Raw genomic sequence first — 57,671 nt, forward strand, 5'->3', positions numbered from 1 at the left:
AAGTTCGATTTTGGCGCAAGCGAAGCAAGCGCCAAACGCAGCATTGAGCCTACTAGGCTAAGCGTCACCTCAGATGACAAACAAAAAAACCAGAGCTTCAGCTCTGGTTTTTTTATGGTCTCACACTTTTTAGCTACAAAAAATAAAGGAGGCAGACTGCCTCCTTTATGATATTTAAATTCTGACTTAGTTAGAGAACAAGATAGATGAACCTTGGTTTAAACTAGTCAGCAATAATGTTTTTTCGTTAACGATATCAATACGTCGACTTTGCTGGGCTTCCATTTTTAGGAACTGCTTAATCATCGCAAGTTGCTCATGAGTAAACTCGTCCGATTGTGCCGTCGCAGTGTCTTTGAACTCTCGAGGTGAAATCAGTAAGTAGTTGTCACTGATAGTCCAAGCGCCTTTCTCAGAAATCTTAATCAAGGTGTGTTTTTCTGGATCGTTACCGTACAAGCGCATTGAAGATTCGCGGATATATTCACCACCTGGCAAATATTTTACGTTGGCCGACATTTCTAATCGGCTTAACGGGCCGATATCGGTATCTGGATAGTCACGGGCAGCAATGATACCTACCATGTTGGATTGCCATTCATTGGACGTTAGAACTTGCTCGATTTTTAAATCACTTCCCCAGTAAAGCCAAGCGCTTAGAGCAGTAGATAGAGCAAGTAAAATAGCAGCGTATTTCATTTTCATCAGGACACTCCTTACTTGCACACTTTGCTTAAGTCTGATTGCTCAGTAAAAATACGCATTGTGCTATTTTCACCAGAGAACTCGACACTATGAATAAAGTTCAGTGCAATTTGATCACTCTGATCGCCTGTTACAATCACTTCTAGAGGCAACATGTCGTCGGTATGTGTTTCAATATACTTAGCAACACATTGCTCAATTTTTGGTTGCCAGCTAGAGACGTCAGGGTGGTTTTCAGGCGTCACAATCTTAACGCTTTCGACCATACCAAGCTCTTTAAAGCTTGATTGCGCTGGGTTGGTTACCATAAGCACAAGAATAGGTAGCAAAATTGCCACTACGACCATTGCCCAAACGGTTGGCGGTGTCTTTTCTTTTGGAGCTGGTGAGATCACTGGCTCTGAGTGAGGAACTGTTGACGCAGAGTTTGGCTCTTGCAGTTCTTTGGCAAGATCAACAACAGGAGCTTCGTTTATAGCTTCTGATGAAGCGACAGGCACAGAGCGCTCAACACTAGATATAAGCTGATAGCCACGCTTAGGCACCGTCTTTACAAATTGAGGTGACTTTGTTGGATCCTTCAGCATCTTGCGGAGCGTAGAAATAGCTTGAGTCAAGCTTGAGTCATCGACCTCAAAGCCTTGATCTCTCCAAACAAATTCATGAAGGTCGTTACGGGTCACGACTTCATTCGGTCTTTCAGCGAGTAGAAGTAAAATGCGACTTTCATTACTACCAAGACGGACTACTTCATCGTTATTGGTTTGATCGACTAAAGAGTTGCTATTAGGGTCAAAAATGTACTTTTGACCGAGTATAAACTTAGTGCCTATGTTACTCATTGCATTCTTCTTTTTAGTGCCGCAACGCGACAGATACTGATACTTTGGCACTGAATAATTGCAGAGCCAATTATAGGATTTTAGGATTTTTTTATAGTCAGGAGCAGTAGGATAATAAAAACCAATCAAAAAAACAGCATTTTTATGTTTTTTGACCTTGAATTTACAATCTTCATCCTCATTTCTTTAGCAGATTAATCATAGCAATAACGAGTTCCAGAAAATGTCGAAACTCGATATTAAATGTGTAATGGAGATAGCATGAGCACCGCTGAAACTAACAATAAAGAAACCCGTGGCTTTCAGTCAGAGGTAAAACAACTTCTTCACTTAATGATTCACTCTTTGTATTCAAATAAAGAGATCTTTCTAAGAGAGTTAATCTCGAACGCGTCCGATGCAGCCGATAAGCTGCGCTTTCAGGCGCTATCTAACACTGACTTATATCAAGGTGACGCAGACTTAGGCGTTAAGTTGTCGTTTGATGCAGAGAGCAACACATTAACCGTTTCCGATAATGGTATCGGTATGACGCGCGATGATGTGATCGAACACTTAGGCACTATTGCAAAATCAGGTACGAAAGAGTTCTTTGCTAAATTGTCAGATGAGCAAAGTAAAGACTCACAACTAATCGGTCAATTCGGTGTTGGCTTCTACTCAGCGTTTATTGTGGCAGACGCGGTGACCGTCCGCACGCGTGCAGCGGGCACGGCCGCTGACCAAGCGGTGCAATGGCACTCTGCTGGTGAAGGCGACTACACCATCGAAGACATCACTAAAGAAACACGTGGTACGGATATCATTCTTCACATGCGTGAAGAAGGTAAAGAGTTCCTATCTGAATGGCGTCTTCGTGATGTAATCAGCAAATATTCAGACCACATCGGCATTCCAGTATCTATTTGGACGCTTGAGCGTGATGAAGAAGGTAAAGAGACAGAACAAGGTAAGTGGGAGCAGATCAACAAAGCGCAAGCACTTTGGACTCGCAACAAATCTGATATTACCGATGAAGAGTATCAAGAGTTCTATAAGCATGTGTCTCATGACTTTGCCGACCCTCTGCTATGGAGTCACAACCGCGTAGAAGGCAAGAATGACTACACTAGCTTGCTGTATATTCCAGCTAAAGCGCCTTGGGATATGATGAATCGCGATCATAAGAGCGGACTTAAGCTGTATGTACAACGTGTGTTTATTATGGATGACGCAGAACAGTTCATGCCATCTTATTTGCGTTTTGTCCGTGGTCTAATTGATTCAAATGACCTACCACTAAACGTTTCGCGTGAAATTCTTCAAGACAACAAAGTTACTCAATCGTTGCGTGGCGCATGTACCAAACGCGTGCTAACTATGCTTGAACGCATGGCTAAGAATGATGAAGAGAAATATCAATCGTTCTGGAAGGAGTTTGGCCTAGTACTGAAAGAAGGCCCAGCGGAAGACATGGCAAATAAGGAGAAGGTCGCTGGCCTGCTTCGTTTTGCATCGACGGAGGTGGATTCTGCTGAGCAAACTGTGTCTCTTGCGTCTTATGTTGAGCGCATGAAAGAAGACCAAGACAAGATCTATTACCTAACCGCAGATAGTTACGCGGCGGCAAAAAACAGCCCACACTTGGAGCAATTTAAAGCGAAAGGCATTGAAGTTATTCTGATGTATGACCGCATCGACGAATGGCTGATGAACTACCTAACCGAGTTTGACGGTAAGCAGTTCCAGTCCATTACTAAATCGGGTCTTGATTTAAGTAAGTTTGAAGACGAAGCGGAAAAAGAGAAGCAAAAAGAGACAGAGGAAGAGTTCAAGTCTGTGGTCGAGCGCACTCAAGCTTACCTAGGTGATCGCGTTAAGGAAGTTCGCACCACGTTCAAGCTTGCGACTACTCCAGCTGTTGTGGTTACCGATGACTTCGAAATGGGCACACAGATGGCGAAGTTGCTTGAAGCAGCTGGTCAGGAAGTTCCTGAAGTTAAGTACATCTTTGAAATTAACCCTGAGCATGAGTTGGTTAAGCGCATGGCAGACGAAGCGGATGAAGATGCGTTTGGTCGCTGGGTTGAAGTATTACTAGGGCAAGCAATGCTGGCTGAGCGTGGCTCTATGACAGATCCATCTCAATTCCTAGGTGCAGTGAATAAGCTTTTGTCTAAAGTCTAATAACCTTAGATTTATTTTGTGACTTAAAGCATAAAAATGAGCCCAATAGTATTGGGCTCATTCATTTTAAAGTGTGGTTTAACACAGAGTTAGCGAACTTTAGATGCTTGTTGGCTATTCTTTAGTCGTATTTCGCGCCAAGCAAAAGATTTCTGTGTTAGAATGCGCCGCACGCATAAACATTCAGATCTTTGTTGAGCAATGTTTATACATTCAGAATTCATCTTTATACCGAAACTTATCGTAAAGCAGCCACTAAGGTGAAGCCTTTAGCTGTGAGCTTCGGTATAAAATCTTTTTAAGTATAAGAGGACAAGTCATGCGCATCATTCTTTTAGGTGCTCCAGGTGCTGGTAAAGGCACACAAGCTCAATTCATCATGGAGAAGTACGGTATCCCTCAAATCTCTACTGGTGACATGCTACGTGCAGCAATCAAAGCAGGCACTGAGCTTGGTAAGAAAGCCAAAGCGGTTATCGATGCAGGTCAGCTAGTATCAGACGATATCATTCTTGGTCTAATCAAAGAGCGTATTGCTCAAGACGACTGTGAAAAAGGTTTCTTACTGGATGGTTTCCCTCGCACTATCCCTCAAGCTGATGGCCTGAAAGAGATGGGTGTAGACGTAGACTACGTTATCGAGTTTGACGTTGCTGATGATGTGATTGTTGAGCGTATGGCGGGTCGTCGTGCTCACCTAGCATCTGGTCGTACATACCACGTTGTTTACAACCCACCTAAAGTAGAAGGTAAAGACGACGTAACAGGTGAAGACCTAGTAGTTCGTGATGACGACAAAGAAGAGACAGTACGTGCTCGTCTAGGCGTTTACCACGATCAAACTGCGCCGCTGATTGCTTACTATGGTAAAGAAGCAGAAGCGGGTAACACTAAGTACCTGAAATTTGACGGTACTAAGCAAGTTGCTGACGTAAGCGCAGATATCGAAAAAGCTCTGTCTTAATTCGCAATTGTGAATCAAGTAAAAAAACGACCTTATTAGGTCGTTTTTTTTGATCCATGGATGGTCAGCTAGAGTATATAATCCGTTTAGAAATCAAATAACAACTAAAAGGAAGTCTATGAGCGGTTCGCTAAAAACAGGAGTTTTGCTGGTTAACTTAGGTACGCCTGATGAACCTACAGCAAAAGGAGTGAAAGCGTTCTTACAAGAATTCTTGCATGATCACCGCGTTGTGGATATGAATCGTTGGCTTTGGTGCCCTATTTTGCACGGGGTCATCTTGCCTATTCGTTCGCCTAAAGTCGCTAAACTGTATCAATCAGTATGGATGGAGCAGGGCTCACCCTTAATGGTGTACTCCCGTCAACAAGCCGACAAACTGGCGCAAGCTCTAAATATGCCGGTTGAACTCGGTATGAGCTACGGTAATCCGTCTCTTAAAGATGGGCTCTCAAGATTACTAGACCAAGGGGTTGATAAGGTCGTGGTACTGCCACTTTATCCTCAGTACTCAGGGACGACGACTGCGGCTGCATTTGATGGCATTGCCAAGGCTTGTAAATCTATCTCAACGCTTCCTAGCATTTCATTGGTACGCGACTATCATGACAACGCCAGATATATCAAAGCGCTAGCCAATTCGGTGCGAGCGCATTGGGAGCAGCACGGGCGCGCGGATTACTTGTTGTGCTCATATCATGGCATTCCAAAACGCTACGCTGATAACGGTGACGTCTATCCTCTGCATTGTGAAGCGACGACGAAGCTTCTGGGTGAAGAGTTAGGCCTAGATTCGTCGCAAATAGGAATGAGCTATCAGTCCATTTTTGGTCGTGAGGAATGGTTACAACCGTATACGGAACAGACGTTAAAGCAAATGCCAGATAAAGGCATTAAATCGCTGGATATTATCACACCGGCATTCTCGGTGGATTGTTTAGAAACACTGGAAGAAATCGCGGTGGAGGCGAAAGAAACCTTCATCGAAGCGGGTGGCGAAAGTTATCGTTATATTAGCTGTCTTAACGATTCGCAGGAACACATCGACATGATGGTTGAATTGGTTCAGTCTGCTTAATGGCTTGTCTTAATTAAAAAAGGGTCAGACATTCAATGTCTGACCCTTTTTAGTTATTAAGCTTATTCGTTTATTAAGCGAGTTGTGCTTGTTGCTCTTCTACTTCTTGAGCCTTGCTAATGCCGTTAGACTCGGCACCGTGCATCCATTTTACTAAGGTACTTGAGAACACGAGTAAAATAACACCACAAATGACGGCCGTTGCGGCAATGCCACCAAAGATAGCCATTGCACCTAGTTCACCAACGTGTGAACCAATAAGGCCAGCCACATAGTTTGCAATCGCATTGAAACCGAACCATGCACCCATCATAAGTGATGCAAGGCGAAGCGGTGCCAATTTTGTCACAAGTGATAGGCCGATTGGAGATAGGCAAAGCTCACCTAATGTGTGGAAGAAGAACGCACCCACTAACCAAAGCATAGAGGTTTTAACCGCAGTGTCGCCGCCTTGCTCCATCACTGCACCAACCATACAAAGGAAGCCAAGTGCTAGGAAGAATAGTGCTAGAGCAAATTTAACTGGAGAGTTAGGTTCACGCTTACCAAGTTTCACCCAAACTGCCGCTAAAACAGGAGCAAGAGTAATAATGAAGAACGGATTTAGCGATTGGAACCAAGCTGCTGGTACTTCAAAGTCACCAATCATACGGTCTGTATATTGCTGCGTGTAGATGTTCATCAGGCCACCAGCTTGTTCAAAACCAGCCCAGAAAACGATAACAAATAGACCCATGATAAGGATAACTTTAAGACGATCGATCTCTTCTTTAGTTAATGGCGCTTTTGTTTTTGAGTTGTTCAGTGCTTTTGCACGAGCAGCTGCAGGCACGTTACCGATTTCACCTAACCAAGATTTCGCCATAGTAAGTTGCATGATTAAGCTGAGCACCATACCGATACCAGCAACTACAAAACCTGCTGACCAACCGAATGAATCGGTTGCTGAACCCACAACGATACCCGCTAGTAGTGCACCTAAGTTGATACCCATATAGAAGATAGTGAAGGCACCATCACGACGGTTGTCGCCTTCTTCGTAAAGGTCACCAACCATGGTTGAAATGTTTGGCTTAAACATACCGTTACCAGCGATAAGAAGTGCCAAACCACCATAAAATAAGTGCGCATTAGGCTCGCCTGATGCCGCAGCAGCCAGAGTGAATTGACCCGCTGCCATCAATACACCACCAATGATGATAGATTTTCGTTGGCCTAGGAAGTTATCGGCAATGTAACCACCGATAAGCGGAGTGATGTAAACAAGTCCAGTATAGATACCATAGAGATCTAGAGCATCTTTAGTGGACCAGCCCATACCGCCATTCATAGTAGCATCAGTTAAGAACAGAACTAGGATGGCACGCATTGCGTAATAGGAAAAACGTTCCCATAGTTCGGTACCGAACAATAGAAACAGGCCTCGTGGGTGGCCTAGGATGTTGTGCTGTGCTGTCATAAGTTTTACTAATTTTAGTTATCAAAGAATATAATGTGCCAACTTGTATACATGACCAAATTAATAACTGCAATAGCATTAATTAATAGATATTGTGAATAAAATGTTTAACACAATGAAATGTAAGTAAATTTTTCAGGGATGGTACGAGAAAAATGTGCTGCAAACTAACATTTCATTTTTTGTTAACTCGCAATTATTAGGAATATTCCTCTTTACTATTCGATTCATTAATTGAACTTTAGAGAAAGACCGCAAATTTAGTGATACGATGTAGGTAATTAGAAACATTATGCAGTGAAAATGAAACGTTGGTATTTGCTTTATTGTAAGCGCGGAGAACAAGCTCGCGCGAAAATGCATCTCGAAAATCAAGGCTTAGAGTGCTACTACCCAGAGATCTCGGTAGAAAAAATATTGCGTGGCAAACGACAGAATGTGAAAGAGCCGCTCTTTCCATCCTATGTATTCGTGAAGTTTGATTATGAGGTAGGACCTTCTTTCACTACCGTTCGCTCGACACGAGGTGTGGTTGATTTCATTCGTTTTGGTGCTCAACCAAAAGAGATCAATGGTGATCTGATTTTTGAATTAAGATCGATGGTTCATTGTGATGAGCCAGATTGCGCTGACCTTCCTGACAAAGGGGAATGCGTGAGAGTGATTGGTGGTCAGTTTGCGGGCATTGAAGCCATTTTCCAAGAGGCTGACGGTGAGGCGCGTTCTATTATGTTAGTCAATTTGATTAACAAACAAGTCCCAGTAAGTATCGACAATAAAGATTTGGATATATAAAAAGAGCCTCAGCATTATGCTGAGGCTCTTTTTTGAACATCGTGATATTGCTACCGACTAGTTATTGCTGTGTAGCTCGCTGTTTAACTCAACCGCAGTCTTATTAGTTAGACATTCGATTTGACCAGTCACAGAGTTGCGACGGAATAGTAAGTCTGGCTTACCTGCAAGGTCACGTGCTTTGACGATTTCTACTTCTTGACCAGAAGCATCAAGCATACGTACTTTAGAACCCGCAGTAACATACAGGCCAGACTCAACAGTACAGCGATCACCAAGCGGGAATCCGAGACCCGCATTTGCGCCCAGTAGTGAGTTCTCACCAATAGACACTACAACCGTGCCGCCGCCTGACAGTGTGCCCATGATAGATGCACCACCACCAATATCAGAGCCGTTACCAACAACAACGCCAGCAGAAATTCGGCCTTCAACCATGCTAACGCCTGTCGTGCCTGCGTTAAAGTTGATGAAACCTTCATGCATAACCGTTGTACCTTCACCAACATGTGCGCCAAGACGTACACGAGAAGTGTCGGCGATACGAACGCCAGTTGGAACCACGTAGTCCACCATTTTAGGGAACTTATCGACGCAATCAACCGTTAGCGTTTCGCCTGCAAGGCGAGCTTCGATTTGGCGGTCAGCCAGCTCTGGAAGGTCGATAGCACCTTGGTTAGTCCACGCGATGTTATGAAGTAGACCAAAGATGCCGTCTAGCACTGTACCGTGTGGTTGAACCAAGCGGTTAGAAATCAGTTGTAGCTTCAAGAAGCCTTCTGCGACAGATTGTGGCTTCTCGTCAGTGGCAAGAATAACGATAACTAATGGTTGAGAAGAGTTTGCTGCTTTTTCTGCGAAGGCTGCATTTTGTACATCGTCGTTTGATGCGAATGCTGTCGCTAATGCAGCGCTTTGCTCTGCAGTTACTTCAATCGCTTGGTTACCGTCTGTGTAACCTGCTACTTCAGCAATGGCTGAGACCAGTGCGTCACTTGGATTTAGACGTGGGTGTGGGAAAAACGCTTCGATGATTTTACCGTCGCGGTTTTTGGTTGCGCTGCCGAAAGCAATTGAAAATGCTGCCATGACTCTCGTTCTCCATGTATAGAATTGTCCAAAAGTCGCGCCAAACTGCAGCGACTTGGTGTAATTTGTTGGCAATCATCTTATAGAGTGACAGGATGTGATGAAAGGGCAAAAATGGCAAAAGTCTGTAAAACGATACCCTTTGTCTTTTTAGCGATAGTTTTGTCTAATAAGAAATAGTCGATACTAGAGACAAAAAAACCAGCAGGACCTGATTGGCCGTTGCTGGTTTATTGATGAGAAGGGGGATACTAGGGTAAGCGAATTATGCTGCAGCCTCGCTATCATCCTCTTCCACAGGCTCAACCACTTTTGGTTTCTTTGGTGTCGGTTTGCGTTTAGCACCCAGAGCATAAAGCACTTCTTCTTTACGTTGAGCAAGGAAAAGGGATAGCTCTTCCTGTTTTGCTTCATCTTCAATGAGCTCACTTTCGCCTAGCAGTGAGAATAACTCGTCTGCCATATCCAACATTTTGTCATAAGCGTCAGCTTCAGCTTTAGAGGTAAAAGTCATCTTTTCTTCTCCGTTGCGTTCCACCACGTACTTGACGATTACAGCCATGGTCAATCCTCTAATATGTTAATTTTGAAACGTGTAATACTGTCTGTTTATACAGATGCGAGATCCGCTTGTCCAGTCGGCGGGTCAAAAGTGAGAACTGATTGCCTATTTCCTATTCATGCGAGACTAGGCTTTATCCCACACCTGACAAAAATCGATAAAGTTCTTAAGCAGCGGGCTCTGATATTTCTCTTTATGAACTAATACCCAGAACCGTCGCTTCATATCCAGCGCAACGGGAAGTTGTTTGATACGACCGTCATTAATCGCTGTTTGTGCGGCAAGTTTAGATAAACATGCGAGACCTAATCCCGCCGATACGCAGTTAATGATCGCTTCTGTGGTATTCAGCTCGAATGCTTCGTGCCATACCTCTATTCTTGGTGCAACCGTTCTTAAGAAAAACTCTCTTGTGCCGGAACCTGGTTCTCTCAATATCCAATCGCTGTTTTCAAGCAAGGACAAATCATTCATATCACGAGTTGCTAGAGGGTGATTGACCGAGGAGACGATACACATTTCATCTTCACTAAACTGAGTGCTATTAAGTTCGGGATGCAGCGTTTTACCTTCAACCAAGCCAATATCTAACTCATAATCGATGAGCTTTTGGCAGATCAACGCGGTATTGGAAATAAACAACTGTTGCGCTTTATGTTGGTGTTGCTGGCGAAAATCACTCAATAAAAACGGCGCTAATTGATTACCAACGGTATCACTGGCGCCAATGCGTAGTTGCCCGCGATAACTTTGCTCATCGCTAAATAGAGATTCTATGTCGCGACTTCGACTAAGCAGTTCATCGGCGAGAGGGAGTAACTTCTGACCCTCTTGATTGATCACTAAACGGTTATTTACCCGATCAAAAAGAGCATGGCCGATTTGCTTTTCTAGTTCACTTAACGACATACTCACAGCCGCTTTTGAGAGAAACAGTGTTTCCGACGCAGCAGTGAGAGTTTGATGCTGAGTGACGGCTACGAAGACTTTAAGTTGCTTAAGCGAGATATGTGGGGTCATGTTTAGTTAATCTGAACGTTAGTTGAGTTTTAATAGATATACCTAAACATAAGGCAGAGTTAGAATAAGCGCAACACATTAATTGAGGCAGCTAATAATGATTGCGACCGTGAAAAAAGCACACTACAGAGTTAAAGGCGCACCTACACCAATGGCAGGATTGGCTTTAGGTATCGCGAGTCTTGGCTGGTGTTGGGAAAATGCACTGGAACTGCATCATGGAGCACAGTGGATGGGCGCGGCCATCGCGAGTGTATTACTTGTGATTTTGGCTTACAAATTTTTATTTCATAACCACCTATTAAGAGAAGACCTAGCACACCCTGTTGTGGGCAGTGTTGTTCCTACGTTTGCAATGGCCACTATGGTGGTCTCTCACTCAGTTGGTCAGTTTTTACCAAGACTCGGTGATGGTATCTGGCTAGTTGCTGTAGGCTTACATATTGTGTTCCTAGCAAGCTTTGTTTATCACCGTAGTCGTGATTTCGAATTGCACCATATGGTGCCAAGCTGGTTTGTACCACCTGTTGGTATTGTGGTTGCGGATGTGGCGTTCTCTGGTAATCCAAATCTGCAATGGGTCGCAAATGGTGCTTTGTACTTTGGTCTAGGTGTGTACGCAGTGATGCTTCCTACCATGATTTATCGTTTGATTTTCACTCACGAAATTCCAGACGCAGCTAAACCAACATTAGCGATTATGGCAGCGCCTGCGAGTCTCTCACTTGCCGGGTACCTAACCGTGGCAGCAGAGCCTTCACCAGTGATACTTGCACTGCTATTCGGTATTGCAGTACTGATGACGATGATTATCTATTTAGCGTTCATTAAATTGCTTCGTTTACCATTTAGCCCAGGCTATGCAGCATTTACTTTCCCAATGGTTATAGGTGCAACAGCCTTGTACAAATTGGTAGCTTGGATGGGCGCTCACGGAATATCAGAGAGTGCGATTCAGCAAGTTCGAGTGCTAGCCAATATTGAGTTAATTGTGGCAACGATTGTTGTAAGCTACGTAGCGGTACGTTACTTAATGGCTTATCTACCTAAACCTTCACATCAAACAGCGTAGGGCTTCAAGTAAATATTAGAACTGAAGTTAATGTGTTAATCTTGAGTGAGGACAATTAGTTAAAGGCGCGCGGCAACGTGTTCACCGTTTATCACTCAAATCAAATCGATGTATTGAAATCTCTGCTGGTGCAATTAATCAAGATTGACCCACTAGATAATCCATTCGAAAAAGAACAGATTCTTGTGCAAAGCCCAGGTATGTCACAATGGCTGAAAATGGCGCTGGCACAAGAATTTGGCATTGCTGCCAATATCGACTTTCCACTTCCCGCGACGTTTATTTGGGATCGATTTGTTCAAGTGTTGGATGAGGTGCCCAAGCGCAGTGCATTCAATAAAGAAGCGATGACATGGAAAATCATGCATCTGTTACCGCTTCATCTCAATGACCCAGACTTTGCTCCGCTCGCTCAGTACCTTTCCGATGATGCCGATGCCTCGAAACGCTATCAATTAGCTGAAAAAATCGCCGATATCTATGACGGCTACTTGGTTTATCGACCAGAGTGGATAGCGGCATGGGAAGCGGGGGAACCTGTCGTTGAACTGGAAGATCAGCAGCCTTGGCAACCTAAACTATGGCAGGCGTTGTATGATCATACGGTAGCGTTAGGTCAGTCACCTTACCACCGTGCTAACCTCTATGAACACTTTATTGATGCCTTAACACACAATGTGGATGTGAAATCGCATGGTCTAGATAGGCTGCCCAAGCGCTTATTTGTTTTCGGCATTTCTTCTTTGCCCCCGAGATACTTGGACGCCCTTAAGGCGCTCGGGCAGCATATTGATGTGCATCTGATGTTCACCAACCCTTGTCGTTATTACTGGGGTGAAGTGCGTGACAGAAAATATCTGTCCAAGCTTGCCGCCAATAAGCGCAAGCATTTACAACAAATTGCCGATGTGGCGCATTCTGGCGATATGTCGATGGTGGAGCAGCTTAAAGGCTCCATCGAGCAAAATATCGAAGATGAACTGCATATCTCTGAAGTTGGCAACAGCTTACTAGCGTCTATGGGTAAGTTAGGAAGGGATAATCTCTATCTTCTTTCACAGCTGGAGTCGAACGAAATAGAAGCATTTGTTGATGGACAGCGAACTACGCTGTTGGAAAATATCCAAGCGGATATTTTGAACTTAGAAGAACACCAAGATGATCAGCTATTGCTAAGTTCTCAACATAAGCCAACCATTTTGCCTCAAGATCATTCACTATCTTTACACGTTTGCCACAGTCCAATGCGTGAAGTGGAAGTGTTGCATGATAACTTGCTAGCGATGTTTGATCGTAACCCCGATCTCAAGCCGCGTGATGTGATTGTCATGGTAGCCGATATCAACGCCTATAGCCCTGCGATTCAGGCGGTATTTGGTAATGCTTCCGGTGAGCGCTACATTCCATTTTCGATCTCGGACCGAACGGCAGACAAAGAAAGCCCTTTATTGAATGCTTTTAACCTATTATTGCAGTTACCTGAGTTGCGTTGTTCCAGTAGTGAGTTACTTGAATTGCTTGAGGTACCTGCTATTTTGCAGCGATTCAATATCAGTGACAGTGAATTTGCTACATTAAAACTTTGGGTCGAAGAGGCTCAGATACGTTGGGGTTTGGATAACCACACTGCCAGTGAGTTCGACTTACCTGAATTTGAGCAAAACTCATGGATGTTCGGTATTTCTCGAATGCTGGCCGGGTATGCTATTAGTGAACAAGCTGGCTTGTTTGAGTTTGAGCATGGCACCATTGCGCCTTATGAGCAGACTCAAGGTATGCAAGCCGAAAGTGCAGGCAAACTGGCACAGTTTATCGATACCATTACCAAGTATCGTGGATTGCTTGCCAAATCCGCACCAATAGATACATGGCAAACCAACATAAATGCCTTGTTGGATGATTTCTTTGATGTTGATCTAGAAGGTGAAGTGGTTGTAAAAGCGATTCGTGACACGCTGTCTGGTCTCAAAGAACAGCTTCAAGATGCTTGCTATAGCGAACCACTTGCACCTCGCATCGTACGCCAATATTTTATCGATAAGCTATCGGGATCACGAGTCAGTCAGCGCTTCCTTGCTGGGCAAGTCAACTTCTGTACCTTAATGCCAATGCGCTCGATACCATTTAAAGCTGTGTGTTTGCTTGGTATGAATGACGGTGTTTACCCGAGAAGTGTTCCACCTGAAAGTTTTGACTTAATGACAGGTCGCACCAAACCGGGAGATCGCTCTCGTCGAGATGATGACCGCTATCTATTTTTGGAAGCCTTATTATCGGCACAGCAACAGCTTTATATTAGCTACGTTGGGCGCTCTATTCAGGACAACACTGAGCGAGTACCTTCGGTATTAGTATCAGAGCTGGTGGAATATTGTGAGCAAAACTACTGCTTGCAAGGAGATAGTGAGTTAAGCGTGGATGAGTCTGGAGCCAAACTTCGCAACAGTTTGGTTCAGGAATACGCGATGGTGCCGTTTAGTGCTTCTCATTTTAAGTCCGCACACAGCTATCAAAGTTATGCCTCCGAGTGGCTACCCGCTGCTTTGCAGCAGCTAAGTAATGTGAGGTTTGACGGTTCAGAGCCATTTACGCTTGAGCCTATTGAACGTGCCGTCGGCAGTGTTGTTGAGCTGGAACTTACCGAGTTGCAGCGTTTTTGGCGGTTGCCCGTTCAATATCTATTCAACCGCAGGCTTGAAGTCAGTTTTGATTCACAGCAGTTTACAACCGAAGACGATGAACCCTTTGCGCTTAATGGATTAGAGAGCTTTGTATTGCGAAAAGAGCTACTTGATTTCTTTACTAAATCAGAAGACGGCACTGACTTAATAACGGCATTTAAATCCGAACAGAAGGCACAAGGCTATCTACCTATCAATCACTTCGGTGATTTGGAATTTGCATCGAACGTGGTGCAAACCGAAGAACTCGCTAAGGCCGTGAGACCGCTGTCGAATAAAGCATTGGACGATACCGAAATAAACCTGCAATTAACCTTGGGTTCGATCACCATTAAATTACAAGGTTGGGTCACGGGTATTTATGCCTCAGGCTTGCTTAGATACCGTAGTGGGCGTTTGCGTTCTAGTGACTATTTAAGTGCGTGGATTGACCATCTAGCACTGACCCTCGCAGGTCAACCAGCAGCGACCCATATGCTGGCCTACGACAAAAAAGAAGGGGTAGTACATCGTGTCTATCCTCAACTTGATAGTGTTCAAGCAGAACAGTATATGAAGCAATTACTTGAGTTGTTTCTTGGTGGTTTGGATAAACCTCTAGCCTATTTCCCTGAATCGGCATTAGCAGGTATCGAGGCAAACTATAGTCGAGGCAGCTGGACTCCGAACGATGAAAAGATGTTGAGTAAAATGGAAGCTCGATTTATCGGTGGTTATATGCAAACGGGAGAGGGCGAGAATCCTTATATTTCTAGAGTCTGGCCTGAATGGAGTGAAGTGCTTGCCAATGATCTCAAGTTAGTCTCGCAGCTCGTGCTAGAAGCCCCAAGAACCCTAAGTATGAATGCTGAAGAGTATTATTCTCATGAATAGGGGAAGTTTCGTGAATTTGGGAAGGCTGCGTGAGCAAGAAAGGGGGCGGCCGCCAGTATTTTTATAGTGTGTAGGGAGATTGCTGTGCGGCCAAGTAGGTCAGAGGGACCAGTTTCTAGGGCGCATAGTAGTGGGAGCAGATAATGAATTCCGTGAATGCGATCGCACCCTGTATAAATGATAGTTTCATCTTATTGATAGAATTAAAGAATTAAGCGTTGGATCACACAGTTGAGTTTAAACACCATGTCACAGAGCCATGAACCAATAGCGTTAGACACCATGCAGTTTCCATTGCACGGTGCAAGATTAATAGAAGCGTCAGCGGGTACTGGTAAAACATTTACCATTGCGGGCCTTTATTTGCGCCTACTTCTCGGTCATGGCAGCGACCAAAGTCGTCATAAACAGCCACTAACTGTCGACCAGATCTTAGTCGTAACGTTTACTGAAGCGGCAACGGCTGAGCTTAGAGATCGTATTCGCGCTCGAATTCATCAGGCTCGAATTGCTTTTGCGCGCGGTGATAGTGACGACCCGGTCATTAAACCTCTTCTAGATGACATCACAGATCATCGCTTTGCGGTAGATACTTTGCTTCAGGCAGAACGTCAAATGGACGAAGCGGCGGTGTACACCATCCACGGTTTTTGCCAAAGAATGCTGACACAAAATGCGTTTGAGTCTGGATCTCGATTTAATAATGAATTCATCACCGACGAAAGCCGACTAAAAGCTCAAGTGGTCGCAGATTTTTGGCGCAGTCAGTTTTATCCTCTGGGGTTGGAGCTTGCAAGTGAAGTCCGAAAGCTATGGGCGACGCCAAATGATCTACTCCAAGTCATTACCAGTTACCTGACAGGTCCGGCGCTGTCGCTAACAAATGTCGATGCTTGCAGTGATATTACCCAGCTTCATGCACAGAATTTACAGCGAATCCGAACCCTTAAATCGGAATGGCAAGCGGTCGCTGACGACATTGTTGGATGTGTGAGTCAATCGGATGTAAACAAACGCAGTTACACTAAAAAGTCACTGCCGACTTGGGTTGAGGCGATTACTGATTGGTCTAAACAAGAAACATTGGACTACTACCTACCAACGCAATTAGAAAAATTTGCTCAAAACGTTCTTACAGAAAAAACGCCAAAAGGCGACGCGCCAACGATGACGATCTTTACTGAGATTGAAGCCTTCTTAGCACAGCCACCTGAGCTCAAAACCTCGTTGTTGGCATTGGCTATTCAGCATTGTCGTCAGCGATTGGCTCTAGCTAAGGAACAAAAGCAATGGCTCTCATTTGATGATTTGCTGACCCATTTGTCGGCGGCTTTGGACAGCGAATCTGGTGACAGTCTGGCGGAAAAAATCCGAACACAATTTCCGGTTGCGATGATCGATGAGTTCCAAGATACGGATCCGCTTCAGTATCAGATATTTAGTCATGTGTACTTAAGTCACGCCGACTGTGGTTGGTTTATGATTGGTGACCCGAAACAGGCGATCTATGGATTTCGTGGCGCTGATATCTTTACTTATATACAAGCTCGAAACCAGGTACAAGACCACTATACGCTAGGTACGAACTGGCGTTCCAGCGAGAGTATGGTCAACGGCGTTAATGCACTGTTTAAGCAGGCAGATTCGGCTTTTCTCTACGATGATGACATTCCGTTTCATGCTGTCAATGCTAGCCCTAAAGCGAGTAAAATGCAGTGGCAGTTTAACGGTGAACATCAAGCGGCAATGCAGTTTTGGCTCCAAGACGCGGAATCCCCCGTTGCTAAAAGTGAGTATGTACCAACGATGGCAGCCGCTACCGCTCAGCACATCAAACAGGTGTTAACCCAGTCCCAAACCGGTAAAGCAGCGCTGATTAATGGTGACAAAAACGAAGCAATTGAAGCGGGCAATATCGCTGTGTTGGTGAGAACTGGTAGTGAAGGTCAGTTGATTAAACAGGCCTTGGCTGAGCGCGGTATCGCTAGTGTTTATCTTTCCAACCGTGATAGCGTTTTTACCAGCGAAATAGCTGATGACTTACTGCGTTTGATGCTGGCAGTTTGGCATCAAGACGATGAAAGAATGCTAAAAAGTGCGTTAGCCTCCCAGCTATTTGCTCTGCCTGCCGTTCAACTGGACAGCCTCAATAATGATGAAAATCTCTGGGAACAAGTGGTTGCTGAATTTCGTGACTATCGCCAACAGTGGATATCGCGCGGTATTTTACCAATGCTGCGTTCAGTATTGTTTAAGCGAGAAATCTCCAACCGATTGTTGTCTACTGATGGTGGTGAGCGATTACTTACCGACTATCTCCACTTGGGCGAACTGCTGCAAGCAGCAAGACAAGATATGGAGAGCGACAGTGCATTACTACGTTGGTTGGGGCAAGCGATAGAGGATGCCAAGCAAGGATTAGGCTCTAGTGATGAGCATATTCAGCGTTTAGAGTCAGAGCGTAATCTCGTTCAGATTATCACTATTCATAAGTCAAAGGGTTTGGAATACGACTTGGTTTATTTGCCGTTTGTGGTGAGTTATCGAGAAGCGATGGAAGCCAAGTATTATGATGCCGAAAGCCAATCATCGGTACTCGATCTACGTCAATCATCAGCCTCTATGGCACAAGCCGATAAAGAGCGGCTTGCCGAAGATTTGCGCCTCATCTATGTGGCATTAACTCGTGCAGTTTATGGTTGTTTTATCGGGATGGCGCCACTGAGAAATGGCCGCTCAACCAAGGAGCCAACTGGAGTTCATCACAGCGCAATAGGGCATCTAATCCAAAATGGTCAAGAAATGGGAGTGAGCGAGTTAAGTTCTGCGCTCAATCAGCTTGCCAATGCTTCTCAAGCTATCGCTATCACAGAGGTACCAGAACTTGATGAGGAGCGTTATCAAGAGTTGGCGCAACCGACCGAAGAGCTCGTCGCTAAAGCTCAATCAATGGCCATTGATCGTGACTGGCGAATCACCAGTTATTCAGCCCTTGTAAAACAGAGCCATCATAGCAACGATAGTGAGGTGTTTATTGAAGCATCTGGACTTGATATCGATTCATCCGAAGAGCACGAAGTCGACGTGTTATTGGAGCCAGAAAAAACCATTTTTCATTTTCCTAAAGGGGCGCGTCCCGGCACGTTTTTACATACCGTGTTTGAAGAAATCGAATTTACCGAGCCCGCGACATCACTACAAAATAGCGAGGTTATTCGACAGCTTCTCGAGCGAGAGCAATACGATGCAGAATGGTTACCGGTGATTCAGCAACTTGTCGATCAGGTCATGAATACGGCGTTAGATGGTGAAGCGCTGTACTTAAGGGATAAGGACTCTACGCAACGTTTGGTGGAAATGGAGTTTCTGTTGCCGATTGAAGTGCTTGATGCGGTGTCATTAAACCGTGTTATACAACGCTACGATGCGTTATCCGCTAAGGCGAACGAACTGGGCTTTTACACCGTTAAAGGCATGCTTAAAGGTTTTATTGACTTAGTGTTCGAACATCAAGGTAAGTACTATGTGCTCGACTGGAAATCTAACCATTTAGGTGATGAAGCAGAGCGTTATCAAAAATATCAACTCGATAACGCTATGGTTGATCATCGCTATGATCTCCAATACCAAATTTATGCACTAGCGCTGCATCGGTTCTTGAAAACCCGTATCTCTGATTACGATTATGATCAGCATTTTGGCGGCGTGTTTTATCTCTTTTTACGTGGTGTTAGGCCCGACTCTGACTCCGGTATTTTTAGTGCTAGGCCCGACAAAGCCATGATAGAAGCATTAGATGGGCTTATTTCAGGAGAGTCTTTGCAATTAGATGAGACAAATGAGCAAATGGGGTTAGGATTCTGATGGCAATGGTATTAAAAAACTTCTCCGAATGGGTCACGTATCTAGCGGAAAAAAATGTCTTGAGACCGCTGGATTTTCAGTTTGCGAAGTTTATCTCTTCCATTGAGCAACAGCATCGAGATCCGTTGATGTGGTTAGCTGCGGTTACAAGCTACCAATTAGGTCAAGGGCATATTTGCGTCAACCTTGATGCAGATGAGCAAGTCTCTCTGCCGATGCCAAGCTTGATCGGTTTGTACGGTGAAGCTGCTGAGTCGCTAGAGTGCATGGTGAATCAAGTCGATTGGCAAAAGGTAATGACGGAGGCGTCTACGGTTACCTGTTTGTCTCCAAACGACATTATGACATCGGCGGTCACGCCATTGGTTTGGCAGCAAAATAGATTATATCTACAGCGTTATTACTACTTTGAACAGACGATCGCTACTCGCCTCCATGCCATGGCTGAACCGATTTCCATTGAGAGAGATGCGCTGCAAAGCGTCGCAAAGATGTTAGTTCGCCTATTCACGCGTGAGTACCACTATCTTTATTCCGCTTTGTCTGCTCTACCCGCAGAGCAGAATAATCAGGTTATGCGCCAGCAAGTTATCTGCGATTTTCTCGATGTGGTTAAGCCGGAATCTATCGATTGGCAATATGTTGACGATATAGTCACGCAAGCGACAAACGTAAAAGCACTTCAAGGTTTGGATGATGCTATTCCATTATCTCTGTGTTTAAACTGGCAAAAAGTGGCAGCCGCAGTTGCGCTTACACGTCGCTTCGCTGTGATATCAGGCGGACCTGGTACTGGCAAAACTACGACGGTAACTAAGTTGTTAGCTGCGATGGTACATCAGGCGAATCAAGCCGGTGAATCACCTTCAATTAAGCTGGTGGCGCCAACGGGGAAGGCGGCAGCTCGTTTGACGGAATCCATAGGTAAAGCGGTAGACTCGTTAACTGTGGAGCCAGAAATTAAGCAGCAAATTCCAACGGAGTCGAGCACGCTACATCGCTTACTCGGTGCAATCCCCGGTCGCGTTGAGTTTCGACATAACAACGCTAACCCATTGCATTTAGATGTGTTGGTTCTCGATGAAGCGTCTATGGTGGATCTGCCGATGATGCATCGTCTATTGGATGCGTTACCGGCGCATGCTCGACTTATTCTTCTTGGAGACAAAGACCAGCTAGCCTCAGTGGAAGCCGGAGCAGTGTTGTCGGACATTTGTGACTTTGCTCAGTTTGGTTACAGCAGTCAGCAAAATGATTTGATTCAAGCGTTAACGCAGTTTGATTGCCGATTAGCTGGCAAAGTGGAATCCTCAAAATCCGCCTCAGCATTGGTTGATAGTTTGTGCGTGCTACAAAAAAGTTATCGTTTTGATGCAAGGTCTGGCATCGGTCAACTGGCTAAGCAAGTTAACTTGGCAAATAGCTACGGTTTTGATCAGGTCTGGAACAAAACATTTGATGATATTGAATGGCTAGCCTTAAGTGCGGATAGCTATCAACAGTTAGTTGATAAGCTAGTACGTACTTACAAAGATTACCTGACGCTATTGGTGCGCGCCAATCCGCAAGGAGAAGAACTGCAAAGTGCTGAAACGTTGTCACATTGGCAGCAGCGTTTGTCGAGAGAGGTGCTCTCCAGTTTTGCCCAAAGCCGGTTGTTGTGTGCGGTTCGTGAAGGCGATTTTGGAGTTTCAGGGCTTAATCAGCGAATCGAAAAACGTCTAAAGCAACGCGGGCTAATTTCTCGCGGTGACGAGGCGTGGTATAGCGGCCGTCCTGTGATGGTGACGAGAAATGATCATGGTCTTGGCTTATTTAACGGTGATATAGGCATTTGTATGTGGGACCATTGCGCTGAGACACCAAGGCTGAAAGTATTTTTTGAATTGCCTGATGGTAGTATTAAGTCTGTGCTGCCGAGCCGTATGCCTGAGCATGAAACAGCTTATGCGATGACGATTCATAAGTCTCAAGGCAGTGAGTTTTCTCATACGTTTATGATTTTACCAGCCGACTTCTCGCCCTTGTTGACTAAAGAGCTTATCTATACTGGCATTACCCGAGCGAAAAAACAGTTCACTTTGGTGGCTGATCAACGAGTCGTGAATCGAGGTATTCGCCATAAAACTTTACGACATAGTGGTTTAGCGAAGCGGTTAGCGAACTAAAGCGTGAGAATAGAATGAGGGGATACAGTGAGTGGTTTTCCACCATCCATGGCGGTAGATGCCCAAAGCCTTTAGTTAAAGACTTCTGAATACGTGATTTGGTTGATTCGATACTGTTGTTGGTAAATCTTCATTAGAGATTTTACCTTGTCAGTTACCGGAAACACGCAATGGACATTGTGTCCTTCTAAGAACTGGTTTTCAGCCATATCCCAGAAGCTCTGAATGGAATTGCAAATAACTGTACGCATAGATGTCACTCTTAAAGTTGTCGTGGCACACCTAGCTATCCTTGCATTCCCCAAAAAGCGCTATGTATTTGGGAGTCCCATCACAAAAATGCCTGTGATTTGAGCGAATTTTAGACAGTAATCTTTGAGAAGTAAAATAATTTGTGAATTTTATTGATAGCAATCGATTTCATAAAATCGACGGCTATCGAGCTATTATTAAACTGCTACAGACAATATCTTTGATTTGCGCTGTAGGTTGTACAAATCTTGTTTTGCCATTGGCAAGGACTCTACACCGATCTCTAAGAATCCTTGTTCTCTAAACCAGTGCAAGCTATGAGTGGTTAGCACAAAAATCTGCTCTATCCCTTTCATCTTTGATTGTTGTTTCATGTGATTGAGTAATAACACGCCACGGTTGCCATCACGATAATCGGGATGAATAGCGACACAGGCCATTTCCGCCATCTTTTCATGTAGATATGGATAAAGTGCCGCACAGCCAATGATCAACCCATCTTTTTCTATGATGGTAAACTGATGGATTTCCTGCTCAAGTTGCTCGCGCGAACGACGAACTAAAATACCTTTTTCTTCAAGCGGGCGAATCAAATCAAAAATACCGCCAATATCATCAATATCTGCCTGTCGAACTTGTTCGGCACTGGCCATGACTATCTGCGTTCCGATACCGTCAAGAGAGAATAGCTCTTGTATCAATGCGCCATCAATTTTATAGCTGATAAGGTGACAACGAGGAACGCCCGCGCGACAAGCCGACTGAGCGCCACGTAAAAAACGTAGCGTACCGCTGCTTTCACCCTCGTTAACGCGTTCTTTATCCTCGAACTGCTCGATAAGTTGATTGACCTCGGCTGGGAATAGTTCTGCAATAGCATTTCCATTTTCATCCAACACGCCTTGCTCGGAACAAAAACCAATTAATTTATCGGCATTTAATTTTATTGCGACTTGGGTCGCCACTTCTTCTGAGAGAAGGTTAAAAGTTTCGCCTGTGACAGAGCCGGCAACTGGGCCAAGAAGTACAATAGAACCTTGATCGAGTACTTGGTTGATTCCTTGGATATCGATACGACGGACTCGCCCACTGTGACAGTAGTCGATGCCATTATCGACTCCAAGAGGTTGCGCGATAACGAAGTTGCCACTGATGACGTTAAGTTGATTGCCTGCCATAGGAGTATTATTAAGGCTCATAGACAGGCGAGCGGTGATGTCGAGTTGCAATCTTCCCGTCGCTTGCATCACGTAATCGAGACATTTTTCCGTCGTGACACGTGTTCCCTTGTGGTAAGGACAATGGCAATCATTTTGCTCCAGTAATTGGTTTATCTGTGGTCTCGCGCCGTGGACGAGAACCAGTTTGACACCGAGGCTGTGCAGTAAGGCAATGTCGCTGACGATATTGGTGAAGTTTTTATCGGAAAACGCTTCGCCACCTAACATAATGACCATGGTCTTGTTACGGTGTGCATTAACATAAGGTGTGGACTGCCTAAATCCTTTAACTAAGGCGGTACTACGAATCTTCACGCGGCTTACTCTTGGTTTATTTATGTTGAAATAATGACTTTTTATTCAGTGTTGCGCAAGGTTTAATTTGCGCAGTTTAGGTGATGAGTTGCATGATTGGATTTGCAGTGACAATATGTCGCTGTCGATAAATGGTAAGGCTTGGTATGAGTAGCGGTAAGCAAAGCGGTGCAGTCGGAATCAAAGCAGTACCGGCAGCTAGACTAAAACCCAATAAGTGGTTGGAACGAACCTTAATCGTGCTGGCGTTAGTCGGTAGCTTAGCAGTATTAGGATTATATCAAGACTTGTATGACCGTTATCAATCTCATGCGAATCCAAAACAGGCCGTGTACGGTGTTTGGTACGAAAGAGATGCAGCTCCTTTTGCTAGAGATTCCTTCGAGCTTACTCCTGATAAAGTAGTTATCGATAACCGAGTAGTTGCGACAGACTTTGAGCTTACTCGTGATGAATTGTCATTCTATGTTGGTCCTACCTTGTATCGTTATCACATTCTTAATGAAGCTAAAACGGAATTGAGGCAATTATCACCGACTCATTACAATCCCATCTTTGTTTTGTCAGGAAAACACAAAAACAACCTACTATAACGTTCGGTTTTATTGCGCTTTTTTAAAGAGTTTGCCATCCTGAATGCACCACAAATAAGGGATGACTAACTTGATCAAACGTATTCTGCCTCTCGCCTCTGTATTGCTCGTATTTGGCTGCGCACAAACTGACCGCGCTCAGCAATATCAAGATGGCGAATTTACCAAACTGCTTAACAAGACCGAAGTTATCGAGTCGAACCAACCTAGAAACTTCAACTCTTTTGCAAGTCAGGCAGATGAAGTGATTAAGAAGTCGCCGTCGATGGCTAAAATCTATCAGCCTTTGTATGAGCAACTAGAGGCGTGGGCGATCCAAAGTGGCGATCCAGCGCAACTGGCAAATTTTGGTGTGCAAGCGGCCCAATTAGGTGGCGGCGATAACAAAGGTAATGTGTTATTTACAGGCTATTTTTCGCCAGTGATGGAACTGCGTCACAAGCCAGATGAAACCTTCCGCTATCCGGTCTATGCCTTACCAGATTGTTCGCAAGACTGCCCAACTCGAGCTGAAATCTACGGTGGTGCGCTTAATGGTCAAGGTTTAGAACTTGGCTATGCAAGCAACTTGATTGATCCATTCATTATGGAAGTGCAGGGTAGTGGCTTTGTTCATTTTGAAGATGATGACACGCTCGAATATTTCGCCTACGCCGGCAAAAACAACAAGGCATACGTGAGTATCGGACGTGTGCTTATTGAACGCGGTGAAGTACCAAAAGAAAAGATGTCGCTTAAAGCCATCAAAGATTGGGTGATGCAGCAAGATGAGCAGACCGTGCAAGAGCTACTAGAGCAAAATACCTCGTATGTGTTCTTCCAGCCTCAAGATGCCGCACCGGTGACGGGTACGGCTGGCATTCCATTATTGCCAATGGCGTCGGTAGCGGGTGATCGCTCAGCATTTCCAATGGGAACACCAATCCTCGCAGAAGTACCGCTGTTGAATGCGGATGGTACGTGGAGCGGTGCCCATGAATTACGTCTATTGATTGTGCTTGATACCGGTGGGGCGGTAAAAGGAAACCACTTCGACCTATATCATGGGATGGGTGATTTTGCAGGTACACAGGCTGGTCACTATAAGCACTTTGGTCGAGTTTGGAAGCTTGGCCTAGAAAACTCGGCGACAGAGAGTCCATGGGCATTGCCACCTGAGAAAAAGTAACATTGAGAAAATAGTACGAGCGTGTTTCGTACATAGTTGACCTTTTTACTAAGAGTGCGTATAAATCGCACTCTTTCTTTTTTCTCCGAGACAAGTTAGGTAACCCATGCGAGAACTTAACCAACCAGCTTCTGATAGCTACAATCAAAGATTTGGCGGCACGCGCAGACTATACGGCAACAGTGAGGTCGAGATCTTACGTGCGGCGCATATTTGTGTGGTAGGAATTGGTGGTGTGGGTTCATGGGCGGTTGAAGCGCTTGCAAGAACTGGCGTGGGTGAGCTGACTCTTATCGATATGGATGACGTTTGTGTGACCAACATTAATCGCCAAATCCATGCGATGTCAGGTACTGTTGGTCAGAGCAAAATTGAAGTTATGGCTGAGCGGGTAAAATTGATTAACCCCGAATGCAAAGTTAATTTGATTGATGACTTTATTACAGCAGACAATGTCTCGGAATACATCAGTAAAGACTTTGACTATGTACTGGATGCCATTGACAGCATTAAACCTAAGGCAGCGCTATTGGCCTACTGTCGTAGCAACAAAATCAAAGTTGTGACCACTGGTGGAGCTGGTGGACAGACCGATCCAACACAAATTATGGTGGCGGATCTGACAAAAACGATTCAAGACCCGTTAGCTAAGAAACTCAAAGACACTTTGCGTCGTCATCACAACTTCAGTAAGAACCCTGCACGTAAGTTTGGCATTGACTGCGTATTTTCTACGGAGCAGCTTAAATACCCTCAAGCTGATGGTTCTGTCTGTGGAGTGAAGTCCACGGCGGAAGGGCCAAAACGTATGGATTGTGCAAGTGGTTTTGGCGCGGCTACGGTAGTGACAGCGACATTTGGCTTTGTTGCGGTGTCTCGTATCGTTGAGAAGCTTATTCAGAAATACGCGCAGAAATAGAGGCAGCTTATGTCATCAGATAACAACAACCCATATGGATTGGAAATCAACGCACAAGATGTTGTTGACGCCATGGCTCAATTGAAAGGTTGGGAAGATCGCTATCGACAGGTTATTCAGTGGGGTAAGAAGTTGCCAGTATTGGATGAATCTCTCAAGCAGGATCAGGTTCTAGTTGCTGGCTGCGAAAGCTCAGTATGGTTAGTACTTACCCAGCAAGAGGGCAAATGGCAGATTCAGGCAGATTCTGATGCGCGAATCGTTCGTGGCTTGATCGCTATCGTTTTGGCAGCTTTCAATGGTAAAACATCGGAGCAAATATTGGCGTTCGACTTGGATGAGTATTTCGCACAGTTAAACCTCATCAATCATCTTAGTCCATCTCGCGGTAATGGCTTGAAAGCCATTGTTGATGTCATTAAGTCTAAAGCGTCAGAGTAATTGATTATAAATAAGGTCGACTCACATTCGTTAGTCGACCTTATTATTGAAGCGATGTTGTTGAAGTTTGAAACGTTATCGTTACAGCATATCCACCGCTTTAGTTAGTGCGATAAGAAATCTCTCTACATCTTCTTTTGTGTTGTAAATAGCAAAAGATGCTCGAACTGTTCCCTTCACACCAAGCGCATCCATTAATGGGTGAGCACAGTGATGACCAGCTCTTAATGCAATGTTCTGTTGATCTAACAGCGTGGCGATATCTTGATGGTGAACGCCATCCATCACAAAAGTGATGACGCTTGCACCAGGTTGGTAACCAATGATGCGAATATCCTCTAAGGCGCTCAAACCCTGAAAAGCTTGATGTTGTAGGTCACTGATGTGACTCTCCAGTAGTTGACGGTCATAGCTTGATAGCCAATCTATGGCACAAGCTAGTGCTAAGGCTCCTGCCACATTCGGAGTCCCAGCTTCAAACTTTCCGGGTAGTTGACTAAATGTGGTGCCTTCAAAAGACACTTTTTCCACCATCTTGCCACCACCATGCCAAGGCGGCATAGCTTCCAGTAGGGCTAGCTTGCCATACAGCACCCCAATACCAGCTGGTGCATACAGTTTATGTCCTGAAAAGACGTAGAAATCAGCATCCAACGCTTGTACATCCGTTTGCTGATGAACAATACCTTGCGCACCGTCGACGATGATAATGGCATCGGTGTTAGCTCGGGTTAGCGTTACAATCTTATCCAACGGTAGAGCAGTTCCGGTAACATTGGTGACTTGCGTAGTGGCGACAATTTTCGTTCTCGGGCTGAGTAGCGCCTCAAACGCATTAAGATCAAAGTGACATTCTGGTGTTATTGGAATCTTAATAACCTTCGCGCCAGTTTGCTCAGCAACGATTTGCCATGGGACAATATTTGCATGATGTTCCATCTCAGAAACCAGAATCTCGTCTCCTGGTTGTAGGGTGCTCCGAGCGTAAGTCTGTGCGATAAGATTGAGTGCTTCGGTTGCCCCTCGTGTCCAGATGATTTCTTTACTGGAAGCCGCATTAATAAAGCGTGCCACGGTTTCTCTCGCTGCTTCAAAGCGCTCGGTTGCAACCGCGGTGAGTGAATGGGAACCGCGATGGACGTTGGCGTTTTGGTTACCATAATACTGAGTGATACAGTCGATTACAGCTTGCGGTTTTTGTGTCGTTGCGGCACTGTCCAGATAAACCAAATCGCCATCAATAGCTGGGAACTGGGCCCGAATGTTGAGTAACTCACTCATCGTATTTACCCATTTTATGATAGTGAAGAGTCGGGTTGGTGATCATAGGCTCAGCCACTTGCCAGGCTTTCTCTTTACCACATAAGGCGATGATAATTTCAATCGCAAATTCGAGGGCGGTCCCAGGGCCTTGGCTCGTGATAAGGTTGTGGTTGATATCAATTGTTACTCGTTTGCTGCGCCAGCGGTTTTCTGGGATATGTGATTGAAAACTTGGGTGGCCAGTCATCAGCGCATTTGGGTAAAGCTGATGATGTTGCAGCACCAATGCCGGAGCTGCGCAGATAGCACCAACCAGTTTACCGTCGTATTGGTGTTGGCGAACCATTTCGACTAATAATGTGCTGTCTCGAAATGTTTCGGCGCCGCCTACACCGCCTGGTAAGGCGATAACATCGAACTCTTCATCGGCGACATCGACCAGCCTGCAATCCGCAGTCAGGGTGACACCGCGTGACGCTTTCATAGTCAGCGCTCCATCAAATGCCGCGCTAGCGACGGTCACGTTGAAACCTGCACGCACCATAATGTCGATGATGGTAATCGCTTCCATCTCTTCGGTGCCTGGCGCTATGGGAACAAGGATTTTCTTAGTCATGTTGATTCCAACTTGATTCGATCTGTTTAATTTGATGATACAGGGCTAGGTTGGTGGGAACAGCAATACCGTATCGCTTTGAAATAGAGACCACATAGCCGGTAATATAATCAACTTCGCTTTGTCTTTTATTATAAATGTCTTGATGCATGGATGAGTAGTTTTGCGCAGTGGCATGGATGACTTTGTAGACGGTATCCAACATCTCTTCTGCTTTAAGAGCCACTCCCACTTTGTTTGCACACTCAGTTGCTTCGCGCACTACCATGGCGATCTGTTGCTGATAATCTTTATGAGCTAGTCCACCATTTTGACAGTTGTTGATAGCTGTTAATGGGTTTATGGCACAGTTAATAACAAGTTTGCTCCATAGTGCCGTTTGAATTTCAGAATTCCAAGCTACAGGTTTGAAAGCATGGTCGAGAACGTCGGCGATAAAGGAACAACGTGAGCCTTTGTCATTCCAGGCCCCAATAAAGGTCTGGCCTAGGCCGGTATGGCGTACTTGTGAGCTTGATAGTTTAAGCGCGCCGTGAGTAGAAGTACCAAGTAACACTGGGTGGTGATTAATGGCGGTTTCTAAGTGCTCAACGGTGCCCATACCATTGTGAAGAAAGAGCAAGATGGTATCGCTATTTAAATGTTTAAGTAGTGGCTTTAAAGCCAATTCCACTTGCCATGCTTTCAATGTAACGATAACAAGATCACTCGCTTTAAGTGAGGTGATATTGCAATTGGGTAAGTGGATAGCACTACCACCATCTAGCTCGATGACTACGGTATCTAGAGGTGAACGCCCCCAAACCGAAGCTCGATGCCCTGCCTGATGAAGCTTATAAGCGTATAAAGAGCCAATGGCGCCGGGGCCCAAAATAGTAATATTCACAATAGCTATGTAATCGTGGAAAGAGAGGATAGAAGAATAGCAAATTTAGCTGTAGTTTTCGAAAGCTAGAGAGTGGGTGATACAAAAAATGGCGCCGCAGCGCCATTTTATCTAACTTCTTTAAATTAGAAGTTGTATTGAATACGGTAAATAAGTGCATCACCGTAGTGTTGAGTTTTGCCTGAAGAGTTATATACGCCAAGCTTGTTTTGGAAGTAACGATATTGGAGCGTAGCTGTTAGATGTTCAGTTGCATGCCAGTTGAATAGTAGCGCACCATTCAAACCAGTTTTTCCGCCAGAGTTTTGAGCATAAGCATCGTTGCGATCAAACTCAATTTCGTTCCAGTTAACGAAGGAGAAGTTTTGGCCAAATGCATCGAAGCCATAACGCGCTGTCCAACCTGCCATATAACCATTGCGGCCGTTGTTACGGAATTCATCTGATGGATCTGAACCAAAGTTTTCCCATGACGTGATGTCGTGCACACCAATCCATGGTTTGAAGAACCAGTTATCACCTTGCAGTGCTGTATAACCAAGACCTAGTACACGATTGGTCTCACTTTGCTGTGGGTTATCGTGGTGATAAACCTGACCGTATAGAGAAACACCAGAATCACCTAGGTATACGTGCGCAGTACCTTTGAATGAGTTCTTTTGCTCAGATGAACTCTTTTCAACACTTTCACGATCGTAGAAACCGTACAACTCACCCCAAGTGAACCCAGCGCCACCTTCTAGACCTAATACGAATTGGTTGCGTTGGTCGCCGACATTATCATTTACAGGGCTAAAACCATGATCCCAGCTCTGATGATCAAGATAAACGCCACCAAAACCGTATAGATATTCTGCTGAAGCTGGTACAGAAGCTACCGCTGCAACAACGCCAAGAGCTAAAAGTGATTTACGCATAGTGTTAACTACTCTTTAAGTTGTACTGAAATTAGCCGCGAATCCATGCGAACTCATCCGATGGGTGGGCATGATAGCGATTTATATCTCAAAGTAAATGTGCAACATCGCAAACGTTTACTAAAGTTTGTGAGTGATATCACAAATACTAACGGTGAATGGGAACTTTTATAAATAGCCTACAATTTAATCAATATTGTCGATCTGTGTGATAACAAAATCTCGATAGTTGTTAACATATGTTGGTTCTGATCGTATTTAGCGAGTTAGCGTACAAAGGGTATATAAAACTAAAAGGAACTATGATGACGCAGATAAAGTTGTTTCCATTGCGCTCCGTGGTGCTACCCGAGGGAAAAATGAGGCTCAGGATCTTTGAACCTCGCTATAAGCGCATGGTAACGGAGTGTCTTAAAAACGAAACAGGGTTTGGAGTCTGTTTGATCAGCGCTTCTGCGGGAGCTATCCCTAGTAACGTTTCATCTGTAGGCACCTACGTCAGCATTGTAGATTTCGAGAGCCTTGAAGATGGAATGCTTGGCGTTACCGTTTCTGGGATACGCAAGTTTCAGATTCACCATGTTGAATCTGAAGAAGACGGTTTGCGTCAAGCTCAGGTCAGTTGGATAGAAAGTTGGCCTCCAACCGATTTAAGTGATGAAGACCAATTTCTTGGTGAGAGGCTCCAACACGTCTACGAAAAGTTTCCTCAAATTGGTGATCTGTACCTTCACCGCTTTTTCGATGATGCGACTTGGGTTAGTCAGAGGTGGCTGGAAGTATTGCCACTCGAATGTCATCATTTTGAACATCTTGTAACACAGCAGGATTGCTCAGCTACTTTGTCATTTTTGGGAGAAGCGTTTCGCAGCGACGACGTTGATAATGCAACTCGACACTAAATATTTGTGCAATCGTAGTGATCATTGTTGTAAATTTGTCGTAAATATTTAGGTAGAAAGACGGATCATCTGGAACTCTAGGGATATAAGGCATGACATTAGACAGTCCCCAAGCCCTTAGTAAGCAAGAATGGGCAGAATGTATGGAACGGGTCAAGCAAAGGGACAAAAGTGCCTTCGCTAACCTGTTTAACTATTTCACTCCTAGGTTGAAGCAATTCACCTTTAAGCACATGGGTAATGAGCAAGTGGCCATAGAAATGGTCCAAGAAACCATGGCGACAGTATGGCAAAAAGCTCACTTATTTGACGGCTCGAAAAGTTCGTTGTCGACTTGGATTTATACGATTGCTCGTAACTTATGCTTCGACATGCTCCGCAAGCAAAAAGGTAAAGAGCTTCACGTCCACGCCGATGATATTTGGCCTACAGATTATTGTCCACCTGACTTTGTAGAACACTATTCTCCGGAAACTGATCGTTTGAAAGAGCAAATAATTAAGTTTTTGGATGAGTTGCCAAAGGCTCAGAGGGAAGTAGTGCAAGCAGTCTATTTGGAAGAGTTACCGCACCAACAAGTGGCTGAGATGTTCAATATTCCGCTGGGAACCGTTAAATCGAGGTTGAGGTTAGCAGTGGAGAAACTTCGACATTCAATGGAGGCAAATTGATATGAGTCACCACCCTAATTCAGAATTATTAAAGCTATATGCGACGGGTGAGATAGATTCTGCGCACGGTGCAGCAATCGCCTCACATATTGAGTCTTGCTCAGAATGTCGCGCTAAAGTGATGAGATTTGAAGCTGAAGCTGGCGAAGCGATGATGTCCTTAAGTTCAAAGGATGAAAAGTCTTCAAAAGATCTGGAGCTGGTTTTTTCTAATATGCTCGACGACATAATGACCCTTGATGCCGACTATTCGAAGCCCAAGGTAAGAAAACCCGGCAAGGTGCAAGTAGATGGCAAAGAATTTATTGTTCCGGCGACGATAGCTCCTCTCGTAGAGAGGATGAGTGAATGGCGTAGCTACGGCGGCAAGGTGTTTACGTCAACAATCGATGTGGACGAGGAATGTAGAGTAAGTCTCCTCTACATAAATCAAGGCGTTCAGGTGCCTCAGCACACCCATAAAGGGTTCGAATCGACTCTTGTGTTACACGGTAGTTTTAAAGACGAAAACGGCGAATATCATGTTGGAGATTTCATTCGTGAAGACGGTGAAACCAAGCATGCGCCTCAGACCGTTGAAGGTCAAGATTGCTTGTGCCTATCGATCCTAACCGAGCCAATGATTTTCACCCAGGGCGTAGCAAGAGTATTTAATATGTTTGGGAAGGGAATGTATCCTTAAGCCTCAAGGTCCTACAGAGACGCATAGAAAAGAGCCTCAATTTATTCTTGAGGCTCTTTTTATTTCAACGATGTATCTATTCAACGATCTTATCGTCTTTATTTTCTTCTTGGTCTCTTTTACGTGCTTTATCCAAGAGATCGGTAAAATAGTGCCTTAATGAATAGAGCATAATAAGACTTGGAATGACCATTAACGACGTAATGACAAAGAAGAGAGCCCAGTCATTTAGCGCATCAACCAATTCCCCACTAAATGAAGCCAGGGTAGTTCTACCGAAGTTACCCAAAGAAGCCAACAAGGCGTATTGTGTAGCCGAGAAAGCCTGACCTGTCAGTACGGTAAGGAACGAAACGAAAGCGACAGTGGAGAAGGCGGTGGTAAAGTTGTCCACTAGAATGGTTGCTAAGAACAGGTGCTCACTCGGACCAACCTTCGCGATCCATGCAAACATCAAGTTACTGGCACTCATCGCGATACCACCAATCATCAACCCTTTTACAATACCAAAACGCACATTGAACATGCTGCCTAATAGTGTAAATAAGATGGTTGCGCCCCAGCCAATGAGTTTGGAATAGTAGCCGATTTGCTCGTTACTAAAACCGATCTCTTTGTAGAACGGAATTGACATTCTACCTAAGAAGGCCTCGCCGATTTTAAACAAGAAAACAAACAACAGTAGGGTAATCGCGACTTGAACACCATTACGGCGGAAGAAGTCGAGAAAAGGCTCAATAACAGTAACTGATAGCCAGCTAATTACTGGGTTGCCAACCACTTTCTCATGGCGCTTCTCGGCTTCAGCTTGCAGTTTATCCCGTGCGGTTTTTGGTTCTCCTACGAGAAGGGTAAATAGCATCAAAATAGCAACGATTCCGGCCATGCCATAATAGACGCCATTCCATCCCATTGAGTCAGCATTGATAAACGCGAGGTAGCCAGGTAACGAGTAGCCTGTCCACCAACCAATCACAGCCATAGCTGATGCTTGTGGTAGCTTATTCGACTCAGATTTTGGGAAGGTGTCGATACGAAATGCATCGATAGCAATATCTTGCGTTGCCGATGAAATAGCGATACACAAAGCGAGCATTGACGTAAACATCAAGTCATTGGCGGGGTTAACACCTGCAATGAATAAGGTAGCAACCAGAATGAAGCTCTGACACAAGAATATCCAACTACGACGTTGACCGAGGGCTGAGTGCAAGACAGGTAACTTTACCCTGTCGACTAATGGAGCCCACAAAAAGTTGATTGCATAGACAGCAAAAACAGAACCAAAATATCCGATGGCAGCACGAGTTAAACCTGCATCTTTAAGCCATCCGGACATATTTGAGCCAATTAGAACCCATGGAAAGCCACTTGAGCACCCCAACATAAAGACCCAAAGCAGTCGTTTGTCCCAATAGCTTTTGACCGTGTCTAACCACGTCATTTTATGTTCCACAAGTACGCTCCTTGCTAGGGGGTGAGCTGATAGGAAAATGAGAGAGGAAATCCTCTCTCATTTTTGCGTATTATTCAGTAATACGTTGTATTTTTGTAATGACGATAGGCTCTAAAGGAACATCTCGCATTCCACGAACACTGCGTGTGGGTTTCTGTGCCATTTTCTGGACGACGTCAAAGCCTTCAATAACTTGGCCAAATACTGCGTAACCTGGATTTGTCACGCTGTAATTCAAGAAATCATTATCAACGAAGTTAATGAAGAACTGACGTGTTGCTGAGTTTGGATCTTGAGTTCTGGCCATTGCAACGGTTGCTGCGTCATTATCCAGTCCGTTTGAGGCTTCATTTTTGATTGGGGCGTTAACAGGTAAGCGGTTAAACTTGCTGTCAAAACCACCACCTTGTGCCATAAATCCCGGAATTACGCGGTGAAATTGACTGTTCACGTAACTGCCATCTTCAACATAGGTTAAGAAGTTTTCTACCGTAATAGGTGCCTTCTCTTGGTTTAGTTCTACGATGAATGAACCCAAATTTGTTTCGACTTCTACTTTTGGTCCCGCAAAAACGCTCGTAGCGATCAGTGCTAGGGAAGCGACAAGTGTTTTAATCATTAGAAACGTTCCTTCATGTAATCTTGTAGCTCAGTATCGTTAGAAATTTCTTTTAAAACAAGGTTTACGGTGTCGTTAAGTACGGTTTCGATCTCTTCGTTAGAAGCACTCATTAACCCAGAGCGCTTTGCGGTACCAGTGTAGGTTTTCACCAATTTACCCTGCTCATTCTCTGCTGTTAGCTCGAGAATGACCGTTGCGTTCATATCATTCTCCATCACAGTGTGCTTGACTGAGACTAATGCTTCTTGGATCTCAACTTTTAGTGTGTTTTTGCTGTTTACGGTAACCTGATAACCCTCTGAAGAGAATTGGTTGACTAGGGCGTTCTCGATACCAATGCGAACATTCTGTCTAGCATGCACTGGGGTGATGTTCGCTCGACCGTTATCCAGTAAAGCTACGTATTGCGCAGTACGGACATCTTGGCTAGAGATGGACATCGCCTTACCTTCAACGATCTTGGCAGCGCTGGTTGCCGCGGTAGGCGCAAAATTAATCTGTTCTTTTTGAGGACTTGCACATGCAGCAAGTAAAACGACTGAAGCAGCCAGAACGAGCTTTCTCATTGATTATTCCTTTTCACACTCTTCAAAATGACGAGTAAAGTTATGAAGTCCGTTTGGACTTCATGATGAATATTATCCGATTCTTGTTAAGCTATATGACTATCAGCAGCAACAATGACTCAAACTTTACTTAGTTGCCTGTAAAATAACAAATTTGGCGTTAGATGCGACAAGTTTTACATTGTGTTTGCCAAAGAGTCGCGCTAGTTTTTTATCGTAGCCTAGATGACGATTGCCGATAACCATTAACTCCCCTGTATCTCGAAGAACTTGCTTAGCATCACAGAACATTTGCCACGCAATGTGATCGGTCACCGCTTGTTGTTGATGGAAAGGTGGATTGCAAACTACCAAATCTTGACTATTTGCCTGGAAACCGTCTAAACAATTATTAGCCACAAACTCACAACCATCGAGAGCGAGGTTGTTTAAAGTTAGGTTGTGATGAGCTGACTTCACGGCCATAAAGCTTTCGTCGATAGCTGTGATATTTGCTTGAGGATTGAGTTGCTTTAGCTTCAGTGTTAATACGCCATTACCGCACCCCAAATCCACGATATCTTGATATTTGGTGTTGCTCTTAAGATGTTCTAGGATAAACCGCGCACCCAAATCAAGACTTTCCCCGGAGTATACATTTGGTAAGTTAGAAAGTACCAATTTATGCTCTGATACTGGCCAAGTTGTATAAGGGTCAATACTCTCTTGATGCACGCTATTCAGATCTGAAAACACCAAACGATGCTTTTTCCAAGCGAGTGAAGTTGTGGTGTGTCCCGCATATTTTTCAAAAATCTTGAGAGTAGAACTATGGATCTCTTTTGCTTTGTTCACGGCAATGAGCGAGCAGTTATCTCTGTACTTTAAGGCGATTTGGTTGAGTTGCCATGTCAAGTAACGATTGTTACGGGGAATCTGCATCAACACGATATCTACCTGTTGCGGCCATTCATCGGTTGAGGCTCGAAGATCGATGGGTTTGCAATGGTTAAGCGCTAAATTATGCTTAATGCCCTGATGAGAGATAAAAGAATCACTGATTGTAGTCACCTTATGCTGTTCTGAAGCCCAGCAACTTAGGGCACCAAAACTGTCGTTAAGAATCAGAATGTTAGAGCCAGTAGGCAGTTTTAGCTCTTCAAAATTTTGAATCAGGTATTCGTCTCCAGCATCCCAAGCTTGAAGTTGTTCATTGTTGAGTTTAGGGAAACGAAATAGTGAATATGAGCGCTCAAATAGGTTTAATTCAGTCTTCATAATGCTGTGATTTGGTGACAATGGTTGTATTTTGACAAAATCTCGGAACTTTCGCCAAGGCGAATATGATTTAAGGGAAGATTCTTGATTAAGTAAAGTATATACTTTACCGTCTAAATAAAAATAAATAGTTACAGCCCAAGGAAGTAAGATGATTCAACAAACCATCGAGCAAAAGCTCCATCAGACTTTCAACCCCACATTCTTAGACGTTCGTAACGAAAGCAATATGCATAATGTCCCTCCAGGGTCAGAGAGTCATTTTAAAGTAATTGTTGTCAGCGATTGCTTTAATGGTGAGCGTCTTATTGCAAGGCACCGAAAAATAAACACGGTCTTAGCAGATGAATTGGCAGGCCCTGTTCATGCCTTAGCAATCCATACTTATACACCAGAAGAGTGGACAAAAGAGAATCAACTAGCCCCAAACAGTCCTAATTGCGCAGGCGGCGGTAAATAGCTCTATACTCTTTCTAGTTTTGGTGCAGGTCATAGCGCTTCAGTAACAATCACACACGTCAACGATAAACCTTAGTTATTTTTGCGTAAGTGTTTGATGGATTTACTACCACTTTGGTGGTAAATCATTAACAGCGTGTCAACATATAATGTTATGTGTTTTTGTTAGTGAAGAATGTTTCAGGATATGAATGGGGCAATTGCTTATTTTCAAAAGGGTTAATAAGACTTTGTGCGATTGGTCAAAGTTATACATATTCGCAACCCTAGAGATAGCAAAAGTTTCGAAATAATGACCCCTTTGCAGGGATTCATCATGGCATCCCCTTTGCAAATGATGCTAAACTACCGCACCAGAAAAATCTCGCAGTGATTCTATGACGAGGTTGTTAAAGTGATGTTGCTGCCTTGGTGCTAATAAAACCAAGGTTAGACACTCAATGTCGTGTCTATATGTTACGCAATTTTAAAGAATCTTTTTCCCGATAAAAGTAGTGCAAGTGCGTATGATTACAATAAAGAAGGGCTTGGATCTTCCTATCGCAGGAACTCCATCCCAGGTGATTAATGATGGTAAGTCCATCACTAAAGTCGCCTTGCTTGGCGAAGAGTACGTGGGTATGCGTCCAACAATGCATGCTCGCGTGGGTGATGAAGTGAAAAAAGGTCAGGTTCTTTTTGAAGATAAAAAGAACCCTGGTGTTAAGTTCACTTCTCCAGCAAGCGGTAAGGTTATTGAAGTTAACCGTGGCGCGAAGCGTGTCCTACAATCTGTTGTGATTGAAGTGGCAGGTGACGAGCAAGTTACTTTCGATAGCTACACAGCTGACCAACTAGCAGGTCTTGATCGCGAAGTGATCAAAACTCAACTGGTTGAATCAGGTATGTGGACTGCGTTGCGTACTCGTCCGTTTAGCAAGGTACCGGCGATCGATTCAACGACTCAAGCGATTTTCGTAACTGCAATGGATACTAATCCACTTGCGGCTGAGCCTGAATTGGTTATCAATGAGCAAAAAGAAGCGTTCGTTGCAGGTCTTGATATTCTGTCTAAATTGACAGAAGGCAAAGTTTACGTCTGCAAAAAAGGAACGAGTCTACCTCGCTCAAATCAATCCAATGTCGAAGAGCATGTTTTCAATGGTCCACACCCAGCTGGTCTTGTTGGCACTCACATGCATTTCCTATATCCAGTTAGCGTGAATAACGTTGCTTGGAGCATTAATTATCAAGATGTGATTGCATTCGGTAAGCTCTTCACCACTGGCGAAATCTATACAGATCGTGTGATTTCACTTGCTGGTCCAGTAGTTAATAACCCTCGTTTAGTTAGAACTCAACTAGGTGCAAGCCTAGATGATGTCACTAACAACGAGCTGATGCCTGGTGAAGTACGAATCATTTCTGGTTCAGTACTGTCTGGTACTCAAGCTTCTGGTCCACACGCTTATCTAGGTCGTTACCATCAACAAGTGTCTGTATTGCGCGAAGGTCGTGATAAAGAACTGTTTGGTTGGGCGACACCAGGTAAGAACAAGTTCTCAATTACTCGTTCATTCCTAGGTCACCTATTCAAAGGTCAGTTGTTCAACATGACAACTACGACTAACGGTAGTGATCGTGCAATGGTTCCAATCGGCAACTACGAGAAAGTAATGCCTCTAGATATGGAGCCAACGTTATTACTTCGTGATCTATGTGCAGGTGATCAGGACAGCGCTCAGCGTCTTGGTGCTCTTGAACTAGATGAAGAAGATTTGGCGCTATGCACCTTTGTTTGTCCAGGTAAGTACGAATATGGTCAACTCCTCCGTGAGTGCCTAGACAATATTGAGAAGGAAGGGTAATCCATGCTTAAGAAATTCATCGAGGATATCGAGCATCATTTCGAACCAGGCGGCAAACATGAAAAGTGGTTTGCACTGTACGAAGCAGCGGCAACGCTATTCTACACGCCAGGTCTGGTCACGAAGCGCAGCTCGCATGTCCGTGATAGCGTTGACCTAAAACGCATCATGATCATGGTTTGGTTCGCAGTATTCCCAGCAATGTTCTGGGGTATGTACAATGCGGGTAACCAAGCAATTATGGCACTTAACCATCTTTACGCTGGCGCTGAGCTTGCGGGCGTTATCGATGGCAACTGGCACTACTGGCTAACTCAAGGTCTTGGCGGAACGCTAGGGACTGATGCGGGTTGGGGCAGTAAGATGCTACTTGGTGCAACTTACTTCCTACCAATCTACGCGACAGTATTCATTGTTGGTGGTTTCTGGGAAGTCTTGTTCTGTATGGTGCGCAAGCACGAAGTTAACGAAGGTTTCTTTGTAACTTCTATTCTGTTCGCACTGATTGTTCCACCAACTCTTCCTCTTTGGCAAGCAGCCCTAGGTATTACCTTCGGTGTTGTTGTAGCAAAAGAGATCTTTGGTGGTACAGGCCGTAACTTCCTTAACCCAGCTCTAGCTGGTCGTGCTTTCCTATTCTTTGCGTACCCAGCACAAATCTCGGGTGACGTGGTATGGGTTGCAGCAGATGGCTTCTCTGGCGCGACGGCTCTAAGCCAATGGGCACAAGGCGGCGAAGGCGCACTTATCAACAACATAACTGGTCAAACGATCACTTGGATGGACGCGTTCATTGGTAACATCCCTGGTTCAATTGGTGAAGTATCGACACTTGCACTTATGATCGGTGCAGCGATGATTGTTTACATGGGCATTGCTTCATGGCGCATTATCGCAGGTGTTATGGTTGGTATGGTTGCTGTGGCGACGCTATTCAACGTTGTTGGCTCAGATACTAATGCAATGTTTGCAATGCCTTGGCATTGGCACCTAGTGCTAGGTGGCTTCGCATTCGGTATGTTCTTTATGGCAACGGATCCAGTATCGGCTTCGTTCACTAATAAAGGTAAGTGGGCTTACGGTATTTTGATTGGCGCTATGTGTGTCATGATCCGTGTTGTGAACCCTGCATACCCAGAAGGTATGATGCTAGCAATTCTATTTGCTAACTTGTTCGCACCGCTATTCGACCACTTTGTGATCGAGAAGAACGTTAAACGGAGAGAAGCACGCTATGGCAAGTAATAACGATAGCATTAAAAAGACGCTGTTTGTTGTTATCGCGTTGAGCTTAGTGTGCTCAATCGTTGTATCGACCGCAGCCGTTTTTCTAAAAGACAAACAAGTTGCTAACGCTAAGCTAGATAAACAGTCAAAGATTGTTGAAGTAGCTGGCATCAAAGCTGAAGGTTCTGTTGCAGACCTTTACCATGAGTACATCGAACCTCGTTTGGTTGATTTCAACACTGGTAAATTTGTTGAAGGTGACGCAGAAACTTACGATCAGCGTCGTGCAGCTAAAGACCCAGCTGAGTCTATTCGTCTAACTGCTGATGAAGACAAAGCTAAGATCCTACGTCGTGCAAACATCGGTACTGTTTACTTAGTTAAGCAAGACGACAAAGTGACAAGCGTAATTCTCCCAGTTCACGGTAATGGTCTATGGTCTATGATGTATGCGTTCGTAGCAGTTCAAACTGATGGTAATACTGTTAACGGTATTACTTACTATGAACAAGGTGAAACCCCAGGATTAGGCGGTGAAGTTGAAAACCCAACTTGGCGCGCTCAGTTTGTTGGCAAGAAGCTTTATGATGATAACTTCAAGCCAGCGATTAAGATCGTGAAAGGTGGTGCTCCTGAAGGTTCTGAGCACGGTGTTGATGGCCTATCTGGTGCAACACTGACAGCTAACGGCGTTCAAGGTACTTTCGACTTCTGGTTGGGCAATATGGGCTTTGGTCCATTCCTAGCAAACGTTCGTGACGGAGGTCTAAACTAATGTCTGATGCTAAAGAAATGAAGAAGAGCTTGCTCGCACCGGTGTTGGATAACAACCCGATTGCGTTACAGGTTCTTGGTGTTTGTTCTGCATTGGCAGTGACCACCAAACTAGAGACAGCATTTGTTATGACGATCGCGGTTATTTTTGTAACTGCTCTGTCTAACTTATTCGTTTCTCTTATTCGTAACCACATGCCAAACAGTGTGCGTATCATCGTACAAATGGCGATTATCGCATCATTGGTAATCGTGGTTGACCAAGTTTTGAAAGCGTATCTTTATGATATTTCAAAACAGCTTTCAGTTTTCGTAAGCTTGATCATTACTAACTGTATCGTAATGGGTCGTGCAGAGGCATTTGCAATGAAATCTGAGCCACTACCGTCATTCATCGATGGTATTGGTAACGGCCTAGGTTACGGTTTCGTATTGTTAACAGTTGCGTTTTTCCGTGAACTTCTTGGTTCTGGTAAGCTGTTTGGTTTGGAAGTTCTACCACTAGTAAGTAACGGTGGTTGGTATCAGCCAAACGGTATGATGCTTCTAGCACCTTCAGCGTTCTTCCTAATCGGCTTTATGATTTGGGCAATTCGTATCTTTAAGCCAGAACAAGTAGAAGCGAAGGAGTAAGGTAGTCATGGAACATTATATTAGCTTACTAGTTAAGTCGATTTTCATTGAAAACTTAGCGCTTTCTTTCTTCTTAGGTATGTGTACATTCCTTGCGGTATCTAAGAAAGTTAAGACATCATTTGGTCTAGGTGTTGCAGTTATCGTTGTTCTTACCGTTGCGGTACCAGTGAACAACCTACTATATAACCTAGTACTAAGAGAAAATGCGCTGGTTGCAGGTGTTGACCTTAGCTTCTTGAACTTTATTACCTTTATCGGTGTAATCGCAGCACTAGTACAAATCCTAGAGATGGTACTGGACCGCTTCTTCCCACCTTTGTATAACGCACTAGGTATCTTCCTACCGCTAATCACGGTTAACTGTGCGATTTTTGGTGGCGTATCATTCATGGTACAGCGTGATTACAATTTTGCTGAATCAGTCGTATACGGCTTCGGTTCTGGTGTGGGTTGGATGCTAGCTATCGTTGCGCTAGCGGGTATCCGTGAGAAGATGAAGTACTCTGATGTACCTCCTGGTCTTCGTGGTCTTGGTATCACGTTCATCACAGTAGGTCTGATGGCACTAGGCTTCATGTCTTTCTCTGGTGTTCAACTGTAAGGTATAAGGAATAGTCAATGGACATTATTCTTGGTGTAGTGATGTTTACGCTGATTGTTCTAGCCCTAGTTTTAGTGATTTTGTTCGCTAAATCTAAGCTAGTACCAACAGGCGACATCACGATCTCTGTAAACGGCGATCCTGAGAAGGCAATCGTAACTCAACCAGGCGGTAAGCTTCTGGGTGCTCTAGCTGGTGCTGGCGTATTCGTATCTTCTGCTTGTGGTGGTGGTGGCTCTTGTGGTCAGTGCCGCGTGAAAGTGAAAACTGGTGGTGGCGATATTCTACCTACTGAGCTTGACCATATTACTAAAGGTGAAGCACGTGAAGGTGAGCGTCTAGCATGTCAGGTTAACATGAAGACGGACATGGACATCGAACTTCCAGAAGAAATCTTCGGTGTTAAGAAGTGGGAATGTAGTGTTATCTCTAACGATAACAAAGCGACCTTCATCAAAGAGCTTAAGCTTCAGATTCCAGATGGCGAATCAGTACCTTTCCGTGCTGGTGGTTACATCCAGATCGAAGCACCTGCTCACCATGTTAAGTACTCTGACTTCGACGTACCTGAAGAGTATCGTGAAGACTGGGACAAGTTTAACCTGTTCCGCTACGAGTCAGTGGTTAATGAGGAATGCATCCGTGCATACTCAATGGCTAACTACCCTGAAGAAGAAGGTATTATTATGCTAAACGTGCGTATCGCTACGCCGCCGCCTAATAATCCTGATGTACCACCGGGTATCATGTCTTCGTTCATCTGGTCACTTAAAGAAGGTGATAAGTGTACGATTTCTGGACCGTTTGGTGAGTTCTTCGCGAAAGAAACAGACAACGAAATGGTATTCATCGGTGGTGGTGCTGGTATGGCTCCAATGCGCTCGCACATCTTTGACCAACTTAAGCGTCTGAAGTCTAAGCGTAAGATGTCTTTCTGGTATGGTGCTCGTTCTGTACGCGAAATGTTCTATGTAGAAGATTTCGACGGTCTACAGGCTGAGAACGATAACTTCCAGTGGCACGTTGCTCTATCTGACCCAATGCCAGAAGATAACTGGGATGGTTACACAGGCTTCATCCACAACGTAATCTATGAGAACTACCTCAAAGATCACGAAGCACCAGAAGATTGTGAATACTACATGTGTGGTCCACCAATGATGAACGCGGCTGTTATCGGCATGCTGAAAGATCTTGGTGTAGAAGATGAAAACATTCTTCTAGATGACTTCGGTGGTTAATCTTCATTGAAGTATCGACATGGCTGGCTCATGTGAGTCAGCCATTTGTATTTTCAGGACAACACAATTCCTGTTTCTAAGTTTTTGAAACTATTTACGTTTGTCTAAGCCTTAATCTTTTGGGGCAAACGTAAATACTTTTGAAAGTAGGTGAGTAAAGGTATGTTTCATCTAGCTAAACATCTTAAGCTAATTTTGGTTGCATTGTTTGCGACAGTAATTTTATCGGGCTGCGGCAACCAGCGTGAACAGGTTCATTTGAGTGGACCAACGATGGGTACAATCTACAATGTTAAGTACATTGTGACTGATACCTCCCCTAAACCGGAAGTCATTCAAGCTGAAATAAATCGATTACTTGAAGAAGTAAACGACCAGATGTCGACGTATCGTCAAGACTCAGAACTGAGTCGCTTCAATCGTTACTATGGTACGGAACCATTTCCGGTTTCCCGACAAACAGCCATCGTAGTTAATGAAGCCATTCGTTTGAATGAACTGACGCAGGGCGCGCTAGACGTGACGGTGGGTCCATTGGTTAATTTGTGGGGCTTTGGACCAGAAGCTCGTCCAGAAGTAGTCCCTAGTGATGAAGAACTTGCTGCTCGTAAAGCGCAAACAGGCATCAAACATTTGTCTGCAACAGATACAACGTTAAGAAAAGATCTTCGTAGCCTTTATGTCGATCTGTCTACTATCGCAAAAGGTTGGGGTGTCGATGTAGTTGCAGATTACCTAGAAAGTATTGGCGTTCAAGATTACATGGTTGAAGTCGGCGGTGAAATGCGTCTAAAAGGCATTAATCGTGAAGGTGTGAAGTGGCGTATTGCCATTGAAAAACCAACCGTAGACGAACGCAATGTACAAGAGATTATTGAACCTGGAGATATGGCAATTGCCACGTCAGGTGATTATCGCAACTACTTTGAGAAGGATGGAGTACGCTACTCTCACATCATTGATCCTTCGACAGGTAAGCCAATTCATAATAAAGTAGTGTCGGTGACGATTTTGGATAAGTCATCCATGACAGCGGATGGACTTGCGACAGGACTGATGGTTTTGGGTGAAGAGAAAGCACTAGAGATAGCTGAGCAAAACAATATCCCAGCCTTTATCATAGTTAAAACAGAAGACGGTTTTGAAGAATTTGCATCAGAAGCGTTTAAACCTTATCTGAACAAGTAATAGGTCAATCACATGAATACATTTTTAATTACGTTTGGTGTTTTCTTAGCGGTTATTGCTGCCATGTCGATTGGCTATATTATCCAGAAGAAAGTGGTAAAAGGTAGCTGCGGTGGATTAGGTGCTGTAGGTATTGATAAAGTTTGTAACTGCCCAGAACCATGTGATGCACGTAAGAAGCGTGAAGCACGTGAGCAAGCGCGTGCTGAGAAGCTAGCAGCATGGGAAAAGGATCGTATTGCGTAAACGTACAATCAGGTTTGCTGCGGTTTTGATAATTGCGTCAACCTTAATACTTGATGAAAGACCAGAGTAATGCTCTGGTCTTTTTGTTTTGATTACCTGGAAACTCGTCGTATAATTGAACTGTATAAATAAACAGTTGTGAGTGGCGGTGTCTGACAAAATACGAAAATTCATCCATGTCGATATGGATTGCTTCTACGCCGCAGTGGAAATGCGTGATAATCCTCACTATCGTGGTAAGGCACTCGCGGTCGGTGGCAGTGAGCGTCAGAGAGGCGTAATAAGCACGTGCAATTATGAAGCCCGAAAGTTTGGGGTTCGTTCAGCCATGCCAACTGCACAAGCGCTCAAGCTTTGCCCCAATTTGTTGTTAGTCCCTGGACGTATGCAGATCTATAAAGAGACCTCAATTAAGATTCGAGAGATATTCTCTCGATATACTTCGTTGATTGAGCCACTGTCTCTGGACGAGGCTTATTTAGACGTTACCGACTCTCCACACTGTCAAAACTCTGCAACTCTTATTGCGGAAGCGATTCGCAAAGACATCTGGGATGAATTGCAACTCACGGCTTCAGCAGGCGTCGCACCATTAAAGTTTCTCGCTAAAATCGCTTCAGACATGAACAAGCCAAATGGTCAGTTTGTGATTCCACCCGATAAAGTACAACAGGTTGTTGATGATCTCGAACTTGGTAAGATACCCGGAGTGGGAAAAGTCAGTCTTGAGAAACTTAATAAAGCAGGTCTTTTTACTTGTTTAGACGTTCGTAATAGTGATTACCGAGAGCTGATCGTACGGTTTGGCCGCCTTGGTGCTTCTCTGTGGAAAAAGAGTCACGGAATTGATGAGCGGGAAGTGGTCGTTGAGCGAGAGCGTAAGTCTATTGGTGTCGAAAGGACGTTTAGTACTAATATTTCCTCCTTTGAACAATGTTGGCAAGTAATAGAAGAGAAGTTGTATCCAGAACTGGATATGCGACTTAATAAATCTCAGCCTAAACGTAATGTTATCAAGCAAGGCATCAAAGTGAAGTTTGCTGACTTTAAACTAACGACCATCGAGCATGTCCACAATAGATTGGATTTAGCATATTTTAAAGACTTGCTGCGAGAGGTGCTAGAGCGTCAACAAGGCCGCGAGATTCGTTTGTTAGGATTAAGCGTTATGTTGGAGCCCTTAGAGCAAGCTCGCCAACTAACGATGTTTGAAGATTAACTGTTACATTGTTAACTAGTAATTGTAGTAAGGAGCTCAATGGACAAGCAAGTGCTGCTAGACGACGTGATCGCTCAACTGGAGCAGAACGTTGTGACGTTAACTTCTGCGATGGAGAAAACGGTTGACGCCGCTACCAATGAAGAAACAGTGCCAGAGCATAAATATGATACCTTGGCTTTAGAAGCGTCATATCTTGCTCACGGGCAAGCCGTGAGGTTGGAGCAAGTAAAAAGCGATATCGCATTACTTCGAAAAATGGTATTGAATCCATTCTCGTCATTAGACAATGTTAGACTTACCGCCGTGGTAGAGATAGAAGATGAAGACGAAGTGGTGTCGCGATTTTTCGTACTTCCATGTGCTGGCGGCCTGACCATTGAAGAGGCGACAATCAAGGTAGTCACACCACACTCGCCTTTAGGTAAGGCCCTAATTGGTAAGTCTATTGATGATGAGGTTGTGGTTAGTATTGGAGAGAAACTGACGCATTATGCTATTATTCACTTATATTAAGCGTATGCTATAGGGTAATTTATGAAGATACACAATAGAGTGTTCAGTCGTAGTCTATTATTAAGCACCTTACTAGCCTCGGGTCATGCTTTGGCTGTGGGTCAGTGTGGTGTCGATATCAAGAATGAAGTTCACCTTGATGGCGAGCAGGTAGAAATTGTAAAGACCCCCGCTTCTAAAGTACTTATTGATGAAGACAATAATTTATTCATCAATGGGAAAGCGATAGAGCTGACTCAGTTGCAAAAAGATGCGCTTAAAAGTTATCGTGAAAACATGAATAAGTACGTGCCTAAAGCAAAGGAGCTTGCGGAAAACGGGCTCGAACTTACCAATGAACTTATCGACGATGTTGCAGAGAGTTTTGACAACTCAGAAGCGTTCCAAAACGTAAAACAAGCCGTTGCCGAGTTTTTTGCCGATGTGGAATCTCGATATGAAAACAATGGCGAGTTTGTTCTCCAATCTGAAGCCTTTAGCTCCTTTATGGACAATTGGGAACAAGATGTCGCTAAAGCGAAAGAAGTCTTTAATAAAGAATTCTTTAGTAGCGCGTTTACTGCTCTTCAAGAGAAAATGAGTGAAGAGGGAGGCTTGAATTTGACTGAATTATCGAAGCAGATGGACGAGCTCAAAACTCGTATGTCAGAAACCATGAAGGTACAGTCTGAATCGTTGAAGCAACAAGCAGAGGATTACTGCGATTCTCTCAATGATGTTGCTGAACAAGAGCAAGATCTTCAAAAGAAAATCCCAGAGTTAAAGGATTATCAAGTCTTTACTATTTAACTTTGTTATTACTGTTAGTTATCTATGAGCTCCGCTAGTGCTTAAAAAGTAATAGCGGAGTTTTTTGTGTTAGAATGTTAGGTTTTAGTGTTGAATTTTTTGGCGATTGTAAATTAAGTTGCTTTTGTTTTACTGTAACGAAAAACTTACTATCAATGCTGAAGCTTATATTAGATTATTTAACTAAGTAATATTGCTCTCGTCGCATTTTTATCATACTGTACCAGCAAACTAGTACGGCATGATATTCGCAGTGGACATTTCTAACTCTTCTTCCGCTCCAAGGGAGCATTTTGGTTCTCGACTTGGCTTTATACTGGCTGCAGCTGGTGCAGCCGTTGGTCTCGGCAACATCTGGGGGTTCCCAACTCAAGCAGCAAGTAATGGCGGTGGGGCATTTTTGTTGGTTTATTTGGTGATGATTTTGGTGGTCGCCTTTCCTATGTTGGTTGTGGAAATGGCGATTGGTCGTCATGGTCAAGCTAACCCAGTGGATAGTATGAAGTCACTAACCACTAATGCTCTAGGTAAACGAGCGGGCGGCCTTGTTGGCTGGATTGGCCTTTCTGTGCCATGCGCAGTACTAGCATTTTATTCCATTGTTGGTGGCTGGCTGATTTGCTTCTTGTTTGGTGCGTTAGCAGATATTGCAGGCTTAACGAGTCTTGCCGATTGGTTCAAGGGTTTTAGTGTCGAACGCAACGTGTTCGGTACCATTGTCTTCTACCTTCTCACTGTTCTTATCGTTCAAGGTGGTGTTAAACAGGGGATCGAGAAATGGTCAACCCGATTAATGCCTTCACTCTTCATTCTATTTGCGTTGTTATTCGTTTATATCATGATGCAACAAGGAGCGATGGAAGGGCTCAAGCATTACCTAATCCCTGATTTCGAAAAAGTTTGGGACAGGAAATTAATTCTTGCTGCCATGGGGCAGGGCTTTTTCTCATTAACGATAGGTGGCTGTTCAATGCTGATTTATGGCTCTTACCTTTCAAAAAAAGAGAACCTGCCGAAGATGGCGATGAACGTCACGTTAGTAGATACAGCGGTGGCATTTATCGCTGGTTTGGTGGTGATGCCAGCGATGTTTGTTGCTATGCAGAAAGGGGTACAAATCTATGCTGAAGACGGTTCATTATTGAGCTCTGACACGCTTGTTTTTACCGTGCTGCCATTGATGTTTGAATCTCTTGGTTTATTGGGTTTAGTGTTTTCTGTTGTTTTCTTCTTGTTGCTTACTATTGCAGCGCTAACGTCTTCTATTTCGATGCTTGAATGTCCGGTAGCGTTAGTGGATGAACGCTTCAAGACTGGTCGTAAGAAAACCAGTTGGGTACTGGGCGCATTAATCGCTCTATTTAGTGTCTATATTGTATTTAATTTTGCAGAGCTATTTGGCCTGGTTGCTATGGTAGCGACACAATATTTACAACCAGTCGCTGCCCTGTTGTTCTGCTTATTTGGTGGTTGGGTCTGGAGCCGAGCTGGTAAGATAAAAGAGCTTGAACAAGGCTGTCCAGACTTTCAGCTTGGCTGGTTTGGCAAGGTATGGCCTTTCTACGTGAAATTTGTCTGCCCGATCTTAGTGATTACGGTTATTTGGGCATCGTTTGGCTAAGACAAACAGTATGAGATAAGTAAAAAGCTCTGCATTTGCAGAGCTTTTTACCAAGAAGAAAACGTCGTGTCTACGTCTTATCTAAATTGACCAGCCTCGGGAAGAAAATCAAACCCAGCACCTGCTAGTTTCTCAATCAATGCCGACTTACTGATATCGAAGAAGTTAGCAAGTTTGTCGAGATCGCCACCAAAATCGTCCCGTAGCTTCATATTAACAATACTCATCAGCATGATGGGGTCCATACTCTCAAAGTTCGCTAGATTCATAATGTGTCTCTACTTATCTTCAAAGTCGGAAATGAGTAAATTGGCGGCGGCAAAAGCTGCCTTTTCACGTGTTTCCAAAGGTAAGGATTCGTCCGCTGCAATGTCGTTTAACGCACGTACTGCACAAGAAATAGCCTGGGGGATATAACCTTGGTCACCACTACCAATTTGGGCGTAGATTTCTCTTACTAAGTCACAACAACCGTAAACTTGCATATCAATGATCTCTGTAAATGATAACTTGTCTCAATATACACAGAGGCAACGTAAAAAACAAAACTGCCATTTGATATGAAACAAAAAAGCCGATGTTATGGTTAAACATCGGCTTGATAATGGCGATTAAAGCAGCGAATTATGCTTTAGCAGGAATGGCTTCTAATAACGCAACCATTTGGTTCCAGAACAGTTCAACGGTATCGATTTTCACTTTCTCATCTGGCGAATGAGGGAACTTGATTGTTGGGCCAAACGAGACCATATCCATGCTAGGGTATGGTTCTTTGAACAGACCGCACTCTAAGCCCGCGTGAATGACCATAATGTTTGGTTTGTGACCATAGATACCTTCATACATGTCACGGAAGATAGCCATGATTTCTGATTCTGGATCAGGCTTCCAACCAGGATATGCGCCTGAGCATTGGATAGTAGCGCCAGCTAGCTCTGCGATAGAGGCTAGCATGCCTTCAACTTGTGAACGCCCAGAATCAATTAAAGAGCGAATCAAACAAAGTACTTCTACTTTATTTGTTTGAGTGCTGATAACGCCAACGTTTAACGAGGTTTCTACCACGCCTTCAATATCATCACTCATGCGAATCACGCCATTTGGACAAGCGTTTAGTGCTGCAATGAAGCGAGTTTGAGATTCTGTCGCAAATACATCAGCTAAGTCAGCTGCATCGTTAAAGGTAACAATATCGGTTTCGATAGCGCCAAGCTCAGATTTCAGCAGTTCAGTATAGAAGCTGTATAATTCGTCCAGCTTTGCTAGATTCGTTTCTGGCAGTGCAAGGGTGACAAAACCTTCACGTGGGATGGCGTTACGTAAGCTACCGCCACGGAACTCAATAAGACGTGCGTCTAACTCTTGAGCATGACCAGCAAGGAAGCGAGCCAGCAGCTTGTTAGCATTGCCGCGACCAGTATGGATATCGCACCCGGAGTGTCCGCCTTTAAGACCTTTTAATGTCAGCTGACGCGCCACATAACCTTCAGGAGCTGCTTCACGATTTACCTCGAAAGTAATTGCTGCGTCGATACCGCCAGCACAGCCCATGTAGACTTCACCTTCTTGCTCTGAATCCGTGTTAAGTAGGATGTCACCTTCCAGCCAACCTGCTTCAAGACCAAACGCGCCAGTCATACCAGCCTCTTCGTCGATAGTCAGCAATACCTCTAGAGGACCGTGTTTGATGTCATTAGAAGCAAGTACAGCTAAACATGTTGCCATACCAATACCGTTATCAGCACCCAATGTTGTGCCTTTTGCGGTTACCCATTCGCCATCGATGTAAGGTCGAATTGGGTCAACAGTAAAGTCATGATCAGTATCTTCGTTCTTTTGCGGTACCATATCGATGTGCGCTTGAAGCACAACACCTTTCTTATGCTCCATTCCTGCGGTAGCAGGCTTCTTAATGAAGACGTTGCCAGCTTTGTCACGTTTTACTTCAAGACCTTGCTCCTTTGCCCAGCCGACAATGTACTCTGCAAGAGCTTCTTCATGCTTAGATGGGTGAGGGATAGAGCAGATTTTATCGAAAAATTGCCAGACAGGCGCTGGTGACAACTTACTGATTTCAGAATGGAATTCAGACACGGAACTCTCCTTTTGACGGGCTTTGCTAGATAGTTGTTCCTCAGATGCCCCTTATTTTGAAGGGAACGTCTGGTTTTCTAGCTTATTTAAGATAAAGCAAAGGATATCATTAGTTGTAAATAGGTAGTAGTCAAACCTGAAGTATCTTGTAGAAACGGTGGTAAAGCTTAGTTACCAGACTTGGATGAGTTTAGGTGCATATTTAATGGTGTTATTTTTGTAATTTAATTACAGTTTTAAGTAATAAATTAGTCATCATTAAAATTATTGTGACTTGGATCGCTTTTATGCTTGTAATAAAAATCCGATATGGTATTCTTTTAAACAGTTGAGAGACTCAACGATACTGCTCACGGAAAGAGCCCGATTTATCGCCTCCAAGGAACCGAGATTCAAAGCAATTAATGCACAATGGTGTTTTGTTAGAAGGTGATGTTTATGAAAGGTTTAGCAAGCGCGATGTTTTGGACAACTCAAAACGTATACACAAAAGACTTCGCGTACAATGTCTACTTTGGTAGATAGTGAACGATTTATACCCCTATATTTAGAATTTTTCGTTGGTTATATACCCCAATTGATGACCAAATTATTCTACCGCCACTCAACTGAGTGGCGTTTTTTTTGTCTTTTATCTCCCCAAACTACCGTCTCAATCTCAAAAAACGTTCAAATAGTGAACGAACGGTAAATAGCCTGACTACACTGAATTCTATTGGCGATTGAGTAACTACATCAAATTGTTAGTTATTGTTACCGAATAGGTTTCATATCAACTTAAAATTATTTGGTTTAGAGTCAAAATTCTAGGTGGAATTTGCGTTTTGATAACCTTATAATTCGCGCCAATCGTTTACGCAACCGTTTACTTTTTACATTTTAGGGATTCGATTATGCTCGAAAGGCTGTTTAAACTCAGTGAACATGGCACCAATGTGCGCACTGAGATCATCGCAGGTTTAACAACCTTCCTGACGATGGCTTACATTATTTTTGTTAACCCAGCAATTCTAGCTGATGCCGGCATGGATCGCGGCGCAGTATTCGTTGCTACCTGTCTTGCGGCTGCTATTGGCTGTTTCATCATGGGCTTCGTAGCTAACTATCCAATCGCACAGGCTCCTGGTATGGGGCTGAATGCGTTCTTTACCTACGCTGTTGTGCTAGGTATGGGTTACACATGGCAAGTAGCTCTAGCAGCAGTATTCTGCTCAGGTGTCTTGTTCATCCTTTTGAGTGTTTTCAAAATTCGTGAGTGGATCATTAACTCCATTCCAATGTCGCTTAGAACCGGTATTTCTGCGGGTATTGGTCTATTCTTGGCACTTATCGCGCTGAAAAACGCGGGTATTGTTGTCGATAACCCAGCAACACTGGTTTCGCTTGGTCATATCACGTCACTGCCAGCAACTCTCGCTGCAGTTGGTTTCTTCCTGACTATTGCACTTGTACACCGCGGTGTAAAAGGTGCAGTAATGATCGCTATCTTGGCGGTAACCGGTCTTGGTCTTATTTTTGGTGACGTGCAGTGGGGCGGTATCATGTCTGCTCCACCAAGCATTGCGCCTACCTTCATGCAATTAGATTTCTCAGCCGTGTTTGAGATCGGCATGATTTCAGTGGTATTTGCTTTCTTATTCGTCGACTTGTTTGACACTGCCGGTACGCTGGTTGGCGTTGCTCAAAAAGCAGATTTAATCGGCAAAGATGGCAAAATCCCACGCTTGAACAAAGCGCTTCTAGCGGATTCAACAGCGACATCAGTAGGTGCACTACTGGGTACGTCAAACACAACCTCATATGTAGAGAGTACAGCAGGTGTGGCTGCTGGCGGTCGTACAGGTCTGACTGCAGTTGTTGTTGGCATTTTGTTTGTACTTGCTTTATTCTTCTCGCCTTTGGCGGGTATGATCCCAGCTTACGCAACTGCAGGTGCTCTGTTTTACGTAGCAATTCTTATGATGTCTGGTCTAGTTGGTATCGACTGGAGAGACATTACAGAAGCTGCGCCGGTTGTTGTAACTTGCTTGCTGATGCCTTTTACATTCTCTATTGCAGAAGGTATCTCGTTAGGTTTCATTGCTTACGCGGCGATCAAAGCATTGAGTGGTAAAGGACGTGACGTTTCTCTAAGTGTATGGGTAATGTCGGCAATCTTTATCATGAAGTACATTTTGGCTGCATAACGCACGAACACGTTTTAATTAGGTTTTTACTATGGCTAACAAATTCATCATCACATGGGACAATATGCACGCATATTGCCGTCAACTTGCTGAGCGTCAAATGCCAGCAGAACAGTGGAAAGGCATTCTAGGCGTAAGCCGTGGTGGTCTGGTTCCTGCTGCAATTCTGGCTCGTGAGCTAGGTATTCGTTATGTAGATACGGTATGTATCTCTAGCTACGATCACGATCATCAGCGTGACATGACAGTGCTAAAAGCACCTGAGCATGATGGTGAAGGTTATCTAATCGTTGATGACTTAGTAGACAGTGGCGACACTGCTCGTAAGATCCGCGAGATGTACCCTAAAGCTAAATTTGTAACAGTATGTGCGAAACCTGCGGGTGTTGAGCTTGTTGATGAATACATCGTTGACATCGCTCAGGACTGTTGGATTGAGCAGCCATGGGATATGGTGCTGTCTTACGTTGAGCCAATCAACCGTAAACAAAAATAAATACATCAATCTGTATTTGCGAAAAATGACCCTTTATTGGGTCATTTTTTTTATTACTATATAGGACAAAGTTCCATTAGAAGGCTATGACATGTCTGAAGAAACCAGCAAGAATATCTCTGAGACGTTGTTCGAGAAAAACAAACAGGCAAAAGAAACCTCCCGTCTGATTAGATATATGCCGAGTAGCGATAAGCTGCTTGAGGAGCGCAGAGCGGAGAACCCCACCTCTTGGTACCGAAACCTACTACGGTTGCAATGGGTTTGGCAGGGTATTGATCCTATTGAACAGGAAAGTGTGTTAGCGACCATTGCCTCATCAAAACATTCTCGTACGGTTGACGAGTGGCTGGATACAGTAATGGGCTATCACGGTGGTAACTGGAACTATGAGTGGACGAAGCTTGGTATGTTGCATCAAAAGCGTGCTAATGATGTGACTGGTGATGATTCGGCCGAAGAGTTATTTAAAGCCTCACTTTGTTTTAGCATTGCAGGTTACCCTCATCTAAAGAACGACAATCTTGCGTTACAGGCGCAGGTGCTAGCGAATACGGCTTACAATGAGGCAGCAAAACGCACTAGTCACATTATTAAGCAAATTGAGGTTCCTTATAAGAACAAACGTATTATTGCCAATCTGCATCTAGTTAGCACAGATAAACCACAACCTGTTGTTATAGTGAGTGCTGGTCTCGACTCCTTACAAACAGACATGTGGCGTTTGTTCCGCGATTACCTTGCGCCCGCAGGCATCGCGATGTTAACCGTCGATATGCCTTCTATCGGTCACAGCTCTCATTGGCCCCTAACGGAAGACACGTCTTGCTTACACCAAGCTGTGCTAAACGAGCTACCAAATATCCCATGGGTCGATCATTTCAAAGTAGGTCTATTAGGTTTCCGTTTTGGTGGCAACGCGATGGTTAGGTTGTCTTTTCTTGAACCCAATAAGATTAAAGGTTGTGTATCGCTTGGCGCGCCTATTCATGACTTGTTGACGAGTCCAAAGAAAATCCAGAACATGCCTAAGATGTATTTGGATATGCTGGGCTCTCGATTAGGCAAAGATGCTATTGATATCAATAGTTTGTCAGGGCAGCTAATGGCTTGGTCACTCAAGATACAAGGCTTCCTCAGTGCTCGTCGCACGAAAGTGCCGATCTTAGCAATGAGCCTAGAAGGTGATATGGTTTCACCACATTCAGACAACCGCTTGGTAGCCATGTTCAGTGATTACGGCAAGGCAAAACAAATACCTGCGAAAGGTATTGCTAAAGGATATGAGCAATCACTCGAAATGGCGATTAAGTGGTTGGAGGACGAACTTTGGAGGTGACATTTGTGGTAAATTAGTTAAATATGAAATAAGCGTGTAATCAAATATATGATAAAACAATAAATATCTCGGAAAATTTAACGCTATTTCAATTCAATAACTAATTTTACTTATAAATGGAGTTTCCTCATGTCAGAAGCGGCTAAAAACCCTACGCATTATCGTTTGCTCACTGCTCTAAAAGCGATTGGTCCTTATCTTAGAGAGCCTCTATGCAAAGAAGGGTTTTATCACTTTGATTGCCTTTCCGTTTGTGTTGATGATACTAAGTCTCCAGAAGATAGAGAGTTTTGGGGTTGGTGGGTTGATTTGAGCCTAGTTGACGAGCAATTTGAAGCAACGTATCAGATTGGTCGCTATAACCAAGTAGGTGAGTGGGTCCTAGAGTCGGCTCCGGAATCAGCAACTCAAGAGATTACTCGAACACAAGAAGTCTTCCATGAAAAGTTGGTTTCTGCGCTTAAAGAAAAGTTCTCGTTGGATGTAGCAATACATGATGACTCTGTAGAGTTCGTGTAACGTTTACAAAGCCTCAATGTCTCGATTGGGGCTTTTTTTTGCTGCTTTTCCAATCCTCTCACTTTTTACTTGTATAAATGATGTTTGATTGCTAAAACATCACTCCTTATTTAACTTTCGTGTCCAACAAACAGAGATGACAACTGATATTAATCGTCAAGCTACAGACAAAAAAACTGTAGTGGTGAAGTTAGGAACAAGCGTTCTTACAGGTGGTTCCCTAGCGCTAAACAAAGCGCATATGGTCGAGCTCGTTAGACAATGTGCTGAGCTGAAAAGGCTTGGTCATTCTGTGGTTATGGTATCTTCTGGTGCTATTGCCGCAGGCAGAGAGCACCTAGGATACCCCGCACTTCCCAATTCAATGGCGAGCAAGCAGCTATTAGCGGCTGTGGGACAAAGTCAGTTGATTCAAGTTTGGGAGTCGCTATTTGCGATTTACGGACTTAAAATCGGTCAAATGCTGCTAACACGCGCAGATCTTGAGGATCGTGAGCGATTCTTGAATGCACGTGACACCATCAATGCGCTAGTGGAAAACGACATTATTCCGGTTGTAAATGAGAATGATGCGGTTGCGACTAGCGAGATTAAAGTAGGTGATAACGATAACCTGTCAGCATTGGTGGGTATCTTGTGTGGTGCAGACAAACTGCTGCTGTTAACCGATCAGCGTGGCCTGTTTACCGCCGATCCTCGCAAGGATCCTAATGCGGAACTTATTCGCGAAGTCACTACGATTGATGAAACGCTTCGTAAGATTGCTGGCGGCAGTGGAACGACATTGGGTACAGGCGGTATGGCAACCAAACTTCAGGCAGCGGATATTGCACGTCGTGCTGGTATTGAAGTTATTATCGCTGCTGGCAGTGCTGAGAACGTGGTGTTTGATTCGTTATCAGATGAGCCCCAAGGTACACGCTTCTTACCACTTCCAGAAGCACTAGAGAATCGTAAACGTTGGATTCTTGCTGGCCCGGCAGCAACGGGTAACATTGTCATCGATGCGGGGGCAGTCAATGCTGTGATTGGTAAAGGCAGCAGTTTACTCGCAAAAGGTGTTGTTAAAGTTTCAGGCCGCTTCGCTCGAGGTGAAGTGGTGCGTGTGACAACCAAAGACGGAGCACTGGTTGCAAAAGGAATTTGTGGCTACTCCGATACTGACCTAGCGAAAATTGCAGGTAAACACAGTAAAGAAATCGGTGAGACTTTAGGCTATGACTATGGTGCTGAAGTCATTCACCGCGACGATATGGTTGTCATTCAAGATTAAGAATAAAGGGATAAGTAATGGATATGATTAAACTCGGTCAGAATGCCAAGCAAGCAAGCTTCTCTCTGGCTACTGCATCGACTGCTCAAAAAAACAATGCGCTACAGATCATTGCTGATGAGCTAGAAGCTAATGCTGACGTAATCCTAGCGGCAAACGCTAAAGACATTGAGCTTGGCCGTCAAGCTGGGCTTACTGAAGCACTTTTGGATCGTTTGCTATTAAACGAGCAGCGCTTGAAAGGCATTGCTGATGACGTGCGCAATGTGATCACCTTGTCAGATCCTGTTGGCAGTGAAATTGACAGCAAAATCCTTGAGAACGGCATGAGTCTGTCTCGTCGTCGCGTGCCACTTGGTGTAGTAGGTGTTATCTATGAAGCGCGTCCAAACGTAACCATCGATATTGCGGCGCTCTGCCTAAAAACCGGTAACGCAAGCATTCTGCGTGGCGGTAAAGAGACGTTTTACTCCAATATGGAACTGGTGAAAGTCATTCAATTGGCGTTAGATAAAGCGGGCTTGCCAGCTGCTTCGGTTCAGTATATTGAAAAGCCAGATCGTGAGCTTGTATCACAACTGCTTAAGTTGGATGATTATGTCGATATGATCATTCCTCGTGGTGGTGCCGGTTTACACAAAATGTGTAAAGAGAACAGTAATATACCAGTAATCATTGGCGGCTTTGGTATCAGTCATATTTTCGTTGACGACTCTGCTGATCTAGTACGTTCGTTAGATGTGGTAGAAAACTCTAAAGTTCAGCGTCCATCCGCGTGTAATGCATTGGACACCCTACTAGTGCATGAGAAGGTAGCGGCAGAGTTCTTACCGATGCTTGCCGAGCGTCTCAAAGGTAAAGTGAGCCTAGTCGCTGAGCCAAAGGCGGAGGCTATTCTAGCTGGCACGGAAGACTTAAGAAGTGCAGGCGAGGGCGATTTTGATACTGAGTGGTTGAGTTTTACACTAGGTGTGAAAGTGGTCGCGGATGTGGAAGAAGCGATTCACCATATGCGAGTACATAATGCTAGTCACTCCGACGCTATTATGACTAACAGCTTGGTGAACTCAGAAAAGTTCATCAACTCAGCAGGTTCGGCAGCGGTTTATGTTAACGCATCTACGCGTTTTACCGATGGAGCGCAGTTTGGCTTAGGTGCTGAAGTTGCCGTGTCTACTCAGAAGCTTCACGCTCGCGGTCCAATGGGCTTAGAAGAACTAACCAGCTACAAGTGGGTTGGAAAGGCTGATTACTTGCCACGTGCGTAATTAACCACAAGCATGATGAATTGAAAAAGTCAGAGCTATAAGCTCTGA

General features: G+C 44.3%; 53 protein-coding genes. 34 read left to right on the top strand and 19 right to left on the bottom strand.

What is annotated here, in order from left to right:
- Positions 1-186: 186 nt before the first annotated feature.
- Entirely contained in the window at positions 187-705 is a 519-nt protein-coding gene (locus tag L2W36_RS17510) for a regulatory protein ToxS (RefSeq protein WP_006071076.1), read from the bottom strand.
- Between the two features lie 11 nt (positions 706-716).
- Positions 717-1,547, bottom strand: coding sequence for a winged helix-turn-helix domain-containing protein (locus L2W36_RS17515; protein WP_236110818.1), 831 nt, complete (start codon positions 1,545-1,547; stop codon positions 717-719).
- 261 nt (positions 1,548-1,808) lie between these two features.
- Between L2W36_RS17515 and htpG the strand changes: the two genes are divergently transcribed.
- From htpG to hemH, 3 genes are all read left to right on the top strand, one after another.
- Positions 1,809-3,713, top strand: a complete 1,905-nt coding sequence (gene htpG / locus L2W36_RS17520; protein ID WP_236110819.1) for a molecular chaperone HtpG — start codon at positions 1,809-1,811, stop codon at positions 3,711-3,713.
- A 319-nt stretch (positions 3,714-4,032) separates the two neighbouring features.
- Positions 4,033-4,677, top strand: coding sequence for an adenylate kinase (adk, locus tag L2W36_RS17525; protein ID WP_006071083.1), 645 nt, complete (start codon positions 4,033-4,035; stop codon positions 4,675-4,677).
- A 118-nt stretch (positions 4,678-4,795) separates the two neighbouring features.
- Complete coding sequence (hemH, locus tag L2W36_RS17530) at positions 4,796-5,755, top strand: ferrochelatase (protein ID WP_006071084.1); 960 nt, start codon at positions 4,796-4,798, stop codon at positions 5,753-5,755.
- 73 nt (positions 5,756-5,828) lie between these two features.
- Here hemH and L2W36_RS17535 read toward each other — a convergent pair whose 3' ends face one another.
- Positions 5,829-7,214, bottom strand: coding sequence for a peptide MFS transporter (locus L2W36_RS17535; protein ID WP_006071085.1), 1,386 nt, complete (start codon positions 7,212-7,214; stop codon positions 5,829-5,831).
- Between the two features lie 303 nt (positions 7,215-7,517).
- On the opposite strand from L2W36_RS17535, the gene rfaH reads away from it, so the two are divergent.
- The gene (rfaH, locus tag L2W36_RS17540; protein ID WP_006071087.1) at positions 7,518-8,009 is read left to right on the top strand and encodes a transcription/translation regulatory transformer protein RfaH; all 492 of its coding nucleotides are present in this window, start codon (positions 7,518-7,520) and stop codon (positions 8,007-8,009) included.
- A gap of 57 nt (positions 8,010-8,066) precedes the next feature.
- Here the strand turns inward: rfaH and dapD are convergent, their stop codons facing one another.
- The 3 genes from dapD to L2W36_RS17555 form a co-directional block, all read right to left on the bottom strand.
- Positions 8,067-9,098 carry a 2,3,4,5-tetrahydropyridine-2,6-dicarboxylate N-succinyltransferase gene (gene dapD / locus L2W36_RS17545; RefSeq protein WP_006071089.1) on the bottom strand — a complete coding sequence of 344 codons (1,032 nt, stop codon included), beginning with the start codon at positions 9,096-9,098 and terminating at the stop codon, positions 8,067-8,069.
- Between the two features lie 265 nt (positions 9,099-9,363).
- Positions 9,364-9,660 (bottom strand): YebG family protein, encoded by a 297-nt coding sequence (locus L2W36_RS17550; protein WP_006071091.1) that lies wholly within the window; start codon positions 9,658-9,660, stop codon positions 9,364-9,366.
- A 126-nt stretch (positions 9,661-9,786) separates the two neighbouring features.
- Entirely contained in the window at positions 9,787-10,680 is an 894-nt protein-coding gene (locus tag L2W36_RS17555) for a LysR family transcriptional regulator (RefSeq protein WP_236110822.1), read from the bottom strand.
- 97 nt (positions 10,681-10,777) lie between these two features.
- On the opposite strand from L2W36_RS17555, the gene L2W36_RS17560 reads away from it, so the two are divergent.
- The 4 genes from L2W36_RS17560 to recD all read left to right on the top strand — a co-directional run bounded on the left by L2W36_RS17560 (position 10,778) and on the right by recD (position 21,338).
- Positions 10,778-11,752 (top strand): TDT family transporter, encoded by a 975-nt coding sequence (locus L2W36_RS17560; RefSeq protein WP_006071095.1) that lies wholly within the window; start codon positions 10,778-10,780, stop codon positions 11,750-11,752.
- A gap of 77 nt (positions 11,753-11,829) precedes the next feature.
- A complete protein-coding gene (gene recC / locus L2W36_RS17565; RefSeq protein WP_236110824.1) occupies positions 11,830-15,306 on the top strand; it encodes an exodeoxyribonuclease V subunit gamma in 3,477 nt (1,158 codons plus the stop codon).
- A 246-nt stretch (positions 15,307-15,552) separates the two neighbouring features.
- Positions 15,553-19,170: an exodeoxyribonuclease V subunit beta gene (gene recB, locus L2W36_RS17570; protein WP_236110931.1), complete on the top strand. Its 3,618-nt coding sequence runs from the start codon at positions 15,553-15,555 to the stop codon at positions 19,168-19,170.
- On the top strand, positions 19,170-21,338 hold the full coding sequence (recD, locus tag L2W36_RS17575; RefSeq protein ID WP_236110828.1) for an exodeoxyribonuclease V subunit alpha: 2,169 nt from the start codon (positions 19,170-19,172) through the stop codon (positions 21,336-21,338). Before recB ends, recD begins: the two co-directional genes overlap by 1 nt.
- 71 nt (positions 21,339-21,409) lie before the next feature.
- Here the strand turns inward: recD and L2W36_RS17580 are convergent, their stop codons facing one another.
- Positions 21,410-21,589 (bottom strand): hypothetical protein, encoded by a 180-nt coding sequence (locus tag L2W36_RS17580; protein ID WP_006071100.1) that lies wholly within the window; start codon positions 21,587-21,589, stop codon positions 21,410-21,412.
- Between the two features lie 198 nt (positions 21,590-21,787).
- Positions 21,788-23,125 (bottom strand): amino-acid N-acetyltransferase, encoded by a 1,338-nt coding sequence (gene argA, locus L2W36_RS17585; protein ID WP_038222242.1) that lies wholly within the window; start codon positions 23,123-23,125, stop codon positions 21,788-21,790.
- 146 nt (positions 23,126-23,271) lie between these two features.
- On the opposite strand from argA, the gene L2W36_RS17590 reads away from it, so the two are divergent.
- From L2W36_RS17590 to csdE, 4 genes are all read left to right on the top strand, one after another.
- Complete coding sequence (locus tag L2W36_RS17590) at positions 23,272-23,718, top strand: DUF2850 domain-containing protein (protein ID WP_006071103.1); 447 nt, start codon at positions 23,272-23,274, stop codon at positions 23,716-23,718.
- Between the two features lie 70 nt (positions 23,719-23,788).
- Entirely contained in the window at positions 23,789-24,886 is a 1,098-nt protein-coding gene (mltA, locus tag L2W36_RS17595; protein WP_038222258.1) for a murein transglycosylase A, read from the top strand.
- 106 nt (positions 24,887-24,992) lie between these two features.
- On the top strand, positions 24,993-25,805 hold the full coding sequence (tcdA, locus tag L2W36_RS17600) for a tRNA cyclic N6-threonylcarbamoyladenosine(37) synthase TcdA (protein WP_006071107.1): 813 nt from the start codon (positions 24,993-24,995) through the stop codon (positions 25,803-25,805).
- Positions 25,806-25,814: 9 nt separating this feature from the next.
- Positions 25,815-26,246, top strand: a complete 432-nt coding sequence (csdE, locus tag L2W36_RS17605) for a cysteine desulfurase sulfur acceptor subunit CsdE (RefSeq protein ID WP_236110829.1) — start codon at positions 25,815-25,817, stop codon at positions 26,244-26,246.
- An 81-nt stretch (positions 26,247-26,327) separates the two neighbouring features.
- On the opposite strand, the gene csdA is transcribed toward csdE, so the two are convergent.
- From csdA to L2W36_RS17625, 4 genes are all read right to left on the bottom strand, one after another.
- On the bottom strand, positions 26,328-27,527 hold the full coding sequence (gene csdA, locus L2W36_RS17610) for a cysteine desulfurase CsdA (RefSeq protein ID WP_006071111.1): 1,200 nt from the start codon (positions 27,525-27,527) through the stop codon (positions 26,328-26,330).
- A complete protein-coding gene (locus tag L2W36_RS17615; RefSeq protein WP_006071112.1) occupies positions 27,520-28,125 on the bottom strand; it encodes a DJ-1 family glyoxalase III in 606 nt (201 codons plus the stop codon). Before L2W36_RS17615 ends, csdA begins: the two co-directional genes overlap by 8 nt.
- The gene (panE, locus tag L2W36_RS17620; RefSeq protein WP_236110830.1) at positions 28,118-29,011 is read right to left on the bottom strand and encodes a 2-dehydropantoate 2-reductase; all 894 of its coding nucleotides are present in this window, start codon (positions 29,009-29,011) and stop codon (positions 28,118-28,120) included. The genes L2W36_RS17615 and panE overlap by 8 nt, the downstream gene beginning before the upstream one ends.
- A gap of 125 nt (positions 29,012-29,136) precedes the next feature.
- On the bottom strand, positions 29,137-29,928 hold the full coding sequence (locus L2W36_RS17625; RefSeq protein WP_236110832.1) for an outer membrane protein OmpK: 792 nt from the start codon (positions 29,926-29,928) through the stop codon (positions 29,137-29,139).
- 305 nt (positions 29,929-30,233) lie between these two features.
- Here L2W36_RS17625 and L2W36_RS17630 point away from each other — a divergent pair, with 305 nt between their 5' ends.
- From L2W36_RS17630 to L2W36_RS17640, 3 genes are all read left to right on the top strand, one after another.
- Complete coding sequence (locus L2W36_RS17630) at positions 30,234-30,830, top strand: LON peptidase substrate-binding domain-containing protein (protein ID WP_006075195.1); 597 nt, start codon at positions 30,234-30,236, stop codon at positions 30,828-30,830.
- 92 nt (positions 30,831-30,922) lie between these two features.
- Entirely contained in the window at positions 30,923-31,501 is a 579-nt protein-coding gene (locus L2W36_RS17635) for an RNA polymerase sigma factor (protein WP_006075194.1), read from the top strand.
- A gap of 1 nt (position 31,502) precedes the next feature.
- Positions 31,503-32,183 (top strand): ChrR family anti-sigma-E factor, encoded by a 681-nt coding sequence (locus tag L2W36_RS17640; protein WP_236110842.1) that lies wholly within the window; start codon positions 31,503-31,505, stop codon positions 32,181-32,183.
- Positions 32,184-32,259: 76 nt separating this feature from the next.
- Here the strand turns inward: L2W36_RS17640 and L2W36_RS17645 are convergent, their stop codons facing one another.
- The 4 genes from L2W36_RS17645 to L2W36_RS17660 all read right to left on the bottom strand — a co-directional run bounded on the left by L2W36_RS17645 (position 32,260) and on the right by L2W36_RS17660 (position 36,084).
- A complete protein-coding gene (locus L2W36_RS17645) occupies positions 32,260-33,627 on the bottom strand; it encodes an AmpG family muropeptide MFS transporter (protein ID WP_236110933.1) in 1,368 nt (455 codons plus the stop codon).
- An 82-nt stretch (positions 33,628-33,709) separates the two neighbouring features.
- Complete coding sequence (locus L2W36_RS17650) at positions 33,710-34,258, bottom strand: peptidylprolyl isomerase (protein WP_236110844.1); 549 nt, start codon at positions 34,256-34,258, stop codon at positions 33,710-33,712.
- Positions 34,258-34,827, bottom strand: a complete 570-nt coding sequence (locus L2W36_RS17655; RefSeq protein WP_006075190.1) for a YajG family lipoprotein — start codon at positions 34,825-34,827, stop codon at positions 34,258-34,260. Before L2W36_RS17655 ends, L2W36_RS17650 begins: the two co-directional genes overlap by 1 nt.
- A 126-nt stretch (positions 34,828-34,953) precedes the next feature.
- Positions 34,954-36,084, bottom strand: a complete 1,131-nt coding sequence (locus L2W36_RS17660) for a methyltransferase (protein WP_236110845.1) — start codon at positions 36,082-36,084, stop codon at positions 34,954-34,956.
- 151 nt (positions 36,085-36,235) lie between these two features.
- On the opposite strand from L2W36_RS17660, the gene bolA reads away from it, so the two are divergent.
- The 13 genes from bolA (at position 36,236) to L2W36_RS17725 (ending at position 48,448) form a co-directional block, all read left to right on the top strand.
- The gene (gene bolA, locus L2W36_RS17665) at positions 36,236-36,544 is read left to right on the top strand and encodes a transcriptional regulator BolA (RefSeq protein WP_006075188.1); all 309 of its coding nucleotides are present in this window, start codon (positions 36,236-36,238) and stop codon (positions 36,542-36,544) included.
- A gap of 505 nt (positions 36,545-37,049) precedes the next feature.
- On the top strand, positions 37,050-38,390 hold the full coding sequence (locus L2W36_RS17670) for a Na(+)-translocating NADH-quinone reductase subunit A (protein ID WP_006075187.1): 1,341 nt from the start codon (positions 37,050-37,052) through the stop codon (positions 38,388-38,390).
- Positions 38,391-38,393: 3 nt separating this feature from the next.
- Positions 38,394-39,635 carry an NADH:ubiquinone reductase (Na(+)-transporting) subunit B gene (locus L2W36_RS17675; RefSeq protein WP_006075186.1) on the top strand — a complete coding sequence of 414 codons (1,242 nt, stop codon included), beginning with the start codon at positions 38,394-38,396 and terminating at the stop codon, positions 39,633-39,635.
- Complete coding sequence (locus L2W36_RS17680) at positions 39,625-40,392, top strand: Na(+)-translocating NADH-quinone reductase subunit C (protein ID WP_038229246.1); 768 nt, start codon at positions 39,625-39,627, stop codon at positions 40,390-40,392. The genes L2W36_RS17675 and L2W36_RS17680 overlap by 11 nt, the downstream gene beginning before the upstream one ends.
- Positions 40,392-41,024, top strand: a complete 633-nt coding sequence (locus L2W36_RS17685) for an NADH:ubiquinone reductase (Na(+)-transporting) subunit D (protein ID WP_038229248.1) — start codon at positions 40,392-40,394, stop codon at positions 41,022-41,024. The genes L2W36_RS17680 and L2W36_RS17685 overlap by 1 nt, the downstream gene beginning before the upstream one ends.
- Positions 41,025-41,031: 7 nt before the next feature.
- Positions 41,032-41,628, top strand: coding sequence for an NADH:ubiquinone reductase (Na(+)-transporting) subunit E (gene nqrE / locus L2W36_RS17690; RefSeq protein WP_038229250.1), 597 nt, complete (start codon positions 41,032-41,034; stop codon positions 41,626-41,628).
- A 17-nt stretch (positions 41,629-41,645) separates the two neighbouring features.
- Positions 41,646-42,869 carry an NADH:ubiquinone reductase (Na(+)-transporting) subunit F gene (gene nqrF, locus L2W36_RS17695; protein ID WP_006075181.1) on the top strand — a complete coding sequence of 408 codons (1,224 nt, stop codon included), beginning with the start codon at positions 41,646-41,648 and terminating at the stop codon, positions 42,867-42,869.
- 162 nt (positions 42,870-43,031) lie between these two features.
- The gene (locus L2W36_RS17700) at positions 43,032-44,057 is read left to right on the top strand and encodes an FAD:protein FMN transferase (protein WP_062458102.1); all 1,026 of its coding nucleotides are present in this window, start codon (positions 43,032-43,034) and stop codon (positions 44,055-44,057) included.
- 12 nt (positions 44,058-44,069) lie between these two features.
- On the top strand, positions 44,070-44,303 hold the full coding sequence (gene nqrM, locus L2W36_RS17705; protein ID WP_006075179.1) for a (Na+)-NQR maturation NqrM: 234 nt from the start codon (positions 44,070-44,072) through the stop codon (positions 44,301-44,303).
- Positions 44,304-44,451: 148 nt separating this feature from the next.
- Positions 44,452-45,522, top strand: a complete 1,071-nt coding sequence (dinB, locus tag L2W36_RS17710; RefSeq protein ID WP_236110850.1) for a DNA polymerase IV — start codon at positions 44,452-44,454, stop codon at positions 45,520-45,522.
- 39 nt (positions 45,523-45,561) lie between these two features.
- Entirely contained in the window at positions 45,562-46,038 is a 477-nt protein-coding gene (locus L2W36_RS17715) for a GreA/GreB family elongation factor (RefSeq protein WP_038229253.1), read from the top strand.
- 21 nt (positions 46,039-46,059) lie between these two features.
- The gene (locus L2W36_RS17720) at positions 46,060-46,827 is read left to right on the top strand and encodes a DUF2884 family protein (protein WP_236110851.1); all 768 of its coding nucleotides are present in this window, start codon (positions 46,060-46,062) and stop codon (positions 46,825-46,827) included.
- 259 nt (positions 46,828-47,086) lie between these two features.
- Positions 47,087-48,448 carry a sodium-dependent transporter gene (locus L2W36_RS17725; protein WP_172427882.1) on the top strand — a complete coding sequence of 454 codons (1,362 nt, stop codon included), beginning with the start codon at positions 47,087-47,089 and terminating at the stop codon, positions 48,446-48,448.
- A gap of 77 nt (positions 48,449-48,525) precedes the next feature.
- Here the strand turns inward: L2W36_RS17725 and L2W36_RS17730 are convergent, their stop codons facing one another.
- The 3 genes from L2W36_RS17730 to L2W36_RS17740 form a co-directional block, all read right to left on the bottom strand.
- On the bottom strand, positions 48,526-48,717 hold the full coding sequence (locus tag L2W36_RS17730; protein ID WP_038229260.1) for a DUF4250 domain-containing protein: 192 nt from the start codon (positions 48,715-48,717) through the stop codon (positions 48,526-48,528).
- A gap of 9 nt (positions 48,718-48,726) precedes the next feature.
- Positions 48,727-48,933 (bottom strand): YaeP family protein, encoded by a 207-nt coding sequence (locus L2W36_RS17735; RefSeq protein WP_006075713.1) that lies wholly within the window; start codon positions 48,931-48,933, stop codon positions 48,727-48,729.
- Between the two features lie 139 nt (positions 48,934-49,072).
- Positions 49,073-50,542: an aminoacyl-histidine dipeptidase gene (locus tag L2W36_RS17740; protein ID WP_236110853.1), complete on the bottom strand. Its 1,470-nt coding sequence runs from the start codon at positions 50,540-50,542 to the stop codon at positions 49,073-49,075.
- An 893-nt stretch (positions 50,543-51,435) separates the two neighbouring features.
- Here L2W36_RS17740 and L2W36_RS17745 point away from each other — a divergent pair.
- The 6 genes from L2W36_RS17745 (at position 51,436) to L2W36_RS17770 (ending at position 57,623) form a co-directional block, all read left to right on the top strand.
- Entirely contained in the window at positions 51,436-52,728 is a 1,293-nt protein-coding gene (locus L2W36_RS17745) for an NCS2 family permease (RefSeq protein WP_031494607.1), read from the top strand.
- 31 nt (positions 52,729-52,759) lie between these two features.
- Complete coding sequence (gene gpt, locus L2W36_RS17750) at positions 52,760-53,224, top strand: xanthine phosphoribosyltransferase (protein ID WP_038229262.1); 465 nt, start codon at positions 52,760-52,762, stop codon at positions 53,222-53,224.
- A 91-nt stretch (positions 53,225-53,315) separates the two neighbouring features.
- The gene (gene frsA / locus L2W36_RS17755) at positions 53,316-54,563 is read left to right on the top strand and encodes an esterase FrsA (RefSeq protein ID WP_031494605.1); all 1,248 of its coding nucleotides are present in this window, start codon (positions 53,316-53,318) and stop codon (positions 54,561-54,563) included.
- Between the two features lie 129 nt (positions 54,564-54,692).
- Complete coding sequence (gene crl / locus L2W36_RS17760) at positions 54,693-55,082, top strand: sigma factor-binding protein Crl (RefSeq protein WP_236110859.1); 390 nt, start codon at positions 54,693-54,695, stop codon at positions 55,080-55,082.
- Positions 55,083-55,218: 136 nt separating this feature from the next.
- Positions 55,219-56,355, top strand: coding sequence for a glutamate 5-kinase (proB, locus tag L2W36_RS17765; RefSeq protein WP_081875876.1), 1,137 nt, complete (start codon positions 55,219-55,221; stop codon positions 56,353-56,355).
- Positions 56,356-56,372: 17 nt separating this feature from the next.
- Positions 56,373-57,623 carry a glutamate-5-semialdehyde dehydrogenase gene (locus L2W36_RS17770; protein ID WP_236110860.1) on the top strand — a complete coding sequence of 417 codons (1,251 nt, stop codon included), beginning with the start codon at positions 56,373-56,375 and terminating at the stop codon, positions 57,621-57,623.
- Positions 57,624-57,671: the final 48 nt, after the last annotated feature.

Source organism: Vibrio sp. McD22-P3 (genome assembly GCF_021568915.1).
In the GTDB taxonomy this organism is placed as follows: domain Bacteria; phylum Pseudomonadota; class Gammaproteobacteria; order Enterobacterales; family Vibrionaceae; genus Vibrio; species Vibrio mediterranei.

Coding starts and splice junctions, on each gene's coding strand:
- L2W36_RS17510 (WP_006071076.1), bottom strand. CDS start 705: ATGAAAATGAAATACGCTGCTATTTTACTTGCTCTATCTACTGCTCTA.
- L2W36_RS17515 (WP_236110818.1), bottom strand. CDS start 1,547: ATGAGTAACATAGGCACTAAGTTTATACTCGGTCAAAAGTACATTTTT.
- htpG (WP_236110819.1), top strand. CDS start 1,809: ATGAGCACCGCTGAAACTAACAATAAAGAAACCCGTGGCTTTCAGTCA.
- adk (WP_006071083.1), top strand. CDS start 4,033: ATGCGCATCATTCTTTTAGGTGCTCCAGGTGCTGGTAAAGGCACACAA.
- hemH (WP_006071084.1), top strand. CDS start 4,796: ATGAGCGGTTCGCTAAAAACAGGAGTTTTGCTGGTTAACTTAGGTACG.
- L2W36_RS17535 (WP_006071085.1), bottom strand. CDS start 7,214: ATGACAGCACAGCACAACATCCTAGGCCACCCACGAGGCCTGTTTCTA.
- rfaH (WP_006071087.1), top strand. CDS start 7,518: ATGAAACGTTGGTATTTGCTTTATTGTAAGCGCGGAGAACAAGCTCGC.
- dapD (WP_006071089.1), bottom strand. CDS start 9,098: ATGGCAGCATTTTCAATTGCTTTCGGCAGCGCAACCAAAAACCGCGAC.
- L2W36_RS17550 (WP_006071091.1), bottom strand. CDS start 9,660: ATGGCTGTAATCGTCAAGTACGTGGTGGAACGCAACGGAGAAGAAAAG.
- L2W36_RS17555 (WP_236110822.1), bottom strand. CDS start 10,680: ATGACCCCACATATCTCGCTTAAGCAACTTAAAGTCTTCGTAGCCGTC.
- L2W36_RS17560 (WP_006071095.1), top strand. CDS start 10,778: ATGATTGCGACCGTGAAAAAAGCACACTACAGAGTTAAAGGCGCACCT.
- recB (WP_236110931.1), top strand. CDS start 15,553: ATGTCACAGAGCCATGAACCAATAGCGTTAGACACCATGCAGTTTCCA.
- recD (WP_236110828.1), top strand. CDS start 19,170: ATGGCAATGGTATTAAAAAACTTCTCCGAATGGGTCACGTATCTAGCG.
- L2W36_RS17580 (WP_006071100.1), bottom strand. CDS start 21,589: ATGCGTACAGTTATTTGCAATTCCATTCAGAGCTTCTGGGATATGGCT.
- L2W36_RS17590 (WP_006071103.1), top strand. CDS start 23,272: ATGAGTAGCGGTAAGCAAAGCGGTGCAGTCGGAATCAAAGCAGTACCG.
- tcdA (WP_006071107.1), top strand. CDS start 24,993: ATGCGAGAACTTAACCAACCAGCTTCTGATAGCTACAATCAAAGATTT.
- csdE (WP_236110829.1), top strand. CDS start 25,815: ATGTCATCAGATAACAACAACCCATATGGATTGGAAATCAACGCACAA.
- csdA (WP_006071111.1), bottom strand. CDS start 27,527: ATGAGTGAGTTACTCAACATTCGGGCCCAGTTCCCAGCTATTGATGGC.
- L2W36_RS17615 (WP_006071112.1), bottom strand. CDS start 28,125: ATGACTAAGAAAATCCTTGTTCCCATAGCGCCAGGCACCGAAGAGATG.
- L2W36_RS17625 (WP_236110832.1), bottom strand. CDS start 29,928: ATGCGTAAATCACTTTTAGCTCTTGGCGTTGTTGCAGCGGTAGCTTCT.
- L2W36_RS17630 (WP_006075195.1), top strand. CDS start 30,234: ATGACGCAGATAAAGTTGTTTCCATTGCGCTCCGTGGTGCTACCCGAG.
- L2W36_RS17635 (WP_006075194.1), top strand. CDS start 30,923: ATGACATTAGACAGTCCCCAAGCCCTTAGTAAGCAAGAATGGGCAGAA.
- L2W36_RS17640 (WP_236110842.1), top strand. CDS start 31,503: ATGAGTCACCACCCTAATTCAGAATTATTAAAGCTATATGCGACGGGT.
- L2W36_RS17645 (WP_236110933.1), bottom strand. CDS start 33,627: ATGACGTGGTTAGACACGGTCAAAAGCTATTGGGACAAACGACTGCTT.
- L2W36_RS17650 (WP_236110844.1), bottom strand. CDS start 34,258: ATGATTAAAACACTTGTCGCTTCCCTAGCACTGATCGCTACGAGCGTT.
- L2W36_RS17655 (WP_006075190.1), bottom strand. CDS start 34,827: ATGAGAAAGCTCGTTCTGGCTGCTTCAGTCGTTTTACTTGCTGCATGT.
- L2W36_RS17660 (WP_236110845.1), bottom strand. CDS start 36,084: ATGAAGACTGAATTAAACCTATTTGAGCGCTCATATTCACTATTTCGT.
- bolA (WP_006075188.1), top strand. CDS start 36,236: ATGATTCAACAAACCATCGAGCAAAAGCTCCATCAGACTTTCAACCCC.
- L2W36_RS17670 (WP_006075187.1), top strand. CDS start 37,050: ATGATTACAATAAAGAAGGGCTTGGATCTTCCTATCGCAGGAACTCCA.
- L2W36_RS17675 (WP_006075186.1), top strand. CDS start 38,394: ATGCTTAAGAAATTCATCGAGGATATCGAGCATCATTTCGAACCAGGC.
- L2W36_RS17680 (WP_038229246.1), top strand. CDS start 39,625: ATGGCAAGTAATAACGATAGCATTAAAAAGACGCTGTTTGTTGTTATC.
- L2W36_RS17685 (WP_038229248.1), top strand. CDS start 40,392: ATGTCTGATGCTAAAGAAATGAAGAAGAGCTTGCTCGCACCGGTGTTG.
- nqrE (WP_038229250.1), top strand. CDS start 41,032: ATGGAACATTATATTAGCTTACTAGTTAAGTCGATTTTCATTGAAAAC.
- nqrF (WP_006075181.1), top strand. CDS start 41,646: ATGGACATTATTCTTGGTGTAGTGATGTTTACGCTGATTGTTCTAGCC.
- L2W36_RS17700 (WP_062458102.1), top strand. CDS start 43,032: ATGTTTCATCTAGCTAAACATCTTAAGCTAATTTTGGTTGCATTGTTT.
- nqrM (WP_006075179.1), top strand. CDS start 44,070: ATGAATACATTTTTAATTACGTTTGGTGTTTTCTTAGCGGTTATTGCT.
- L2W36_RS17715 (WP_038229253.1), top strand. CDS start 45,562: ATGGACAAGCAAGTGCTGCTAGACGACGTGATCGCTCAACTGGAGCAG.
- L2W36_RS17720 (WP_236110851.1), top strand. CDS start 46,060: ATGAAGATACACAATAGAGTGTTCAGTCGTAGTCTATTATTAAGCACC.
- L2W36_RS17730 (WP_038229260.1), bottom strand. CDS start 48,717: ATGAATCTAGCGAACTTTGAGAGTATGGACCCCATCATGCTGATGAGT.
- L2W36_RS17735 (WP_006075713.1), bottom strand. CDS start 48,933: ATGCAAGTTTACGGTTGTTGTGACTTAGTAAGAGAAATCTACGCCCAA.
- L2W36_RS17745 (WP_031494607.1), top strand. CDS start 51,436: ATGCTCGAAAGGCTGTTTAAACTCAGTGAACATGGCACCAATGTGCGC.
- gpt (WP_038229262.1), top strand. CDS start 52,760: ATGGCTAACAAATTCATCATCACATGGGACAATATGCACGCATATTGC.
- frsA (WP_031494605.1), top strand. CDS start 53,316: ATGTCTGAAGAAACCAGCAAGAATATCTCTGAGACGTTGTTCGAGAAA.
- crl (WP_236110859.1), top strand. CDS start 54,693: ATGTCAGAAGCGGCTAAAAACCCTACGCATTATCGTTTGCTCACTGCT.
- proB (WP_081875876.1), top strand. CDS start 55,219: ATGACAACTGATATTAATCGTCAAGCTACAGACAAAAAAACTGTAGTG.
- L2W36_RS17770 (WP_236110860.1), top strand. CDS start 56,373: ATGGATATGATTAAACTCGGTCAGAATGCCAAGCAAGCAAGCTTCTCT.